Raw genomic sequence first — 57,671 nt, 5'->3', positions numbered from 1 at the left:
AGCGACAAAAACCACCATTTACGATAAAGTAATGCTTTGTTAATCGGTTAGCGAGAGCGCGATGTACGCACAGTATGACGGTTTGATCTTCGATATGGATGGTACCCTCCTGGACACCGAACCCACGCATCGTCAAGCCTGGACCGACGTCCTGGGCCGCTACGGCATGCGTTTCGACCTTCAGGCGATGATCGCCCTCAACGGCTCCCCCACCTGGCGTATTGCGCAGGCCGTGATTGAACTGAATCAGGCCGATCTCGACCCGCACCTGCTCGCGCGCGAAAAAACCGATGCGGTAAAAGCCATGCTTTTAGATACCGTACGTCCTCTGCCGCTGATTGATGTGGTAAAAGAGTGGCACGGGCGTCGCCCGATGTCGGTGGGGACGGGCAGCGAAAGCGCGATTGCAGAAGCCTTGCTCAATCATCTTGGCCTGCGCCACTATTTTTCTGCCGTGGTCGCCGCCGATCATGTTAAACGTCACAAGCCCGCACCGGACACCTTCCTGCTTTGCGCAGAATTAATGGGCGTCCCGGCGGCAAAGTGCGTCGTGTTTGAAGATGCCGATTTCGGGATCCAGGCCGCGCGTGATGCCGGAATGGATGCGGTGGATGTACGCTTACTGTGAGTGACGCACTGTCACTTGCCTCATTATTCGCCAGCAGTTTTCTCAGCGCCACGCTGTTACCGGGCAATTCGGAAGTGGTGCTGGTGGCGATGCTGTTGTCCGGCGTGAGTCAGCCCTGGCTGCTTGTAGTAATAGCAACAATGGGTAATAGCCTTGGAGGGCTGACTAACGTTATTCTTGGGCGTTTCTTTCCGCTGCGTGAAAAATCGCGCTGGCAGGAAAAGGCAGTCGGCTGGCTAAAACGCTATGGCGCTGCCACGCTGTTATTAAGCTGGATGCCTGTAATAGGCGATTTACTGTGTCTGCTGGCGGGATGGATGCGCATCTCCTGGGGACCGGTGCTCTTTTTTTTGTGCCTTGGCAAGGCGTTGCGCTATGTTCTCGTGGCGTGGGCAACACTACAGGGTATGACGTGGTGGCACTAATTGGTGGAATGAATACGCGACCTTCAATCGTCAACCATTACAATTATGCTGAGTAACATTACTTTGACAGGCGGGAGGTCAATTTGATCCCGGACGTATCTCAGGCGCTGGCCTGGCTGGAAAACCACCCTCAGGCATTGAAGGGTATTCAGCGTGGTCTTGAGCGTGAAACGCTGCGCGTTAACGCGGACGGCAGTTTAGCGACGACGGGTCACCCGAAGGCGTTAGGCTCGGCGCTGACACATAAATGGATCACAACCGATTTCGCTGAAGCGCTGCTGGAGTTCATCACCCCAGTAGAGGGTGATATTGATCATATGCTGACGATTATGCGCGATATCCATCGCTACACCGCGCGCAATCTCGGCGATGAGCGTATGTGGCCGCTCAGCATGCCGTGCTATATCGAGCAGGGCCAGGAGATTGAGCTGGCACAGTACGGCACGTCAAATATCGGCAGGCTGAAAACGCTCTACCGTGAGGGGCTGAAGAACCGCTACGGCGCGTTGATGCAGACCATCTCTGGCGTGCACTACAACTTCTCGCTGCCAATGGCGTTCTGGCAGGCGAAATGCGGTGAAACGGATAAAGACGCGATCTCTGAAGGCTACTTCCGCCTGATACGCAACTACTACCGTTTCGGCTGGGTGATCCCGTATCTGTTTGGTGCCTCCCCGGCGATCTGTTCTTCGTTCCTGCAGGGGAAACCGACGACGCTGCCGTTCGAGAAGACCGACTGCGGAATGTACTATCTTCCGTACGCCACCTCTCTGCGTCTGAGCGATCTCGGCTATACCAATAAATCGCAAAGCAATCTCGGTATTACGTTTAACGAATTGCACGAATATGTGGCAGGATTGAAGCGGGCGATCAAAACCCCGTCGGAAGAGTACGAAAAAATCGGCCTCGAAAAAGACGGTAAGCGCCTGCAGATCAACAGCAATGTCCTGCAGATTGAAAACGAGCTGTATGCGCCAATTCGTCCTAAGCGCGTAACGCGCAGCGGCGAAACCCCGTCGGATGCGCTGCAGCGCGGCGGGATCGAATACATTGAAGTGCGCTCGCTGGATATCAACCCGTTCTCACCGATTGGCGTTGATGAACAGCAGATTCGCTTCCTGGATCTGTTTATGGTCTGGTGCGTGCTGGCGGATGCGCCGGAAATGAGTTCAGACGAACTGCTCTGCACCCGTACAAACTGGAACCGCGTGATTCTGGAAGGGCGTAAACCGGGCCTGACGCTGGGTATTGGCTGCGAAACGGCACAGTTCCCGCTGACGAAAGTCGGCAAAGATCTGTTCCGTGACCTGAAGCGTGTTGCCCGGACGATGGACAGCATCGACGGCGGCGACGCGTATCAACAGATTTGCGACCAGCTGGTGGCGTGCTTTGATAACCCGGAACTGACGTTCTCAGCGCGCATTCTGCGTTCTATGATTGATCAGGGCATTGGTGGTACGGGGCGCTCACTCTCGGCGGAGTACCGTGAAATGCTGATCCAGGAGCCGTTAGAAATCCTGAGCGAATCAGATTTTGTCGCGGAACGCGAAGCGTCCGTTGTGCGTCAGAAAGAGGTTGAAGCGGCGGATACCGAGTCGTTTGAGGCGTTTCTGGCGAAGCAGGCTTAAGCAGAAAAGAAAAAGGCCACATCGCTGTGGCCAAAATATACATCTCTGAATTCAGGGATGATGATAACAAATGCGCGTCTTTCATATACTCAGACGCGCATTCTGTAGAAGAGTTCAGTTTATTTTAAAAAAAATCACTATCGGAGGTGACGTATGCCGTTATTAGATAGCTTTACTGTCGACCATACCCGTATGGAAGCACCTGCAGTCCGCGTGGCGAAGACCATGCACACCCCGCACGGCGACACGATCACCGTCTTCGATCTGCGCTTCTGCGTGCCAAACAAAGAAGTGATGCCGGAGAAAGGCATTCATACGCTGGAACACCTGTTCGCTGGCTTCATGCGTGACCACCTGAACGGCAACGGCGTTGAGATCATCGATATCTCTCCGATGGGCTGCCGTACCGGTTTCTACATGAGCCTGATTGGTCAGCCTGAAGAGAAACGTGTTGCAGATGCCTGGAAAGCGGCCATGGAAGACGTGCTGAAGGTGAAAGAGCAGAACCAGATCCCTGAGCTGAACGTTTACCAGTGCGGCACCTACCAGATGCACTCTCTGGAAGAAGCGCAGGAGATCGCGCGCCACATCATCGAACGCGACGTTCGCGTGAACAGCAACGAAGAGCTGGCCCTGCCGAAAGAAAAACTGCAGGAACTGCACATCTAGTATTGTGCCTGTGGATGCCCGGTGGCGCTTCGCTGACCGGGCCTACATTGTGCTGGTGCCTCCTTTGACCACAACCTTAACCTTCTCTTTTACCCACCGTCCTCTCGTTCCGTTTGCCCATGATTACGTTCATGGTGACAGCGAACCCTGGCACAAGCACGACTGCGCGCAGCTGCTGCACACCCTGAGCGGCGTGGTAAGGGTGGATACCGCATCGGGCTGTTGGGTTGTGCCTCCCGGTCGCGGCGTCTGGCTGCCTGCGGGCACGCAGCATTCCCTGCGCATTACCGGCAACGTGGCGGCGCGAACGCTGTTTATCGATCCGCTGGCGCGGGCCGATCTTCCCGCCACCTGCCAGATCGTCCAGATCGCGCCGCTGCTGCGCGAGCTGATCCTCGTCTCCCTTGCGTTGCCTGAATCGTACTCACCCGGAAGCCGGGATGAACGCGTCTATGAACTGATTCTCGATGAAATCCGCACTATGCCGGTGCTGCCGTTTCACCTGCCGGAGCCGGAAAGCGAGGCGTTACGTCGCCTGTGCCTGCAAATCCGGCAAAACCCGGGGGAAAGCTGGAGCAGCGCGCAGGCTGCGAGCCTGATGAACATGAGCGAGCGCACGCTGAACCGTCATTTTCAACAGCAGACGGGTTTAAGCTACGGCGAGTGGTTGAGAAGGGCGCGTCTGCTGGAAGCCTTAGTGCGGCTGGCGCAGGGCCAGCCGGTATTGCGCGTGGCGCTGGATCTGGGGTACGGCAGCCACAGCGCCTTTACGGCAATGTTCCGTCGGGTGATGGGCGTCTCCCCCAGCGATTACTTTAAGAACGACTGACGGCGTTAAAGAGCGCCTGAAGCGACGCGCGCGCCACGTCGCTATCAATGCCCACGCCCCAGCGGCTGCTGCCGTCCTGGAACAGGCAGCGGATGTAGGCCACCGAGCGGCTGTCGCTGCGTTCGCCTAACGTATGCTCGTGATAATCCTTAATCACGAACGGGGCGTTGACCCAGCGGCTCAGGCCATGAGCGGCGGCGGAGAGCAGACCGTTGCCGTGACCTTCCAGCTGGCGCGTTCCTCCCTGCGTGACGACGCTTGCCGTCAGCCGCAGCTGGCCGTCCTGCTGGCCGTCGCTGCGGTAGGATTGCAGCGCATAGTGCGGCGTGGCTACCAGGCCGTAACGGGTGCGGAACAGCTGCCACAGCGCATTTTGCGTCATCTCTTTTCCGTGACGGTCGGTTTCCTGCTGCACGTGCTGGCTGAAATCCTGCTGCAGGGCGCGGGCAGTTTCAGACCATGATTCTGTTCGATCAGCCACGCGCTGCCGCTTTTCCCTGACTGGCTGTTTACGCGGATCACCGCTTCGTAGGTGCAGCCGATATCCTGGGGATCGACGGGCAGGTAAGGCATCTTCCAGCGATCGCCAGGCCTGCGGGCATCAAAGCCTTTCTTGATGGCGTCCTGGTGCGAGCCGGAGAAGGCGGTATAGGCCAGCCGTCCCGCCCACGGATGGCGCGGGTGCACCGGCAGCTGATTGCAGGTTTCCACCACTTCCACCACCCGGTTCATATCGCTAAAGTCCAGAGTCGGGCTGATACCCTGGCTGTAGAGGTTCATCGCCAGCGTCACCAGGCAGACGTTGCCCGTGCGCTCGCCGTTACCGAACAGACAGCCCTCCACGCGGTCAGCCCCCGCCATTACGGCCAGCTCCGCGCAGGCGACGCCGGTACCGCGGTCGTTATGCGGATGCACGCTGATGCAGACATCGCGGCGGCGGCTGAAGTGGCGACAGAAGTACTCGATCTGGTCGGCATAGACGTTCGGCGTGCTCACTTCGACGGTGGCGGGTAAGTTGATCACCATCGGGCGTTCGTCGCAAGGCTGCCAGATCTCCGCTACGGCTTCACAAATCTCCAGCGCAAATTCCGGCTCGGTAAAGCAGAAGGTTTCCGGAGAGTATTCGTACTGCCAGCGGGTTTCAGGGTTCTCTTCACAAAGCTGGCGGATAAGCCGCGTGGCGCGGGTGGCCAGCTCAACAATTTGCGCTTTCTCCATGCCGAATACCAGGCGGCGGAACAGCGGAGCGGTGGCGTTATACAGATGCACGGTCGCCTGCTTCGCGCCGCGCAGGGATTCAAAAGTGCGATGGATGAGATCTTCCCGTGCCTGAGTGAGCACCTGAATCGTCACGTCATCCGGGATGCGGTTCTCTTCAATCAGCTGGCGAACGAAATTGAAATCCGTCTGCGAGGCGGAAGGAAAGGCAACTTCAATCTCTTTAAACCCGCAGCTTAACAGCAGGTCCCAGAACTGCAGCTTGCGCGTGCTGTCCATCGGTTCGGCCAGAGCCTGGTTGCCGTCGCGCAGGTCGGTCGAGAGCCAGCGCGGCGCGCGGGTGATGCGTTGTTCCGGCCAGCGACGGTCGGGCAGGGAAAGGGTGGGAAAGGGTTGGTACTTGTCGGCGGGTGTGTTCAGCATGATGCGCTCCTGTTGTCTTTTCACTATCGTGAATCGATTTCAGGCGCGCTGCTTTATCGGCACTGACAATGGCTGTCGCGTTCTGGACACGGTGGCAATGGTTGCCCGGTGGCGCTGCGCTTACGGGGCCTACGGATGTGTCAGTTATCGTAGGCCGGGTAAGGCGTAGCCGCCACCCGGCAACCCGCGCACAAACTAGTGCGCGCCGCCACCGCCACCACCGGCACCAAACGGCGGTCTGGCAAACCACACCAGCCCCAGCAGGACGATAAAGATCCCTGCCGATATCCAGAAAATCTCGTTGGCCGAGATAATCAGCCCCTGGTTGGTGATCTGCTGGGCAATCCAGCCGGACGCCTGCTGCTCCGTCATCCCCATTCCCTGCAGCTGACTGTACATCTGCTGTGCGTTAGGGTTGAACGGGTTCACCGCTTCGGTCAGCTGCGCGTGGTGCATTGATTCGCGGTTCGTCCACAGGGTGGTGGTGATCGACGTCCCGATGGAGCCCGCCAGCGTACGGGTGAAGTTCGACAGGCTCGACGCGGCCGCCAGACGCTCGGGCGGCAGGCCAGAGAGCGTGATGGTGGTCAGCGGCATAAAGAAGCACGCCACCGCAAAGCCCTGAATGAACTGCGGCCACGCCGAGGCGCCAAAGTCCATTCCCGGCTCAAAGGTATACGCACGCCAGTAGAAGCACACCGCGTACATGATGAAGCTGAACGTCACCAGCCGACGCATGTCGAGCTTATGGGCGAAGCGGCCAATAATCGGCGACAGCAGGACCGGGATCACCCCGACAGGTGCCGACGCCAGACCCGCCCAGGTGGCGGTATAGCCATACACCTCCTGCAACAGCTGCGGCAGCAGAACAATCGCGCCGAAGTAGAGCATATAGGCGAGGCTGATACACAGGCAGCCGATGGTGAAGTTTCGCGACTTAAAGAGCGAGAGATCGACGATCGGGTTGTCGTCCGTCAGCTCCCAGACGATCAGGAAGCTTATCGACACCACCGCGACAATGGTCAGGATGATGATCTCCTGCGAGTTGAACCAGTCGAGCTCTTTACCGCGGTCGAGCATGATCTGCAGACTGCCGATACCCAGGATCAGCAGCGCCAGCCCGATGCTGTCGATACGGCGCTGTTCGGTGCGCGTCTCTCGTCCCCGCAGCGACTGCAGCGTCATCAATACCACGACGGCGCCAATCGGTACGTTGATGAAGAAGATCCAGCCCCAGTGGTAGTTATCGCTGATGTACCCGCCCAGAATCGGTCCGCAGATAGGCGCGACGATAACGGTCATCGACCAGAGTGCCAGCGCGACGGAACGTTTTGCGGGAGGGTAGTTGCTCAGCAGCAAACTCTGGGAGAGCGGGATCAGCGGCCCCGCGACAATCCCCTGAATGACGCGGAAGAAAATCAGCATCGTCAGGCTGCTGGACATGCCGCACGCCCACGAGGCCAGAACAAACGCCACCGTGGACCAGAGGAACAGCTTCACCTCACCGACGCGCTTTGCCAGCCAGCCGGTGATCGGAATGGAGATGGCGTTTGCCACCCCAAACGAGGTAATAACCCAGGTCCCCTGGCTCAGCGACGAGCCAAGGTTACCGGCGATGGTCGGGATCGCCACGTTTGCGATGGTGGAGTCCAGCACCTGCATGAATGTCGCCAGCGACAGCGCGATGGTCATAATGACCAGCTGCGCGCCTTCCAGCGGTTTTTGCGGCTTTTGCTGTTGCATAACGCTCACCTTCGGATTAACCGGCGTTTGCCTTCACGATGTCATCGATCAGCTTGTTGACCGGATCGAGGCTAATTTCACGGGCGTTACTTTCATAAACCGGGCTGCTACGCACCTGGCTTGCCAGGATCTGACCGTCGCGGTTGGAGGTGTCAACCGTCACCAGCGTGGAGAGGCCGATACGCAGCGGGTGATCCGCCAGCTGTTTGGCATCCAGTTCGATACGCACGGGCAGACGCTGTACGACTTTGATCCAGTTACCGGTGGCGTTCTGCGCAGGCAGCAGGGAGAAGGCGCTGCCGGTCCCCATATCCAGACCCACCACTTTGCCGGTGTACTTCACGTCATCGCCGTAGATGTCGCTGACAACCGTTGCGGTCTGGCCGATACGCATATGCGCAAGCTGCGTCTCTTTAAAGTTGGCGTCGACCCACAGGTTGTCCGCCGGCACAACCGCCATCAGCGGCGTGGTTGGGCTGATCTGCGCCCCTGGCTGGACGGAACGACGGGAGACATAGCCGGTCATTGGGCTGACGATTTTAGTACGCTGCAGGGCAAGCCACGCGTTGCGGACTTCAGTCGCTGCCTGCTGAACGGCAGGCTGGTTTTCCAGGCTGGTGCCCAGCACCATCGCCTGGTTGGCGTTGTACTGCTGAATGGCCACGTCCAGCTGTGCCTGAGCGCTGGCGACGGCGTCGCGGGCGTGCTGCAGCTCTTCACGGCCAATCAGATTGGCGGTGCCGAGCGGCACGCGACGGTTCAGATCGCTCTGCGCCTGCGCGAGTGCGGTCTTCTGCACGTCGATGTTGGCCTGCAGCTGTTTGCTGTTGATCATCAGCTGGCGGGTCTGACGGACGCTGGAGGCCAGCGCGGTCTGTGCTTTTTCAAACGCCTGCTGGGCGTCGGTTGGATCGAGCGTCACCAGCACATCGCCTTTTTGCACAAAGTCGGTATTGTCAGCCCAGACTTTCGTCACGCTGCCCGACACCTGCGCCATAATTTGTACCTGGTTCCCTGCCACGTACGCGTCGTCAGTCTCTTCAGCATGACGCAGTACTAAAAACCAATAGATCCCATATGCCACGGCAATAATGATAAAGAGCAAGGTCAACAGAAGAAGGGCGCTCTTACGTTTGCCTTTCTTGTTGGCCGGTTGCTGCGGGGTAGTGCTCTCCGCATTTGCGCTCATTGTTGTTCTCCACGATCTTCTTATTTTCACATCGGCTGAGCCGACCTGTTGTCAGAAAGGCCAGCAGTGTGACGTGCTGGCCTGTCGGTTTTCTTATAAATCTGGATTGTTGAGCGTGTCGTCGCGTTAGCGCAGCGCCTCAAGAACGGCGCCTTCTTCATCCATCTGGTCCAGACGGGTGAGCAGCTTGCGAGTGATGTGCTCAAGCTGGTCGCGCTCGGCGGTGCTGAGAGCGGACCAGAGTTTGTGCAGGCAATTGTGCTGAGGTGGCAGCACCTCGCGCAGGAATTCGTGACCTTTATCGGTCAGTTGCAGATGCAGGCAGCGGCGATCGTTATCGCTTTCACGGCGCTCAATCCAGCCGCGCTTTTCCAGCTCATCGGCAATTCGGGTGGCGTTGGTGCGGGAGGAGCCCAGCGCGCAGCTCAGCTCAGAAGGCTGAATGCTGTGGTTTTCCTGAGACTCCAGCGTGATCAACGCCATAAACAATGTCTCGTTAATCCCTTGAGCTTTCAGCATTTTATTGCGGTTTTCCAGTAGCTTACCCTGCATGTGCATGCACAGGCGAGTCAGCAGGATTTCCTGATACGGGAAGTCCTCATGGCGACTGGCGCGGAATTTAAGCATTTGTTCAATGGGCGTAAACGAACTATCCATTTGGGCATAACCTCATTAATTACAGCCGATATAGTAACGATAGTGACAAATAATGTAAATGAATTATTTGTGCGGTTATATCCGCCAAATTAATGTCACCATCAGAAAGCGCCGGGTAAGTCCGTGACCCGGTGAGCACAGAAAGCGTAGGGGATGAACCCGCTGAAGAGAGGATGTGAGGACGGGGGTCTGAACTATTCATGCCGATTGTAAATATGTCACCCACATTAAAATTTCTGGGATAAATGATTACGTTTACATTAACAGAGTGAGGGACCCCTTTACACCCTAAGAGGCCCAAAGCAATGTAAAACTTAGTGAATTGCCTCCTGGCGATGGTAGCCGCGCCACCATACAAGCAGGTTAATCGTGGCGACGATGGCACCAATTGCACATACCCCTGACCAGCCAGCATGCTGCCACGCCGAGGCGGAAATGAGCGAGCCCGCCGCGCCGCCAATAAAGTAGCTGGTCATGTACCCGGCCGTCAGGCGGTTACGCGCCTCTGGCTTCACGCGATAGATGACGGTCTGATTGGTAATGTGAACGCCCTGCACGGTGAGATCGAGTACCAGGATACCGACGATCAGCGCCAGCACCGAGACGTGCCCATACCAGATTGCCGCCCAGGAGAGCAGAAGTAACACCAGCCCCGCGGAGGTGGTCAGGTGGGATTTGCCCTTGTCGGCCAGCCCGCCTGCGGGGCGCGCGCCCAGTGCGCCTGCGGCACCGGCCAGGCCGAACAGGCCAATCACCCCTTCGGAATAATTAAACGGCGGCGCGGCCAGCAGAAACGCCATCGACGTCCAGAGAATACTGAAGTTGGCGAAGGTGAAGCAGCCCAGCAGGGCGCGGGTGCGCAGAAGTTTATCCTGGGTGAACAGGCTGAAAACGGAGGCCAGCAGCTGCGGGTAATTCAGGTGATTTTCCTGCTTCACTTTTGGCAGCCCGCGCCACAGCGCCAGCGCCATGACGACCATCAATACGCTCGCCACCCAGTATACGGTGCGCCAGCCGCCGAGGCTTGCCAGCAGCCCGGCGACGGTACGCGCCAGCAAAATCCCCAGCAGCAGGCCGCTCATGATGGTGCCCACCACCTTGCCACGTTTTTCCGGTGAGGCGAGGGTCGCGGCGAGCGGCACCAGGATTTGCGCCACCACGGAGAACAGCCCCGTCAGCGCGGTACCGATAATCATCATCGTCAGCGACTGGCTGCTGGCGGTGATCAGCATCCCGCCGGCGGCCAGAAGCGTCATGGAGACGATCAACATCCGGCGTTCAAACATATCGCCGAGCGGCACCAGGAACAGCAGCCCGGCGGCATAGCCGAGCTGGGCGGCGGTAACGATAAAGCCTGCGGAGCTGGCGGAGAGATTGAACGCGCGGGCGATGGTGTCGAGAAGAGGCTGCGCGTAATAGTTGCTGGCGACGGCCAGACCCGTTGCCACGGACATTAAAAGGATGAGTGCGGGGCTAAGCCCTTGAGTGGTTTTTGTCATTAGTTTCAGGAATCGTTAGTGAAGTGATTATTTTTCCGGAAACCATAATAGCCAATGATTGTGAATGTGGGGGGATTGTTACGTGCTGGATTGTGCGGTTTAGGTTGGGTGCGGTCTGATCCCCTCACCCCGGTCCTCTCCCAGTGTACGGTCTGGGGAGAGGGTTAGGGTGAGGGAAAAGGTTTTACTTCTGCGCCGCCAGCGCCGCTTTCACCCAGCCGTCAAACTGCTGCTGGTGAGCCTTGATCCAGCCGTCGACGTGGCCTTTAACATCCGCTTCAGACGATTTGCCCGCGTGCATCATTGCGTTCTGGGCGTTGATGTCTGCCAGCGGCAGCTTTATCACCGAGAACAGCTTCGCCGCCGCCGGGTTTTTCTCCGCCCAGGCTTTGTTCGCCACGATATGCATGGTGTTCACCGGGAAGCCGTAGTTCATGCCGTTCGGCAGTTTGGTGTCGATATCTTTCTGCTCGCCCGGCAGGGAGGAGAACGGCACCTGCAGCCACACCACGTCTTTACCCGGCTTCAGCACGTCGCTCACCCAGTACGGCGTCCAGGTGTAGTAGATCACCGGTTTACCCTCTTTGAAGCGGGCAATGGTGTCGGCCATCATCGCTGAATAGTTGCCGTGGCTCACGTCGACCGTTTTCGCCAGATCGAACGCCTTGTTCTGGTGGTTAATCACCGCTTCGCAGCCCCAGCCCGGCGAGCAGCCCATCATGTCGGCCTTGCCGTCACCGTTGGTGTCAAACAGTCTGGCGATCTTCGGATCCTTCAGCTGTTCGATGTTGGTGATGTGGTACTGGTCGGCGGTTTTCTTGTCGATCAGATACCCCTGCGCCGCGCCGGTGACAAAGGTGCCTTCACGGTAGAATTTCTTATCGCCACCGGCGGCGGCATACATATCGTCATGCAGCGGCTGCCAGTTTACGGCGGTAAAGGTGGCGTCACCGGAGGCAATCGAGGTGTAGCCCACGTTGTAATCCACTTCGCTCGGCGTGTTCACCGTATAGCCCAGTTTTTCCAGCGCGCGGCTGACCAGCAGGGTCTGGAAGCTCTCTTCCGAAATAGTGCTCTGCACCGGCTGCACGGTAATGCCTTTGCCCGGCAGGTCAGCCGCGAACGTGCTGGTGGAGACAAGGGTGGCAAACGCTGTGGCAAAAAGTACGTTATGTCGCATCGTTGTTCCTTATTTTCTAAAGGGGCGGGTGAGTAATCCAACAGGGCCGGTGGAATACCAGCGACGGTTGCCGCGACTGCGTGAATCGCGACCGACGGCCTGGGTCAGGCGGTCAAGAATAATGGCGAGGATCACAATCCCGACGCCGCCAACGGTAGCCAGCCCCATGTCGAGACGGCCAATGCCGCGCAGCACCATCTGACCGAGACCGCCAACGGCGATCATCGAGGCAATCACCACCATCGAAAGGGCCAGCATCAGCGTCTGGTTAACGCCCGCCATGATGGTCGGCATCGCCAGCGGGAGCTGAACCTTAAACAGCATCTGGCGCGGGCTGGCGCCGAACGAGCGTGACGCTTCGATCAGGTCCGCAGGCACCTGATTGATCCCGAGAATGGTCAGACGAATAATCGGCGGCAGGGCAAAGATAATGGTGACCACCACGCCCGGCACGTTGCCGATGCCGAACAGCATGACAATCGGCACCAGATAGACGAACGCCGGGGTGGTCTGCATTGCATCCAGCAGCGGGCGAATAATCTTCGCGGCCCGCGGGCTGCGCGCCAGCCAGATCCCCATCGGCAGGCCGATGACGATGCAGAAGAGCAGGGCGGTCAGCACCAGCGCCAGGGTGATCATCGCCTGCGACCAGGCTCCAATCGCGCCGATGGCAATCAGCGAAATCAGCGTGGCGACACCCATCCCGGCGCTGCCAAACTGCCAGGCGATCAGGGAGAACAGGATAATCGCCACCGGGGCCGGCATGCCCAGCATCAGCTGCTGGAAGCCGTTCAGGATGTAATCCACCGGGATGCGGATCCCCTGGAAAACCGGGCGGAAGTGCGTGACCACCCAGTCGATCCCCTCCGTGACCCAGCTGTCCAGCGGGATCAGCGTCTTGTGAAACGGATCCATAATATTGAAGTGCTCCGGCGCAGGCGCGGGTGCGCTGTTCAGCCAGTCCGCCGCACCGCCACCGTCGGCGGGTGCTGGCGTGGAACCCCACGCGTCGGCGGATTGCGCAGCGCTGTCCGCCGCTTCAGTGGTGCCCCACGGGTTAGTTTGATCAGCCATTATTTGCCCCCTCGCGATCTAAAGCCTGCAGCAGCATCCGTTTGGAGATGATGCCGACGTACTGTTGTTCCTCACCCACGACCGGTACGGCGCAAGGCGCCTGCCCCACGTGAGAGAGCAACTCGCTGAGCGGCGTTTCGGCGTCCACGGCAAGCGGAGCGTCAATTAACGCCGCATCGATGCCCTGGTTTTCGCTGAGCGCGGTTTTCAGAGAATCGATGGAGACAACGCCAACAAATTTATTGCCGCGTTCAACCAGATAACCATATTCACGGTCTTCGTCCTGCAGGAGCTTCAGCGCGGAGCGCGGGCCGAAGCCAGGCGTTTTACGGATAATGCCGTTTGGCGTTCGACGGGCAATATCTTTGGCGCTAAAGACCTGGCTAATATCCACGCCGCGGAAGAAGGTGCGCACATAATCATTTGCCGGATTATTGAGAATTTCATCCGGCGTGCCGACCTGTACCACTTCACCATTTTGCATAATGGCAATACGGTCGCCAATACGCATGGCTTCATCCAAATCGTGGGAAATAAAGACAATGGTCCGCTGATGTTTCGCCTGTAATTTTACCAGCTCATCCTGCATCTCGGTGCGAATTAACGGATCGAGGGCAGAGAAGGCTTCGTCCATTAATAAAATGTCTGGATTAATGGCTAATGCGCGGGCTAATCCCACGCGCTGACGCATGCCGCCGGAAAGTTCATCCGGGTACGCATGCGCATAATTTTCCAGCCCAACCTGACGCAGGGCGTCAAGGGCTTTTTCCTGACGTTCCTGCGCGGGTGTGCCGGCTAATTCCATGCCGAAAGCGGTATTATCCAGCACCGTCATATGTGGCATCAGCGCGAATGACTGGAATACCATCGCAATCTTCTTTCTGCGCACCTCGCGAAGCTCGGCGTCTGATATTCTGGCGATATCCACGCCGTCAATCAGCACCTGTCCGCGGGTGGGTTCAATCAGGCGATTGAGAAGGCGAACCATAGTGGATTTACCCGAACCGGATAATCCCATGATGACAAAAATCTCGCCTTCTTCAATGGCCAGACTGGCGTCTTTAACGCCAAGCGATAGCCCAGTTTTTTCCAGAATTTGCTCTTTCGAAAGGCCTTTCTCAATATATTTGAATGCGCGCTGAGGATGCTCGCCAAATACTTTATAAAGATTTTTCACTTCTAATTTAATTGCCATGCAATAGAGAGTGTCCTGTTATTTGTTTATGTCGATATGATTACCATGGTAAATTGTTAACGGGCATAACCCTAACATACTGAGAATCTGAGACAACCCTGGGTTTGCTTATGACGTAAATTTTCAGGGAGGCGAAACGGCTGAATTTCCCATGAGTAAAGGGCTGAGCGGGATTTGAATTTTTCTCAATTTTTTGCTGCGGCATCGGGGAATTTCGCCTGAATCGGGTGATTCAGGCGAATAGGGCACGGAAATGACAGTGTAGTTGCTTTGTAAATATTGGAGAGGAAATTGTTGGGTTTATATTAAATTAACGAACGTTAACGTTCATTAAAAATCCCAGTCCTCATCCTCGGTTTCCACCGCTTTGCCCATCACGTACGACGAACCCGACCCGGAGAAGAAATCGTGGTTTTCGTCGGCGTTGGGCGACAGCGCGGAGAGAATCGCCGGGTTAACCTCCGCCATTTCCGGCGGGAACAGCGCGTCGTAGCCGAGATTCATCAGCGCCTTGTTGGCGTTGTAGCAGAGGAAGGCTTTCACGTCCTCCTCCCAGCCGGTGCCGGCATAGAGTTCCTCGGTATAGCTCAGCTCGTTGTCGTACAGATCCATCAGCAAATCGAGCGCAAACCCTTTAAGCTCCTCGCGCTCCGCGTCGCTGACCTTTTCCAGCCCTTTCTGATATTTATAGCCGATGTAATACCCGTGCACCGCTTCATCCCGGATGATGAGGCGAATCAAATCGGCGGTGTTGGTGAGCTTGCCGCGGCTTGACCAGTACATGGGCAGCCAGAAGCCAGAATAGAAGAGGAATGATTCCAGAAACACGCTGGCGATCTTTTTCTTCAGCGGCTCGTCGGCCCGATAATACGTCAGTACCAGCTCCGCCTTTCTTTGTAGCGACTCGCTCGCTTCGCTCCAGGCGTAGGCCGCGTCCACTTCTTTGGTCTGGCACAGCGTGGAGAAAATCGAGCTGTAGGAGCGGGCGTGCACCGCCTCCATAAAGCTGATGTTCGACATCACCGCCTCTTCGTGCGGCGTCAGCGCGTCACCCATCAGAGCCGGTGCGCCAACGGTATTCTGAATGGTGTCCAGCAGCGTCAGGCCGGTAAAGACGCGGATCGTTAGCTGCTGCTCGGTGTGGCTCAGGGTTTGCCAGGCCGGAATATCGTTGGAGAGCGGGACCTTTTCCGGCAGCCAGAAGTTGCTGGTCAGGCGGTTCCACACTTCCAGATCTTTCTCGTCCTGGATCTTGTTCCAGTTAACGGCGCTCACGCGTGACAGTTTCATCCTTTCTCCTTACAGCGCGCAGGACACGCAGCCTTCGATTTCGGTGCCTTCCAGCGCAAGCTGGCGCAGGCGAATGTAGTAGAGCGTCTTGATACCTTTCTTCCAGGCGTAGATCTGCGCTTTGTTGATGTCCCGCGTGGTGGCGGTATCCGGGAAGAACAGCGTCAGCGACAGCCCCTGATCCACGTGTTTCGTCGCCTCGGCGTAGGTATCGATGATTTTTTCCGGGCCGATCTCATACGCGTCCTGGTACAAAGCCAGGTTCTCATTGGTCATAAACGGGGCAGGGTAGTAAACGCGTCCGGTTTTGCCTTCTTTACGAATTTCAATTTTCGACACGATCGGGTGAATGCTCGACGTGGCGTGATTGATGTAGGAGATCGAACCGGTTGGCGGTACCGCCTGCAGGTTCTGGTTGTAGATGCCGTAGCGCATCACGTCATCACGCAACTGCTGCCACATCGCGCGCGTCGGCAACACAATTCCGGCGCGGGCAAACAGCTCCCTTACTCGCGCCGTTTTCGGCTGCCAGTCGCCTTCCAGATACTGGCTGAAATACTCTCCGCTGGCGTAGCGCGACTGCTCAAAACCCGCGAAACGCTGGTTGCGCTCGCGCGCCAGCATCATTGAGGTATGCAGCGCGTGCCAGGTGACGGTGTAAAAATAGAGGTTGGTGAAGTCCAGCCCTTCCGGGCTGCCGTAGGCGATGCCTTCCCGCGCCAGGTAGCCGTGCAGGTTCATCTGCCCGAGGCCAATGGCGTGCGACGCGGCGTTGCCCGCCTCGATGGACGGCACGCTGCGGATGTGGCTCATGTCGGACACCGCCGTCAGCCCGCGAATGGCGGTTTCTATCGTGCGGCCAAAGTCGGGGGAATCCATGGTGTGGGCGATATTCAGCGACCCGAGGTTGCAGGAGATGTCTTTGCCGATCTCCGCGTAGTCCAGATTCTCGTCATAGCGGGAGGCGCTGTTGACCTGCAAAATCTCCGAGCACAGGTTGCTCATGTTGATGCGTCCGGCAATCGGGTTTGCGCGGTTCACCGTGTCCTCGTACATGATGTACGGATAGCCGGACTCAAACTGAATTTCGGCAAGCGTCTGGAAGAAATCGCGGGCGTTGATGGTTTTTTTACGGATGCGATCGTCGGCCAGCAGCTCGTCGTACAGCTCGCTGATGGCTACGTCGCCAAACGCTTTGCCGTAAATTCGCTCAACGTCATACGGCGAGAAGAGCGCCATGTCGGCATTCTCTTTAGCCAGTTTAAAGGTGATATCCGGGATCACCACGCCCAGCGAAAGGGTTTTGATGCGGATTTTTTCGTCGGCGTTTTCGCGCTTGGTATCGAGGAAACGCAGAATGTCGGGGTGGTGCGCGTGCAGATAAACCGCGCCCGCGCCCTGACGCGCGCCAAGCTGGTTGGCGTAGGAGAAGGCATCTTCCAGCATCTTCATGACCGGGATCACGCCGGAGGACTGGTTTTCGATGCGCTTAATCGGCGCGCCCGCTTCACGCAGGTTCGAGAGCAGAAACGCCACTCCGCCGCCGCGTTTGGAGAGCTGCAGCGCCGAGTTCACCGCGCGGCCTATCGACTCCATATTATCTTCAATGCGCAGCAGGAAGCAGGAGACCAGCTCGCCGCGCTGGGCTTTGCCGCAGTTGAGAAAGGTCGGCGTGGCAGGCTGGAAGCGGCCGGAGAGGATCTCGTCGGTGAGCTGTTGCGCCAGCGCTTCATCGCCCTGCGCCAGGGTCAGCGCGACCATCACCACGCGATCTTCAAAGCTTTCTAAGTAGCGCTTACCGTCGAAGGTCTTCAGGGTGTAGCTGGTGTAGAACTTCCACGCGCCAAGGAACGTCTGGAAACGAAAGCCGCTGGCGTGGGCGCGTTCAAACAGCTTCACGACGAAGGCGCGTGCGTAGCGGGTGAGGACGCGGGCGTCGTAGTAACCTTCGTTAACCAGGTGGTCGAGACGTTCATCCTGGCTCGCGAAGGTCACGCTGTTGGGCCGCACGTGGGCGGCAAAAAAGGCGTCCACCGCCTCACGGTCTTTATCAAACTGAATGCGTCCCTCCCGGTCATAGAGGTTAAGCATCGCGTTTAATGCGTGGTAATCCGGCATCGCCTGTATTACCCGTTCTGCGGTTGTCGTTGCCAAAATTCGTTTACTCCTTTACGCACGTTTTCGACGTCCTGCTGCGTCCCCATCAGCTCAAAGCGATAGAGATACGGCACGCCGCATTTTTGAGAGATGACATCTCCGGCGCGGCCAAAGGCATCGCCGAAATTGCGATTGCCCGCCGCGATCACGCCTCGGATTAGCCCGCGGTTATGCGGATCGTTCAGAAAGCGGATCACCTGACGAGGCACTGCGCCCGCCGTACCGCCGCCGCCGTAGCTGGGCACCACCAGAATGTACGGTTCTTCTACCCGGATGCGCTCCCGCTCGTTGAGGGGAATGCGCACCGCAGGCAGCCCGACGCGCGCCATAAAACGGAGCGTGTTTTCCGAGCTGCTGGAGAAGAAGACCAGCCCACTCATGCCCGTGCGGCCTGCGCGGCGATGCGGTTGATCATGTCCGGGCGGAAGCCAGACCAGCTGGTCTCCCCGGCCACCACCACCGGAAGCTGACGGAAACCCTGCGCGCGAAGGGTATCGGCGGCCTCGGGCTGCTGGTCAATATTCACCATCTCAAACGCCACGCCGCGGCTTTCCATCGCCCGTTTGGTCGCGTGACACTGAACACAATCGTTACGAGTGTAAATAATAATGCTCATGATTCGCATTTCCATTTAAAATGAGAGAGCGGCGCGAATCATCGCGTCAGGTTGTGTGTATCTTGCTAAAGGGAATACTAGATGTAGTTGTCTTAAGTTTCAACCATACAAGATATGGGAAATTTAGATTGATGATGCCCTGATGATGAGCACAGCGGGGCAGGGGGTGTTGTACGGGTTTTTCAGGCTTGCGGGCATTAAAAAGCCCCGGCACCAGCGGCGACCGGGGCTGGTGGCTCGCGCTTACTTACGCAGGCTAAGCAGAGCGCCGACGAAGATCCCGACTGCCGCTACCGTGCCGAGCGTGCAGAGCGGTTTTTCGCGCACTAAGGTCGTTGCGCAGCTGACCGCATCGCAGGCAGCCTGTGTGGTACGCGTGCGGCCATTTAGGCGTGCGCGGGTTTCACGGAGCAGAGACTGAGCCTTACGTTTTGCGGCATCCGCTTCGTCCTTCGCGTCACTCCCCCAGGATTTCAGCACCTCTTCCAGCGTGTCTGCTAATTGGCTGACATCATTACGAATATCCTGAGCGTCGTCGTTAATATCGTTTCGGTTCGGTCTGTTAAACATACGATCCTCCGTAATTTTGTGTTCCCGTTCAGTTTAGTTCAGAAATTTAATATCTGAAGCGCATCACGCGATATCCGCCAGTTTATGGACTATTCTGAAAGCCCTGCTAATGCTGAATACTGTAAGGTTGCCGGGCAGGAAAAGATAACGAGGAAAAGATATGTATTTACGACCTGACGAGGTGGCACGCGTTCTTGAAAAAGAGGGATTCACCATGGATGAGGTGACGCCAAAAGCGTATGGATATCGCCGTGGCGAGAATTATGTTTACGTTAATCGTGAAGCAAGAATGGGACGTACCGCTCTCATTATTCACCCGACGCTGAAAGACAGAAGTCTGTCATTTGCTGAACCTGCCTCGGATATTAAAACCTGCGATCATTATCAGCAATTTCCGCTCTATTTAGGCGGAGAGACGCATGAGCATTATGGTATTCCGCATGGTTTCAGCTCGCGTATGGCGCTGGAACGGTTTTTGAAGGGACTGTTTGGCGACGTACAGTAAATTCGCGACTGGCGTTCGCCAGTCGCTTCACATCACGCTTTAGCCTGGCTGTACTGGCTGACCTTAAACAGGCGGCGACAGTAGTCGAGGAAATAGCCATATACCGCCCCCATCAGCATTGAAATCACAATATTCGAACTGACCGCCGCCGCGATCTGGTGCCAGTCCGCGCCCACCGTCAGCAGAATGGCCACGTAAACCGGCGACTGGAACGTCACATAGGCCAGAACGTCTGCCAGGTTTTTCACCCAGCCTGCGGGGCTGACACGCCGCGCGAAGCGCATGACGGCATCGCGGTATAAACCGTAAGGCCAGGCAATAATAATATTGACCGGAATCGCCACCAGACGAGAAGAAAGTGACTGCTCGAAGGACATTCCGGAGAGGAATATTTCGATCAACATGTTCACAACGGAACAGTAGACAACCATCGCGAAAGTATCCGCCACAGCATGGCGAAGGCGTGATTGCGGTGAGAACATGTCTGAACTCCTTGAGAAGAACACAAAAGAAACGATTTTCCCGAAGCGGTTAGTGCTTTAGGTTGGTTTGTTTGACGTGTATAGCGTATATCTCTACGTTTGAACTAACAACTAGTGATTAATTTTTATTTAATCGCGTTTTGTCCACAAAATTCTCTAAAATTGATGGTTTTTTGTTCGCTTCGTTATAATCTGTCTCGTGCGATGGTTTTTTGTTTTAAATCATGAGCTTAACTATCTTGATGTTGAAAGGTGAGTCAGTGCTTTTGCGGGTAGCGCAGAATGCTGAAATTTTGATTAAGGTTGACCCTTTATATTGCAGTGATGATTGAATCCCTGCGTATCGCTCAGACGTTATAAGATAATATTAACGGCGACAGTTAAACATATTTACGCTATTGGCAGGTCAGCCCGCGGGTAGATATTTCAGCGGGAATGAATTATTCTGTCGGTGATTTATCTATTTACCCTAAACAAAAGGTTTTCAAATAATATGTCTTTGACGTTACAGAATCTTAATAATATCCGAACTCTGCGCGCCATGGCACGCGAATTATCCCTGGACGTTCTTGAGGAAATGCTGGAAAAAGTCAGGGTCGTTGCTGAAGAGAAACGTAGTGAGCTGGCGGAATTAGAGCAGCAGAGAGCCGAGCAGCAGGAGAAAATTAATGCTCTGCTGGAGCGGATGAAAGCCGATGGTATTTCACCGACCGATCTGCTGGGCTCTGAACTGGCGCAGACGGGTAAATCCACGAAAAAGCGTAAGCCGCGTGAAGCGAAATACCGCTTTATTGACCAGAACGGTGAAGAGAAAACGTGGACCGGCCAGGGCCGTACGCCGAAGCCTATTGCCAGCGCGCTGGCAGAGGGGAAATCACTGGATGATTTTCTGATCTAATGCGTGAACCGGGCGGAACATACCGCCCGGCACTCTTTTCAGCAGACGCCGAAATCACCGTCTTCGGTATACGGCGCCAGCTCGGCGGCTTTCAGGGTATATTTCTCGCCTTGTTCATTGCTGGCCTGTACCGCCACCACGCTTTCACCGTTCACTTCGAGCACTTTCAGCTTCGGGCCGCCTTTACGCGGTTGTACATAATCACCGACAGAAAACATATTACCTCCTCATCGTTTTAGCGATCTTCACCTTAGCCCACGTATGACACCGGGTACAGCGTATTTCACCGATTACTGCTTATGAGGTACGCCGGTTCCAGGGCATCACCTTCAGCAGCCGCGCCATGCCGCAAAAACCGGTCACACCGGCGAACAGCAGCCCGGCCCCCACGAAGCCGCTGAGCAGGAAAAAGCCGTCTGAGACGCTATAGCCCAGCACTACGCCGCAGAGAATGAGCAGCCCGGCAGCAATTTGCACCTGACGCATCAGCGGCAGCGGCTGGGTTTTGTCTTCGACTGTCTGCAGACCCGCCTGCTTCCAGCCCTGAATGCCTCCTTCGACCACAAATGCCTGAGCGGGGGCGGCAGCCTGCGCAAGGCGATCGGCATTGCCTGAGGTGCGGGCGCCAGACTGGCAGTGAAAAATCACCGTTTCACCCGCCTGCGTTTTAAGTCCGCCGGGTAAGGTATCCAGCGGCACGGACCGCGCGGCGGGAATATGCTCGCGGGCGTACTCGTCGGCATCACGAATATCAATCAGTTTTGCGCCATCGGCGATGCGGGCATTGGCCTCGCGCGGCGAAAGAAGGGGAAGTGACATGGCGGCTCCTTACGGGCAATAAAGGGTTTTCAGGGTGCTGATGAGCTGATGCACCGCGTCGTTTTTAATGAAATAGAGAATGCGCTGCGCCTCGCGGGTGCTGGCGATCAGGCCTTCCTCACGCATGCGCGCCAGATGCTGCGACGTGGCGGAAGGACTCAGGCCCGTCGCGCGGGCCAGCTCCCCCGCGCTGGTGCCGGGGGCGCCGCACAGCGTGCAGAGGATCAGCAGCCGACGCGGGTTGCTCATCGCTTTTAAAAGCGTTGCGGCCTGCTCTGCGCTGGCCTGAAGCTGTTCGAGTTCAGTCATAGTACTTTAGCGTTTACTTAATTAAGGCAATGCTAAAGTAATTGTGCGCATTACGCCAGCGTCAAAAGCGTAAAAGAGGGTAAACGCGGAGCAGGGAACTGGCGCAGACAGGTAAACTGGCTATGCTTAGAACTGGTTCTCTCTATTATTTTCAATGGATTAGCTTGCACGGAGTGTTAATATGGGTTTTTGGCGTATTGTTTTTACCATCCTGCTGCCGCCGCTGGGCGTGCTGTTGGGCAAAGGGCTTGGCTGGGCGTTTATCATCAACATTCTTCTGACGCTGCTGGGCTACTTCCCCGGCCTCATTCACGCATTTTGGGTACAGAGCAAAAGCTAAGCGCGCCACAGTAAATCGCTATAGATATCGGTCAGCACACCCGCTGGACCAAACTGCTGTTTGATCCAGCGCGTGACCTGGCCTGTCGCGGCATGCTGCGTGGCGAGCAGCATGCGCGAGTCCTGACGCGGGTTATTGATACGTCGCGTCACCAGCAGCCCGTCTTCCACCGCGTCCCGCGCCATATACTCCGGTAAAAAACCTATCCCTTCGCCCAGGATCTGACACTGGCATTTGGTATTAAAGTCCGGCACCAGAATCGCCTCCTGACCGTGCAGCAGCCAGCCCACCTTCTTGTTAATGGTGTGTGCGGTATCTTCCACAATGATGTTGGGATACAGGCGCAGCTGGCTCTCCGCTATCGGTTCCGGAACGAACGCCAGCGGATGCGCCGGCGCAATGGCAAACACCCAGCGGATGGCGCCGATCTCGGTGTAGTCAATTCCGCCGCCGTCGAGCAGCGTGTCCGGCGCGCCAATGGCGATATTGGCCTGGTTGTTGATGATCGAATCCCACACGCCGTTATAGACCTCCGTGGTGACGGTGATCTGGCAGGTTGGAAACTGCTTTTTCAGCACCTGGAGCAGCCGCGCGGTATGGCGCGGCGTATATAACAGCTGGTTGATACAGATGCGCACCCGCGCCTCGATGCCCTGTGAAATGGTATCAATCCCGCGCTTGATGGCGTGGAAGTCGTTAAGCAGGTCGGTGGCTTTGCGGTAAAAGTAGAACCCGGACTCGGTCAGCTCAATGCTGCGCGTGTTACGCACAAACAGTACCACGTCCAGCCCGGTTTCCATCCGCTTGATGGTGTAACTGATGGCCGAGGTGGTGACGCCCAGCTCGGCGGCGGCTTTGCTGAAGCTGCCGAAGCGGGCGGCGGTGGTGAAGGCCAGCAGGTTCTCTTCGGTAAAGATGGAATTCATATCACAGCTTCCTCAGTCATCAGTTTTGAACATATTTTAACAACGCCTTTACAACACATTTGAAGCCGATCACAGTTCTGACTCTTTACGCAGAGCCCCGTCATGCAAGGCTTTTTCAACCATAAGGATAATGCAGCCTGAGGCGCTAAAAAGCGGTTAAACATAAGAAAAAGGTTGCACGGACGCACGTTTTATCACGACTGTTGAATTTATCTCAACAATGAATTCACTGTCGATGAATCATTTTTAAGCGGATTCTTTTATGACCAGGCTGTTGCTATTCTCGGGTCAAGAGCAATAAAACATCGGGAGTCTGAATATGTCTGCAACTGAACTGGTTACGGAATTTCTGCTGGCGGCAGAAGAGGGAAATAGCGATGCGCTAAAAGCCTGTCTGGAAAAAGGCGTGGATATTAACGCCACTAACCGCCAGAAAAGAACCGCCGTTACGATTGCCAGCCTGAAAAAACACTATTCCTGCGTGGCGTTATTAATTGCCGCCGGGGCAGATATTGATAAACAGGACCAGACCTGTTTTAACCCCTTCCTGATCAGCTGCCTGACGAACGATTTAACCCTCCTGCGGCTGGTATTACCCGCGAATCCGGATCTCGACCGCCTTACCCGCTTCGGCGGCGTGGGCATTACCCCTGCCAGTGAAAAAGGGCACGTGGAGATCGTGCGCGAGCTGCTGGAAAAAACCGACATTAACGTTAACCACACCAACTTTGTCGGCTGGACGCCGCTGCTGGAAGCCATTGTGTTAAACGACGGCGGTGCGAAACAGCAAGAGATTGTGAAGCTGCTGCTGGATCACGGCGCGAACCCGCACATGACCGACAAATACGGCAAAACCCCGCTCGAACTGGCGCGGGAGAAAGGCTTCACTGAGATTGCCGACCTGCTGCTGGCGGCGGGCGCGTAACACGACCGGTCAGCCCGTTCCGGCTGGCCGCTAATTTAAAAAAGCATTTTTACCGACGTGCATTTTGCACGACGGCGGCCCCCTTTTATCCGTATTCAGGAGAAAACAATGCCAACCAAAATCGTCATAAAAAAGAACACGTATTTCGATTCGGTTTCCTTAATGTCGGTTTCCACCAAAGCCAATAAATTGCCGGGCGTCGAACAGGCGTTTGTGGCAATGGCGACGGAAATGAATAAAGGCGTTCTGAAAAATCTCGGGTTGCTCACGCCGGAATTAGCGGAAGCCAAAAATGGCGACCTGATGATCGTGATTAAAGGCGACGCGGCGAACGATGAAACGCTGGCGGAAATAGAAGCTTTATTTACCCATAAAGCGAGCAGCGGCACCCATGAAGCACGCTACGCGACGATTGCCAGCGCCAAAAAACATCGCCCGGAGAGCAACCTCGCGGTGATTTCCGTCAACGGCACCTTCGCTGCCCGTGAAGCGCGCCAGGCGCTGGAACACGATCTCAACGTGATGCTTTTCTCCGATAACGTCTCGCTCGACGACGAGCTGGCGCTGAAGCAGCTGGCGCACCAGAAAGGACTGCTGATGATGGGGCCGGACTGCGGCACCGCCATCATCAACGGCGCGGGATTGTGCTTCGCCAACGCGGTGCGTCGCGGGCCGATTGGCATCGTCGGCGCGTCCGGCACCGGCAGCCAGGAGCTAAGCGTGCGCATCCATGAATTCGGCGGCGGCGTGTCGCAGCTGATTGGCACCGGCGGGCGCGATCTTAGCGAGAAGATCGGCGGCCTGATGATGCTCGACGCCATCGACATGCTGGAAGCCGACGAGGGCACAGAGGTGATTGCGCTGATCTCCAAGCCGCCTGCGCCAGCCGTGGCAGAGAAGGTGCTGGCCCGCGCCAAAGCCTGCCGCAAGCCGGTGGTTGTTTGCTTCCTCGGGCGCAATGAACCGCCCGCCGATGAGGACGGACTGCAGTTTGCGCGCGGCACCAAAGAGGCGGCGCTGAAGGCCGTTCTGCTTACCGGCATCAAAAAAGAGTCCCTCGATCTGCACCCGCTCAACTGGCCATTGATTGAAGAAGTGCGCGCCCGCCTGACCCCGCAGCAGAAGTACATTCGCGGCCTGTTCTGCGGCGGCACCCTGTGCGACGAGGCGATGTTTGCGGCGCTTGCGAAATTCGACGACGTCTACAGCAACATCCAGCCGGATCCGGCTAAGCGCCTGAGCGACATAAGCGTCAGTCAGGCCCACACCTTCCTCGACTTTGGCGACGATGAGTTCACCAACGGCAAGCCGCACCCGATGATCGACCCGACCAACCGCATCAGCCGCCTGCTGCAGGAGGCGCGCGATCCGGAAGTGGGCGTCATCGTGATGGACTTCGTGCTGGGCTTCGGCGCGCACGAAGATCCGGTAGGGGTGATGATCGAGGCGATCAAAGAGGCGCAGGCCATCGCGAAAGCCGATAACCGTCCGCTTGAGATCCTCGGCTACGTGCTCGGCACCGACCAGGATCCGCAGTCGCTGGCGCAGCAGTGCCAGCGGCTGACCGACGCAGGCGTCATCTGGGCCAGCAGCAGCACCAATACCGGATTACTGGCACGCGAATTTGTCTGCAAAGGGGAGAACGCATAATGACCACCTTATTCAACCAGCCGCTGAACGTCATTAACGTGGGTCTCGCGATGTTCAGCGACGATCTTAAAAAGCAGCACGTACCCGTGACCCCGCTCGACTGGACGCCGCCGGGGCAGGGCAATATGCAGGTGGTGGAAGCGCTCGACCAGCTGGCGAAAAAACCGCTGGCGGAGAAGATTGCCGCCGCCAACCAAATCGCCCTTGAGCGCATTATTCAGTCCCATCCGGTGCTGGTGGGCTATGACCAGGCGATTAACGTTGTGCCGGGGATGACCCGCACCACCATTCTGCACGCCGGTCCGCCAGTCTCCTGGGAAAACATGTGCGGCGCGATGAAGGGCGCGGTCACCGGTGCGCTGGTGTTTGAAGGTCTGGCGACGGATCTGGAGGATGCGGCCAGGCTTGCCGCCTCCGGGGAGATCGCCTTCTCGCCGTGCCACGAGCACGACTGCGTGGGCTCGATGGCGGGCGTCACCTCCGCGTCGATGTTTATGCACATCGTGGAGAACAAAACCTACGGCAACCGCGCGTTCACCAACCTCAGCGAGCAGATGGCGAAGATCCTGCGCATGGGCGCCAACGACCAGAGCGTCATCGATCGCCTGAACTGGATGCGCGACGTGCTCGGCCCGATGCTGCGCGACGCGATGAAGATTATCGGCGAAATCGACCTGCGCCTGATGCTGGCCCAGGCGCTGCACATGGGCGACGAGTGCCACAACCGCAACAACGCGGGCACCACGCTGCTGATTCAGGCGCTGACGCCGGGGCTGATCCAGGCGGGCTACCCGGTGGCGCAGCAGCGCGAGGTGTTCGAGTTTGTCGCCAGCAGCGACTACTTCTCCGGCCCGACGTGGATGGCGATGTGTAAAGCCGCGCTGGACGCTGCCCACGGCATTGAATACAGCACCGTCGTGACCACCATGGCGCGCAACGGCTACGAGTTCGGCCTGCGCGTCTCCGGCCTGCCGGGGCAGTGGTTCACCGGCCCGGCGCAGCAGGTGATTGGCCCGATGTTCGCGGGCTATAAGCCGGAGGATTCCGGGCTGGACATCGGCGACAGCGCGATCACCGAAACCTACGGCATCGGCGGCTTTGCGATGGCGACGGCACCGGCAATCGTGGCGCTGGTGGGCGGCACGGTGGAGGAAGCCATCGACTTCTCCCGTCAGATGCGCGAAATCACCCTTGGCGAAAACCCGAACGTCACCATTCCGCTGCTCTCCTTTATGGGGATCCCGACCGCCATCGACATCACGAAGGTCGCGGGCAGCGGCATTCTGCCGGTCATCAATACCGCCATTGCCCACAAAGACGCGGGCATCGGCATGATTGGGGCGGGCATCGTTCACCCGCCGTTTAGCTGTTTTGAAAAGGCGCTGTTGACCTTCCGCGATCGCTACTTTTTATAAGGCATGCATCCATGAAAAACATGAAACTGGAGTGGAAAAGAGGTGACTGGGCGGCGTATTTCGGGTTGATGACCAACAACCTGACCAATCTGCTGACCATGATGGGGTTGCTCATTTTTGTCGTCGGCATCCCGAAGGAGATTGTTTATGGACGCATTGCGCCAGCCTTCGGGCTGGCGGTATTGGCCGCGAGTATTTGCTATGCGTGGTTCGGCATGCAGATGGCGCGCCAGACCGGGCGCACGGACGTCACCGCGCTGCCGTCCGGCCCCAGCGCGCCGTCAATTTTTACCGTGACCTTCCTGGTGCTGATGCCGGTCTATCAGCAAACGGGCGATGCGGAGTTCGCGATTCAGATTGGCCTGGTGTGGTGCTTCGTGGAGGCGATGATCCTGGCGGGCGGTTCGTTCCTCGGTGAAACCATCCGCAAGATGATCCCGCGCACCGTGCTGCTGTCGTGCCTCTCCGGCCTGGGCCTGCTGCTGCTGGCGATGAACCCGATGCTGCAGGCGTTCGAAGCGCCGACCGTGTCGTTTATCGTGCTGCTGCTGATCTTTATTAACTGGTTCGGTAAAAAGCCGATTTTCGCCAAAATCCCGACCGGTCTGCTGTTGCTGATTGCCGGTACGGCCCTGGCGTGGATCTCCGGCCTGCAGAGCCCGGAAGCGATCAAAGCCTCCATGTCATCGTTCGGCTTTAACCCGCCGCAGGTGCATGTGGAGGGCTTCCTGCAGGGCTTGCCGCATGCGCTGCCGTATCTGGCCTCTGCCGTGCCGCTGGGTCTGGCGAACTACATCTTTGACCTGGAGAACATCGAAAGCGCTCACGCGGCGGGGGATGAATACCCGACGCGTAAAGTCATGCTGGCGAACGGTCTGGCCTCCATGCTCGGCTGCCTGATGGGCAACCCGTTCCCGGTGACGGTCTACGTCGGCCATCCCGGCTGGAAAGCGATGGGGGCAAGCATTGGCTATACGCTGGCATCCGGCGTGACCATGTTCATCGTGCCGCTGTTCGGGCTGGGAGCCTTTATGCTCGCCATCATCCCGATGACCGCCATCGTGCCGATTCTGGTGTTTATCGGCGTGGTCACCGCCAACCAGGTGGTGAGGGAGACGCCGAAAGTGGAAGTGCCGGTGATCTTCATCTGCCTGTTCCCGTGGATCGCCAACTGGGCGCTGACCATGATGAACAGCGTGATGGGGGCGGCGGGCACGAATGCCGCCAAAATCGGTACCGACGTGCTGCACAGCAAAGGGATCTACTACGAAGGACTCGTCCATCTGGGGAACGGGGCACCGCTCGCCAGTATGCTCTGGGGCTGTATCGCCATTTTCGCCATCATCAATAAACCGCTGCGCGGCGCCGTGGCTGCCGCGGGCGGGGCACTGCTGGCGCTGTTCGGGGTGATCCACGCGCCGGTGGTGGGCTTTGCCGAAGGCAGTTCGCTGATGTTCGTCACCGCGTATCTGATGATGGGCGGCATGTTTGTGGTGAAGCATTTTCTCGACAGCCGGGAAGTGACGAGCGCTGCATCGGGTACTGTTGCGAAGGAACACGTATGAAAGAGCTTATGGTCGTTGCCATCGGCGGCAACAGCATAATCAAAGACAACGCCAGCCAGTCGATTGAACATCAGGCGCAGGCGGTTAAAGCGGTGGCAGAGTCGGTGCTCGAAATGCTGGCCTCCGACTATGACATCGTGCTCACCCACGGCAACGGTCCGCAGGTGGGGCTGGATCTGCGCCGCGCCGAAATCGCCCACGAGCGGGAAGGGCTCCCGCTGACCCCGCTGGCAAACTGCGTGGCGGACACCCAGGGCGGCATCGGCTACCTCATTCAGCAGGCGCTGAACAACCGCCTTGCCGCGCGCGGGGAGCAAAAAGCGGTCACGGTCGTCACGCAGGTGGAGGTGGATAAAAACGATCCCGGCTTTACGCACCCGACGAAGCCGATCGGCGCGTTCTTCAGCGAGGCGCAGCGCGACGAACTGCAGCGCGCGCATCCGGACTGGCACTTTGTTGAGGATTCGGGCCGGGGATATCGTCGCGTGGTGGCCTCCCCGAAGCCGCTGCGCATTGTCGAGGCCGATGCGATCAAGACCCTGACGCAAAAAGGCTTTGTGGTGATTGGCGCGGGCGGCGGCGGTATTCCGGTGGAGCGCACTGAGCAGGGCGATTACCAGAGCGTCGACGCGGTGATCGATAAAGATCTCTCCACCGCGCTGCTGGCGCGCGAGATCCGCGCCGACGTGCTGGTGATTACCACCGGCGTGGAGAAGGTGTGCATCCACTTTGGCAAGCCAAACCAGCAGGCGCTGGACGTGGTGAGCGTGGCGCAGATGACGCGTTACAAAGACGAGGGCCATTTCCCGGCGGGCAGCATGCTGCCCAAAATCGTCGCCTCGCTGGCGTTTTTACACCACGGCGGCAAGCGCGTGATTATCACCTCGCCGGACTGCCTGCCCGCCGCGCTGCGCGGGGAAACCGGTACCCATATTGTGAATGAAGGAAGATAAGATGAGTGAAAATAAAAGCCGCCGTGAATTCATCAGCCAGAGCGGCAAAATGGTGACCGCCTGCGCGCTGTTTGGCGCGACCGGTTCCGTCGCGTATGCTGCCGACTCCGCAAAACCAACCTGCGAGACGGGTAAACCGATGACCATCACCGCGAAACATTACTATCTGGACAACGTGCTGCTCGAAGCCGGGTTTAATTTTGACGGCAACGTGGCGACGAGCACCCGCACCGAGCTGAAAACGCTGGAGATTAAAGACGGCAAGATCGTCGCCCTGCGCGACAACAAGCGCCACGACGACGCCACGCTGCCGCACTACGACGCGGGCAACAAGCTGATGCTCCCGGCAATGCGCGACATGCACATCCACCTGGATAAAACCTTTTACGGCGGACCATGGCGCTCGCTCAACCGCCCGGCGGGCACCACCATTCAGGACATGATCCGTCTTGAGCAGAAGCTGCTGCCTGAGCTCCAGCCCTACACCCAGGAGCGTGCGGAAAAGCTGATCGACCTGATCCAGTCCAAAGGCTCCACCCTCGCCCGCAGCCACTGCAATATTGAGCCGACCTCCGGCCTGAAGAATCTCGAAAACCTGCAGGCGGTGCTGGCGCGCCGCAAGCCCGGATTTGACTGCGAGATCGTGGCGTTTCCGCAGCACGGCCTGCTGCTGTCGAATTCCGAAAAGCTGATGCGCGAAGCGATGCAGGCCGGGGCGCACTACGTGGGCGGGCTGGACCCGACCAACGTCGACGGGGCGATGGAGAAATCCCTCGATCTGATGTTCCAGATTGCGCTGGACTACGACAAAGGGGTGGATATTCACCTGCACGAAACCAGCCCGGCGGGCGTGGCGGCGGTGAACTACATGGTCGAAACCGTGGAGAAAACCCCGCAACTGAAGGGCAAGCTGACCATCAGCCACGCCTTCGCGCTGGCGACGCTCAACGAGCAGCAGGTGGATGAGATTGCTATCCGCATGGCGGCGCAGCAGGTGACCATCGCCTCCACCGTGCCGATTGGCACCCTGCATATGCCGCTGAAGCAGCTGCGCGATAAAGGCGTGTTTGTGATGACCGGCACCGACAGCGTAATCGACCACTGGTCGCCGTACGGTCTGGGGGACATGCTGGAAAAAGCGAATCTCTACGCCCAGCTCTACATCCGCCCGAACGAGCAGACGCTCTCCCGCGCGCTCGGCATCGCCATCGGCGACGTGCTGCCGCTGAACGACAAAGGCGAACGCGTGTGGCCGAAAGCGCAGGACGACGCCAGCTTTGTGCTGGTGGACGCCTCCTGTTCCGCCGAAGCCGTGGCGCGCATCTCCCCGCGCACCGCGACGTTCCATAAGGGCAATCTGGTCTGGGGTACGGTGGGCTAAAAGCGAGCCGGGTGGCGGCTTCGCCTTACCCGGCCTACTGAAACCCTCAAATCGTAGGCCGGGTAAGCGCAGCGCCACCCGGCAATGTTTTATACTGGCAGTCACATTATTAAAGAGGGATCTGCCATGGCACAAAACATCTACGACAACCCGGCGTTTTTCGAAGGCTACGCCCAGTTTCCGCGCTCGGTGCAGGGGCTGGACGGTGCGCCGGAGTGGCCCGCGCTTAAGGCCATGCTGCCGGATTTAACCGGTAAATCGGTTGTCGATCTCGGCTGCGGCTACGGCTGGTTCTGCCGCGCCGCGCGCGAACTGGGCGCCTCTGAGGTCACGGGCGTTGATATCTCCGAAAAGATGCTCGCCCGCGCAGCGGAGCTTACGGTGGACCCAAAGATTCACTATCAGCGGAGCGATCTGGACGCTCTCAAGCTCGACGAAAGCAGCCTCGACCTCGTCTACAGCTCGCTGGCGCTGCACTACCTTCCGGAACTGGACACGTTATTCGCCAGGGTTCAGCGCGCGCTCAAGCCCGGCGGCAGCCTGGTCTTTTCCATGGAGCACCCGATTTACACCTGCGCCTCGCGTCAGGGCTGGCTGACCGACGATAACGGCGAGCGGTTCTGGGGCGTGAATCATTATCAGGACGAAGGCCAGCGCGTCAGCAACTGGCTGGCGGACGGGGTGATCAAATACCACCGCACGCTGGGCACCACGCTTAACGCGCTGATCAAGGCCGGATTAACAATAAGCAACGTCAACGAATGGGGGCCAACGCAGGCGCAGATTGACGCCTGGCCCGCGCTGGCCGAAGAGGCGGAGCGCCCGATGCTGGTGCTGATCGCCGCCCGCAAGGCTCAGTAGCCGACCTTGTACACCCGCCCGGTCTGCACGCCTTCCACGCTGCGACGATAGGCTTGCGCCACCGTGGCGGCAGGCACGCTTTCGAAGCCCGGGAAGAAGCCATCGTACGTGTCGACCGATTCGGTGAGCACCGTCGGGCTAATCAGGTTGATGCGGATCCCGCGCGGCAGTTCGCAGGCTGCGGCGCGAACAAACCCTTCCAGCGCCGCGTTCACCGTGGTGGCATTTACCCCCTGCGCAATCGGCTCGTGCGCCACGATCCCGCTTATCAGCGTAATCGAGCCGCCTTCGTTCAGGTAGTGCTGGCCGGTCAGCGCCAGACGCACCTGCCCGAGCAGCTTATCCTGCAGGCCCTGGTTGAAGTCACTGTCCTTCATGGTCGCGAGCGGGCCGAAGTAGAGGCCGCCACTGGCGGACACAATGGCATCCACCTGGCCGATTTTCTCAAACAGCGCCTGAACGCTCGCCTGCGAGGTGATATCCACCTGCTCGTCGCCCTGCGTGCGGCCCACGCGGATGACCTCGTGGCGACGACTCAGCTCATCCGTTACCGCACGACCGACCGTACCGCTGGCACCAATAATGACGATTTTCATAGCCGACTCCTTATGTTGTGAGCCTTCATTCTTTAATAAATTAAAATGCGGATAAACTGGGCTAAAGTTAGAAGATTGCTAACCAGAGGTTTGGAATATGGATAAGCTTCGCAGCATGGAGACGTTTATTGCCGTGGTGGAAAGCGGCAGCTTCACCGGCGCGGCGGCACGGCTGGAGATGTCGGCGGTGATGGTGGGCAAATACGTTGCGCTGCTGGAAGCACAGCTGGGCACCCGCCTGCTGGAGCGTAACACGCGCCGCCAGAGCCTGACGGATGCCGGACGCGTCTATTTTGAAGAAGCCCGACGGGTTCTGGAGCAGGTGTCGATTGCCGAAAGCGCGGTTGAACGGCTGCGTGCCACGCCGTCAGGCACCCTGCGCATCACGGCGCCTACGTCGTTTGGCGGCTGCGCGATCGCCCCGCTGACGGCATCCTTTTTGCAGCGCTACCCGGAGGTACGCATCGAGCTGGATCTGACTAACCGGATGGTCGATCTGGTGGAAGAGGGCGTCGATCTGGCCATTCGCATTGGCGACATTCGTAATGACGATCTGGTGGCGAAATACCTGTGCCCCTACAACATGGTGATCTGTGCCGCGCCGGACTATTTAGCGCAACACGGCACGCCGCAAACGCCAGACGATCTGGTGGATCACCTCTGTCTTTCGCACACGGTGTGGACCGCGCGCAACGAGTGGCGGCTGCCGGGCGTGGAAGGGGAGGTGCGCTGGAAGCGCGATGCCGTTTTACGATGCAATGACGGCTATGGCTTACGCATGGCGGCGCGCGCGGGGGCGGGGCTGTTGCTGCAGCCGGAGGTGCTGGTGGCGGAAGAGCTGGCAAGCGGCAGGCTGGTTCGGGTAATGGAACCGTTCACGCCCGCGCCGAGGCCGGTGCATTTACTGTGGCGTCAGGATTTGCGGCCGCTGCCTAAGCTGACGGAATTTATTGCCCATATTCTGCTAAGATTGGGCACAATATAAAAAAAGAAGGTAATCAAAGAATGTCTGCAAACAAACTCGCCCGCAGCGCGCAGGGCCTGCAATCCTCTGCCATCCGTGAATTATTAAAACATAGCAAAATGGCGGGCGTGATTTCGCTGGGTGGGGGTATCCCAAACCCGGACCTGTTCGATCGCGAAGGGCTGAAAATTGCCTCTGATGCCGTCTTATCGCAGCATTTTGGGGAAGCATTCCAGTATGGCCTGACGGAAGGCGTGCCGGGGCTGCGCGAGGAAATTAAACGCATCTGCGAGGGGCGCGGCATCACCTGTAAGGCCGATGATGTCGTCATTACCTCTGGCTCTCAACAATCTCTGGACGTGCTGGCGCGCGCGTTAATGAATCCGGGCGATACGGTTGTCGTTGAGCGTCCAACCTATCTTGCTGCGCTGCAGGTCTTTGGCCTGGCGCAGGCCAACTTTGAATCCGTCGGCACCGACGGTGACGGTATGAAGGTCGATGAACTTGAGGCGTTGGTGGCAAAGAAAACCATCAAAGCGGTCTATATCGTTCCAACCTTTGGTAACCCAGGTGGCGTTACGCTGTCTGAGGCGCGCCGTAAACAGCTGGTGGCACTCTCGAAGCGCTATGACTTCGTGATTATCGAAGACGATCCGTACAGCGAAATTAACTATACCGATGACGTCTTCCGCCCGTTAATTGCCCATGCCAAAGATATCGGCAACGAAGAGAACGTGGTGTATACCTCCACCTTCTCTAAAATCCTCGCGCCGGGTACCCGCGTGGGCTGGGTGGTGGTACCGGAGTGGCTGAAGCGCGCGGTGGTGAACCTTAAGCAAACCACCGATCTGCACACCAGCACGCTGTCGCAGCTGATGACGTACGAGTACCTGAAGACCGGCCGTCTGGCCGATCAGATTAAAACGATCCGCGAGGCCTATCGCCAGAAATACCGGACGTTCGCCACGGAGCTGGAAGCCGAGCTGGGCGACGTGATGTCGTTCCACAAGCCGAAGGGGGGCATGTTCCTGTGGGCGAAAATGAACAACGGCATGAACACTACCCGCTGGCTGGAAAAAACCTTAAGTAACGGCGTAGTCTTTGTACCGGGCGAATTTTTCTACTGCAACGAGCCGGACCAGACAACGCTGCGCATGTCATTCGTCACCCCAACGGATGAGCAGCTGATAGAAGCGGTTCGACGCCTGAAAAAATCGCTGTAAAAGACCTGCGCATAACGGTGGTTTTGCCGTTATGCGCAATACGCGTTCAGGGCGGCACGGGCCGCAATCGTCCATGGAGATCTCCATGTTTGAATTTCTGATCGGTGTTGTGACGCACACGCCCGTCTGGGTGTGGGTGCTGTTTATCTTCCTTATCTCCCGTGGCATTAAAGCCCGACGGCCCGCCACCGTGACGCTGGAGCGGCTTGCCATTATTCCGGGCATCTTTCTTATCTGGGATATTTACGATCTGATAGTCTATCGCACGCTGACTCCCGGGACTGTTGCATTGTGGACGGCGGGGATCCTTGCCGGTGCCGCGCTGGGGTATGTCCTGATCAAGCAGGCTGTGATTACCCGCGCAGAGGCGCCGCGCAGCCTTTACCGGCAGGCCGACTACACCGCGCTGCCGTTTATGATGCTGGCGTTCGGGGTGAAGTATGTGCTGGGCGTGATGAGCGCGATCTCTCCCCAGACGATGCAGCAGCCCGCCATGAGCGCGCTGGCGATCGTCTCCGGCGGCGTGTTTGCCGGCGTCTTTATCGGGAAATTTGCGCGCTATGTTGGAGTGTATGTCGCCCGGGTTCCGGTCTGATGCCCTCACCCCAACCCTCTCCCGCAGGGAGAGGGAGAAAACCATGTAGGCCGGGTAAGGCGCAGCCGCCACCCGGCGATTGACTACCGCTCCCTCAGCGCCTCTTTCGCCCGGTTGAACGGTTTAATCATGTAATCCAGCACCGTTTTCTCGCCGGTTTTAATATCCACCGTCGCAATCATCCCCGGCACAATCGAGAAATGCCTGCCCGCCTTATTGACCAGGTAATCCTGGCTGGTGCGGATAAACACCCGGTAGTAAAACACCTCCGGCTTGGCCTCGTCCTGAATGGTGTCCGGGGAAATGGTCTCGACCACGCCGTGCAGCCCGCCGTAAATGGCGTAGTCGTAGGCGGTGATTTTGACCAGCGCTTCCTGGTTCGGATGGATAAAAGCGATATCACGCGGCGAGAGTCGGGTTTCGATCAGCAGGTGATCGTCCACTGGCACAATCTCCATCAGCTCGCCGTTGGGCGGGATTACCCCGCCGATGGTGGTGACCTTGATGTTTTTGACGATCCCGCGCACCGGCGATTTAACCGTCAGACGGGTGACGGAATCCTGGCGGCCCTTGAGGATCGCCGAAACCATATCCACTTCCGCATTGGCCTTGGAGAGCGCCTCGCGGGCCTGGACGTAATACTGCGAACGCACGTCGGTGAGCTTCAGCTCCAGATCGCTTTTCTGCCGCTGCAGGCGCAGCACCTCCACGTGGCTGGCGGCCCCGGTTTTCACCAGCCGCTGGGTAATGGCCAGCTCTTTATTCGCCAGATCTAACGCGGCGCGAAGCTCCCGCTGGGTATCCTCCAGCTGCGCGCGGCGCGAGTTGTACAGCCGGGTTTCGTCGGCAATCAGATCCGGCCATTTCGCCAGGGACGGCGGGAATTTCAGCGGCAGATCGTTTACCTCGGCGTAGAGGCGGGCGCTGGAGGCCAGCGAGGCGCGGTAGCGCGCCGCGCTTTCGCCGACGTTTGACTCGGAACGGGTCGGATCAAGCCGCGCCAGCACCTGCCCGGCCTGCACCTGATCGCCCTCGTGGACGTTCAGCTCGGTGAGGATCCCGCCGTCGAGAGACTGTAAGACCTGCTCGCGCGAGCTGGGGATCACTTTCCCCGATCCGGTTGACACCTCATCCAGCACGCCAAACCACGCCCAGACCCCCAGCACCACAAACATCAGCAGCGAGAAGATCACGATCCGACGCGCGCCGGTGTAGCCGCTTTCGGAGTCGAGGGCGTTATCCAGATCGTCCATTGCCGCCACGTCACGCTGACTGATTTTCATTTTTCCACTCCCGTCCGGTTGCTGCCTGTTGCTGCTGTTGCTGCTGCATGCGGCTGTTGCTCAGCGCCTAGGCTTTTGGCGCATCCATCACCAGCATGCCCTCTTTCAACACCACCACGCGCTCCACCAGCTCCAGCACCGGTACGCGATGGGTGGCGACGATCAGGGTGCGGTGCCCGAGCCAGTCGCCCAGCCGCTGGATAAATTCCCGCTCGGTGTGCTCGTCCAGCGAGGCGGTGGGTTCATCCATCAGCACGATATTCGGATCGCGCAGCAGCATCCGCGCCAGCAAAATCGACTGACGCTGCCCGCCGGAGAGCCCCACGCCGTTTTCCATGATCGGGTAGTCCAGCCCCTTGGGCAGCTTCTGCACGAAGCCCGCCGCGCCGGTCAGCTCCAGCGCCTCGAAGATCTCTTCGTCGGTGGCGCGCGGCATGCCGAGGGTGATGTTCTCGCGCAGGGTGCCGTAAAACAGCCGCGCGTTCTGGGTCATAAAGCCGACGTTGCGCCGCACGTCCGCCACGTCGAGATGCGGCAGGCTGAAGCCGTCGAGCCGCAGCTCGCCCGCCGCCAGATCCATCCCGCCCGCCATCGCCTGCAGCAGGGTCGATTTGCCCGCGCCGTTGCGCCCGAGGATCGCTACTTTCTCACCCGGCACGATCTCCAGGCGGTTAATGCGCAGCGCCATGCGCGGATCGTCCGGCTGATAGCGGAACTGCGCCTGCTCAAAGAGGTAGTGACCGCGCAGCACGTCCTGGCGGATCGGCGTCTCCTCGCGCTGGTTTTCGGTGGGGAGCTGCATGATGCTGTCCAGCCCCTCTTTTGCCGCTTTGACCTGCTGCCAGCGGGCCAGCACGCCGCACAGCGTCGCCATCGGGGCGATCATGCGGGAGGCCAGCATCGAGGCGGCGACCACCGAGCCGGTGGTCAGGGTGCCGTCGATCACCATCGGCGCGCCGACCACAATCACGGCGGCGTAAACCAGGCTCTGGATGGTCATCCCCCAGCTGATGAGGTTCTGCGTCAGCTCGCGGGTGCGCAGGCCGGATTCCGCTGTGATCTGGATATAGCTGTTCCACTGCTGCAAAAAGCGGTTTTCCGCCTGCATCAGCTTGATGTCCTCCAGCCCCTTCACGCTTTCCACCAGCACCGCGTTGCGCAGGGTTGATTCATGGGCCGACTGCTTTGCCAGCTCCGCCAGCTTCTTCTGCAGCAGCAGGCCGGGCAGAACCATGATCACCGCCGCGACCGGGGCGATCCACGCCAGCTGCGGGGCGATGATCGCCAGCACCACCACGAACAGTAAAAAGAAGGGCAGGTCGACAATCGTCGAGATGGTGGACGAGGTGACCATCTCGCGGATCTGCTCCAGCTCGCGCAGCTGTGAGATAAAGCTCCCGGTGGATCGGGGAATCGCGCTGTTGCGCAGCCGCAGCGCGTGGCCGAAGACGCGATCCGAGACGCGCATATCCGAGCGCTTGCCGAGCAGATCCATAATGTGGCCGCGCGCCACGCGCAGCACGAAGCCAAACAGGGTGGCGATCAGTACCCCGATGGTCAGGACGTACAGCGTCGGGTAGGACTGGGCGGGGATCACCCGGTCATAGACCTGCATGGAAAAGACGATCCCGGAAAGCGACAGCACGTTGATAAACAGCGCGGCGAGCATCACCCAGCTGTAGGGGCGGAGATCGCGCATCACCAGCCGGTAGAGCCAGTCCGGGCGATATTTTGAGATATAGGCATCCACGCGGCTGTCCTTCAGCGCGGCAAGGGGACGCAGGGCAATGACGTGGCGGATAGCGGGCAGCATGGCCGTCATCGACAGCCGGTTGGTGTAGGTCTGATCGTCGAAGAAGCTGACTTCCAGCGTATCGTCGCCGTCGAAGTGCTCGATCGCCCCGACCCGGCCGTCATTCAGCGCCACCACCACCGGCAGACGCCAGCTGTTGATTGACTGCTGGTCAGCGGTGAGCAGCTGAAACGACAGCCCCGCCTCACGCGCCAGTTGGGTGAGGGCGGGCACCATCGGTTTGCCTTTGAGCCACGGTGCGCCTGCGATCAGCGCGCCGGGCGAGCAGGCGACGCGGTAGCGGGTGGCGATAAAGCCAAAGGCCTGCGCCCACTGGGCCAGGGCCGCATCCGTCATGTTTTCACCTTGCGGGATATCACGCTGCTTCATGGCTGGATCTCCACGGTCTGGATGGTGCGGTTATCAAGGTCGAACGCATGACGCAATTGCCCGGTGTTATACAGGCAGTTGAGCTGTAGCTGGTGCAGCTGACCAACGGTCTGCTGCTGGGTGAAGCGCGCCTGATAAACCTCCTGTTCGGCGTTGAGCACGTCGAGCAGGGGGCGCGAGCCGAGGTCCAGATACTGCTGCTGGTACAGTTCGCGGGTGCGGGCGCTGAGCGCCTCCTGGCGACCCTGAATTTGCAGCGTGCTTTGCAGGCTCATCACCTGGCTGCGGGCTTCCAGCAGTTTCTGGCGGACATCCAGGCGCGTGCGCTGAATGGTGGACTGTGCCGCCTCCACCGCATGTCCGGCGGCGTTACGCCGGGCGGTGAGGCCGCCGCCCTGATAGAGCGGCATCTGCACTTTCACCCAGGCGGAATACTGGGTGCGATCCCGCGTGTCGCTGCCCGCGTAGCGATCGTTCAGGTAGTGGCGCACCTCCGGCTCCAGCGAGACGGTGGGCGTCATCTGCGCGTCGGCGTAGTCGAGGTTAGCCTGGGCGACGTTAGCCTGCGCCCAGGCGGCGAGTACCGCGGGAACCAGTCGGTCGTCCGGCTCGGCGACATCGCAGCTGCGGGCCAGCTTTTGCGGAAAATCATTGCTGATCGCGTTCAGGCTGTTCCAGCCGAGAAAGCTCATCAGCGTCGCGCGGGCGCTGTCCAGGCTGGCCTGGTACTGCATCAGCTGGGCGCGCGCGCCTTCGATACGGGCATCGGTCTGTACCACGTCAGAGAGCGACGTAGCCCCCTCGTCGTTACGCTGGCGGGTCAGCGTGCCAATGGAGGAGAGGGCCTCAAGCTGCTCTTTGGCGGTGTCGACCATCTGCTGCCAGGTTTGCACCTGTACCATGGCGGCGGCGGTATCGTGGGCGATGGTGTCGATACTCACCAGCACGTTAGCCTGCTGCTGGGCCACGCCGGCGCTTTCGGCGCGCACCTGGCTGGCCACCTTGCCGAAGTCGTAGAGCATTTGTGAGAGGGAAAGCACCAGCGACGGCGTAAAGCCGTTCTGGTCGCCGTCGTGGGAATACCCGTTGTCCACGCCGGCATTAATCTGCGGATAGTATTTTGACTTCGCGACGTCCACCTCTTCGCTCTGCTGGTAGAGTTTGCCCACGGCTTCGCTGATGGCCGGATGCCAGGTGACGGCACGGTTGACGGCCTCGCCAAGCTGTAATGAACCGGGCGCGGCGTTGCCCGCCACCGGGGCCACGCGACCGTTGAGCGAGGGGAGTTCCTGCGTTTCGCGAAGCTGTCCGGTATTGATGGTTGCCGCCGGATTTGCGCAGAAAGCGGGCACAGATATCAGGCAGCACGAGAGCCACCAGTAAGGCATCTTCATTCCCATGTCATGTCCCTAATAAAAAAGTACAGCTTTATTATTAATGCCCGGGCGCTGTGCGCCCGGGTCATCTGTTGCAGGTGCTATCAGGTAATGATGTGTTGCTGGTTAACGAGCTCGTCGTACGTGGTCTGAACGTTATCAAGCGTAACGAGTGCAGTATTAGTGTAGGTGGACCCTGCACCATCACGGTCGATGGAGATCACAGTGTTGCTACCGCTTTGTGTGACATGGATATAATTCCCCAACGAGGCGGTATTACCGTCCCAGCCCACCAGCAGATCGCCAATGTCGATCTTGTCTCCCTGCGCCAGCGAGAACCCGGTCCAGTGATCGCCTCCGGCGCTGCTGACGTTACCCGCCGTGGCATTCCCCACCGTACTGTTCAGCACCTGGTAAATCAGCGTATCGCCGTAGGCCGTACCGGTGATGGCGTCGTTATGTTCCGAGCTGATGAACTGCGGCGCCATATTGATGGTCAGCGTAGCGGTATCCGTTCTTCCGGCAGAGTCGGTCAGGGTGTAGTTGAAGGTCTCCTTCGAGGTCATGGTTGAGAGCGATACCCCGCTGTTGAGGGTATAGGTGTAATGGCCGTCAGCGCCGATCGCCAGCGTGCCGTAGTGGCCGACAATGTTCACCGTTGCGCTGCCGGTATACGGATCCAGCGTGGTGGTTACGCCGTTGTAGCCGGTCACGCTCAGACGGGTATCCACCGAGTGGAGCTGATCCAGCACGCCGCCAGAGTCGGTGCCGTCAAAGATATTGCCGTTGACGGTGTGGCTGCCGGTGACGTCGAAATTACTCAGCGAGTAGGTGGTGCCGTTTACGCTTGGCGTGATGGTGATGGTCCCGACGCTGAGCCCCGGTACGCTACCGGTAAAGCTCAGCGTATAGGTCCCGGCGTTGAGATCCAGCCCGGTCAGCGGGACGTCGATACTGCCGCCCAGCAGCGAGGCGCCGCTGAAGGAGCCGCTGCGGATCGCGCCGTTGGCATCGCTAATCGTCCAGTTCACCGTCAGCCCGCCCAGCGCCAGCAGCGAGGCCACGCTAAAATGCAGCGACGCGTTGTGCAGCGCGGTGTTCGGGTCGACCACGAAGGTTCCGCTGCCGCTGCCCTGGGTTGATGAGAACAGGGCCGTCGTCCAGCTGGCGACGCCCACGGTGGTATCCGAGTAGACCGACGTGTGGTGCACCGAGGTAAGGTCCATCGTGGCGCTGACATCGTTGACCGCATTCATTGCCTGCGCGGTTGGGGTGATGTTGAGCGATGCCGTATCCTTCGAGCCGTCAGGCGCGGTAACGGTGTAGACGAACGTATCCGGCGTGCTGATATGGTCCGCGCCTACGCCGCTCCTCAGGGTATAGGTGTACTGACCGGACGCATTGATGGTCAGCGTGCCGTATTCCCCCTGAATGGTGGTGGTGCCGCTGCTGTTGACCGTCACGCCGTTCACTTCGGTAACCAGCGTGCCCGCTGGAACCGGGTCATTCGCCAGCACGTCGCCTGTGGTCGTTTCGCTAATACTCGCCACGCTGTAGACATGGTCCTGCAGGACGCTCAGCGTGTAGGCCGTCAGGGCGGTGATCCCGGACGCGGTATTCAGCAGGAACAGGTACTCCCCGGCAGGCAGGTTCAGCGTCAGCTGCGGTGACGTGCCCCCCAGCAGCGGCGCGCGCAGCCAGCCCGACTCGACGCGAACCTGCTCGAAGGTCTGGGTCGCATTGTTGAACTTATAGACGTACAGATCGAACACCGATGCCAGCGCCACGCCCCCCACGGAGGCCTGGATGGTCATGGTGCGGGTCGTCCCTTCCTCCACGTTGTAAATAATCGGGTTGGTCAGGTCGTCCAGCAGGTTAAGCCCCAGCGTGCTGCCGAGATTAATGCCCACCAGGGTAAAACCGTTCTGAGACGAGGCGCCGTTATTCACCTCACTCACGGTGGTGTCAAAGGTCAGCGAGGCCGTGTCGTCCACTGCCACAATGCCGTTGATGACCGTACCGGCACCCAGAGACAGCACCAGGTTTGCCGACGCGCTGACGCCGTTATGGGTGATGGTGTAGGTGAAGCTCACCGTCCGGCCAACGACCGCGGCGCTGGTATCAGTCAGGTTGTAGGTATAGCTGCCGTCGCGGTTGATGGTCAACGTACCGTATTTGCCCTGGATCACCGTGCCGTCGGCGTTCACGCTGGTGGTCACGCCCTGCGCGTTAGTGACCGTGGAGATAGTGGTGCCGGCCGGCGCGTTGTCGCTGCCGGCGGTCGGGTCCGTATCGAGGATCACGTTGCCGTTGAGGCTGGTATCGCCCGTGACCGTACCCGGACCGGTCTCTTTCACCGCCACGTCGAGGCTGGTGTAGGAACCTGTCGCCAGAAGGTTGGTGTTGTAGCTCAGCACGCGGTAGTTGCCGTCGGCCAGCCCGGTCAGATTCAGCGAGACGCCGGTGGCGCCGAGGGTCAGGAGATCGGCAAACTGCGGCTGGCCGGTATCCACCACGGTTGTCCAGACACCGTTGACGTAGTGCTGCACCACCAGCTCAAGGGTATTGAGCAGAGAGAGCACCGCCCCCGTAGCGTTGGCGTTTACCACGATGTCCGCGCTGCCGCCGTTGCCCACCGTGAAGTTCACCTGCGCGGTGTCATTACCGATCAGCGTCAGGACGTTGCCCACGGCGCCGACCAGCAGGAAGCCGTAGTCGCTGTACTGGCTGTTGGTCACGGTCGCCGTGGTGCTGAGGTTCAGCTCCTCAACGTTATTGCTGGCGGAGAGCGGCACCACCGGCGCAAGGGCAGAGCCCGGCAGGGAGGTGTTGCCTGCGACGTCGGTCGCGGTGATCTGCAGCGTCTGGCCTTCGATCTGTTTGTTAATGAAGGTGTAGCTGTAGGTGCCGTTGCTGCCCGCAATGGCGGTCACCGTTGAACCGTCCGCAAGGCGGATAGTGACGGTGCTGCCCGCCTCCGCGCTCCCGGTCAGGATGCTACCGTCGGCGTTGAAGGTGCCGGTCGGCGCCGTTGGCGCGGTCGTATCGACGATAATCGTCGTCACGGCTGACGCCACGCTGGTGTTGCCCGCCGCATCGGTGGCCGTCGCGGTAAAGTTATGCGTGCCCTGCGTCAACGTGGTGGTGGTTTGTGGCAGGGTCCAGTTGCCGCTGCCATCGGCGGTGACCGTGCCCACCAGCGTGATGCCGTCGTAGATCCGAACCGTGGCATTCGCTTCGGCAGTCCCGTTCAGCGTTGGACGGGTGTCGTTAGTCGGGTTCGTACCGGTCACGGGCCCGGTGACGCTGCCGACATCATCAATGACCGAACTGATGACCGGCGCGGCTGGCGGAAGGGTATCGACGTTAATGACATATCCGGCGGTGGGGGCGCTGGCGTTGCCCACCGCATCGGTGGCGGTGAAGGTCAACGTGTGCGCGCCGTTGCTCAGCGCCGGAGAAGGCGTAAAGCTCCACGCGCCGCCGGTCGCCGTCACGCTGCCGATCTGGACCCCGTTATCAAAGATTTTCACCGTGGCTCCCGCTTCCGCCGTACCGCTGAGGGTCGGCTGCGCGTCGTTGGTGAACCCACCGTTGGCAACTGGCGTCGCCGCATTGCCCACGTCATCCAGAATGCTGGTCAGCACCGGCAGCGCAGGCGGCGTGGTGTCGACGGTGAGGCTGAAGCTGGTGGACGACACGCTGGTATTGCCTGCCGCATCCGTGGCCTGCGCGGTAAAGCTGTGCGCGCCCGCGGTCAGCGGAGGGGTGAGCACGATGCTCCAGCTGCCGCTGCCGTCCGCGGTGCCCGTGCCGACCAGGGTGGTGCCCTCATAGATCTTCACGGTGGCAAACGGTTCGCTGGTCCCAACAAGCTGCGGCTGGGTGTCGTCGGTCGTCAGTCCGGACGTGAGCGGGCCGGTGATGCTGCCCACGACGTCGATTGCCTGGCTGATAACCGGCGCGTTCGGTGCCGCGGTATCAACAATCAGGGTAAAGCCCGGCGAGGTCGGGCTGACGTTGCCCGCTGCATCGGTGACCGTGGCGGTCCAGGTATGGCTGCCGTTGCCCAGCGGCGCTGATGGCGTAAAGCTCCATGCGCCGGTGCCGTCCGCCTGCACGGTGCCGACCGGCTGTCCGTTTTCATACACGGTAACCGTGGCGTTGGCGGTCGCGGTGCCGTTCAGCGTCGGCGTGGTGTCGTCGGTGCTCTGCCCGGAAGAGAGCGGGGTTTGAATACTGCCCACGTTGTCACCCGCGGTCGAGATGACCGGCGCTAACGGCACGCCCGTATCGACCGTCAGGTTAAACGGTGCCGTTGTGGCGCCGGTGTTGCCTGCCGCATCGGTCGCGTTAAAGGTGATGGCGTGTGGACCTTCGGCCAGATCGCTGCCCGGAGTGAAGCTCCAGTTGCCCTGGGCATTGACCACCGCCGTGCCAATTTCGTTGCCATCAACGAGCACGTGCACGGTAGAACCCACTTCGCCCGTGCCGCTGAAGGTCGGACGCGCGTCGTTGGTGCTGTTACCCGACGTGAGCGTCCCGGTGACCGGACCGATATCGTCAACCACGCTGGTGACTACCGGTACACCAGGGGCTGCGGTATCCACGGTAAAGGTGAAGACCGATGAGTTGGCCGAGGCGTTGCCTGCAGTATCCGTTGCATACGCGCGCAGGGCGTAGCTGCCGTCGCCCAGCGGCGCGGTCGGCGTAAAGGACCAGTTCCCGCTTCCGTCAACGGTCGTTGTACCAATCTGCGTGCCGTTATTCATGATGTGGATAGTGCTGCCCGCCAGCCCGGTGCCGCTGATGGTTGGGGTGCTGTCGTTGGTCACCTGGCCGCTGGTGAGGTTACCCTGGATGCCGCCAGGGACGTCGTCGCTCACATTATCCAGCGTCGGAACCGTCGGTGCAGTCAGGTCAATCACCACGCTCCAGGGCGCGGAGACCGCGCTGAGGTTACCCTGCGGGTCGGTCGCCCGGACGCTAAAGCTGTGCGAGCCTTCGCCGAGGGCGGTATCAGGGGTAAACGTCCATGCGCCGGTACTGTCAGCCGTCACTACGGCAATCTGCGTGCCGCCGTCGAAAATGGTCACCACGCTGTTTGCATCCGCTGTCCCCGAAAGGGTTGGCGTGGCGTCGTTGCTGAGACCACCGCTGACCACCGTGGTGGCGGCATTGCCCACATTATCCGTGACGTTGGTGATGACCGGCGTGGCGGAAACGGAATCCACCACGACGGTGAAGCCCGCCGAAGGACCGCTCTGGTTCCCCGCCGGATCGGTCTCGCGGATGGTCAGGACGTGATTGCCCTCTGCCAGGACAGGCGTGGTGTAGCTCCAGGTGCCGGTATTGCCGATTACCACACTGTCCAGCAGCACGCCGTTGTTGTAGATCGAGATGGTATCGCCCACCGCGCCGGTGCCGGTGAGGGTCGGCTGGTTGTCGTTGGTGGTCTGGCCGCTGGTCAGCGGGCCGGTGCCCGGACCAACGTCGTCAATCACGGCGCCGATGGTCGGCGTGCCCGGCGCGGTAAGGTCAACGGTGACGCTGGCCGCCGGAGAGCGGCCGCTGGTCTGGCCGTTGAGGGTCGCGGTCACCTCAAAGGTGTGCAGCCCCTCGCCAAGCGCGGCTGGGGTATAGCTCCAGTTGCCGCTGCCGTCGGCAGTGATCGTCGAGACGGGCGTCACGCCACCGTCCAGGTAGATAGCGATCTGGCTCCCCGCCTGAGCCGTACCGGTGAGGGTTGGGGTGGTGTCGTTGGTCGTTTTGCCTTTCACGTCGCCAATGATTGGGTCGACGTCATCGTTGATCGCCGTAATGACGGGTACATCAGGAAGATTCGGCTCCGTACCGGTGACGGTGTAATTCGCAACGGGATTTTCATGCCCGGCAGCATCTGTCGCGGTCACGGTCAGGGTCGCGCCATCCTGCTGAGCGGGGCTGACAGCGATGGAGAAGTTACCGCCGGTGGCAACCCCGGTACCAATGACGTTGCCATTACTGTCTTTCACCGTGATGAGGCTTCCCGCTTCGGCACTACCGGTTAGTGGTGTACCTTCTGGTGCCAGGTTCAGATTGTCAGGGGCGTCTGGGGTGAGGGTGTCCACCGTCACGTTCAGCGGGGCTGAACTTCCTGAAGCGTTACCCGCAGGATCGGTAGCGGAGACAGTGAAGGTATGCGGACCCTCTGAGAGCGTTGTGCCTGCGGTCCAGCTCCAGCTGCCGTCCGGCTGGATCGTGACCGGCACCCCTGACGGGATACCGTCGACGGAGACAATCACGGTGGTGCCGGGTTCGCTTGTCCCGGTAAGGGTCGGCGTGCCGTCGCGGGTGTAGAGCACGTTGTTGGTGAGCTGGCTGTCTGAGATGGCACTGATCTGTGGGATCCCTGGCGCAACGGTATCGAGCGTGACGGTAAAGACCGAACTCGGCGCGCTGACGTTGCCCGCTGTGTCCACGCCCGCCACGGTAATGTTCAGCGGACCGTCCGTTTGCGCTGGAAGCGTCAGGCTCCATTCTCCGTTCACCACCACGACACGGCCCAGCTCGACGCCGTTGTTGTAGACGATCACCGTCTCACCGTTAACGCCGGTTCCGCCCACTGTCGGCGTGGTATCTGTGATAAAGCCACCATCAGGCGCGCCGCCCACTGCACTAATCACCGGTGTATCCGGCGCCTGGGTATCCACGATGATCGTAATCGCTGACGACGGGTCAGAGACGTTGCCCGCTTCATCCGTGGCGGTGGCAGTATAGGCGTGGCTGCCCTCGGCAATGTCGCTGCCAGGACGCCAGCTCCAGTTGCCGTTGCTGTCTACCGTGACGGTGCCCACAACGGTCGGTGTACCGTTAACGGTGTCAGTGATGTTGATAACGTCGTTTGGCGTACCGGTGCCGCTCAGCACCGGGCGCGGATCGTTGGTGGTGCCGCCATTGGGGACGGGGCCGGTGATCTGGGTGACGCTGTCGGTGACGATCGGTGCCGCAGGCGTAGCCGGCGCCTCGGTATCAATGGTGATAGTGACCGGCTGAGAGGGGGCGCTTTCGTTGCCCGTGCCGTCCATGTTGGTGACGGTCAGAGTGATGTCATAGGTTCCGTTAGGTAGCGGGGTGGCTGGTGTCCATGTCCAGTTGCCGTTACCGTCCACGAGCACATCATCAAGTTTGACGCCGCCGTTGTAGATCGTCACGGTATCACCCGGATTGCCGGTACCGCTCAGGGTCGGCGTGGTGTCGCGGGTGGTTTCGCCCGGATTCAGCGGCGTTGTTGTGCCGTCAGGATTGACGGTAATGGCGGGGATATCCGGCGTGGCAGGCGCAACGGTATCCACCGTCAGTTCAAATGGCGTTGAGATGGTGGTATTGCCCGCGGCATCCGTGGCGTGCACCGTCAGGGAATGCGGACCGTCGGTGAGCGGGGTCACGGGCGTGAAGCTCCAGCCGCCGCTGCCGTTGAGGGTGGCGGTGCCGAGCAGAGTCGTGCCGTCATAGACGGTGATCACCGTGTCTGCCGGGGCGGTGCCCTGCAGCAGGGGACGAGTGTCATCCGTGGTATCGCCGCTGTTGAGCGAACCCAGTACACCGCCGACGTCGTCGGTCACGGTGGTGATGGTGGCCGCCGCTGGCGCAGTGATATCGACGTTCAGGGTGAAGTCGTCTGACGGCTGGCTGGTGTTACCCGCCGCGTCGGTGGCGACGACGCTAAAGGTATGAGGACCTTCGTCAAGCGGCGTGGAAAGGGTATAGGTCCAGGTGCCGCTGCCATCGATCGGGATCGTAATAAGATCGGCGCCATCCAGGCGAATAGTGACGGTTGAGCCCGGTTCAGCCGTGCCGCTGAGCGTTGGCGTGGTGTCGTTGGTGCTGTCGCCAGAATTGAGCGCGCCGAGGCGCTCCGGCACATCATCCAGCACCTGGGTAATGACCGGCGCCGCAGGCGCGACGCTGTCAACCGTCAGAGTCCAGGTGTTGGAGACGGGGCCGGGGTTACCTGCCGCATCGGTCGCGACGGCGGTCAGAGCATGGGGGCCTTCACCGATTGGGGAGGAAGGGGTAAAGCTCCATACGCCGAGGCCATTGGCGACGGTTGTACCAATTTCAACACCGTCCACGCGCAGGCTGATCGTCGCGTTTGCTTCAGCGGTACCGCTGAGCGTCGGGGTGGCGTCGTTGGTGGTCCCGTTCAAGTCGATCGCGCCGGTCTGCCCTGGTATATCGTTTACAACCTGTAAAATCACCGGGGCGCCAGGTGCCGTCCCGTCAACGTTAATTGTCCACGTGTTTGATATTCCGCTCGGGTTACCGGCGGGATCCGTCGCCTTCGCGGTCAGCACCCAGGTGCCGTCGGTCAGCGGTGTGGGCGGCGTAAAGCTCCACTGGCCGGAGGAGGGAACAACCACCGTACCGAGGGCATCGCTGCCGTTATAAATCGTGATGGTCGAACCTGCCTCGCCCGTGCCGTTCAGGGTCGGTGCCCGGTCGTTGGTCAGCCCATTCTGGGCCACCGGGCCGGTGGTGGCCTGCACGTCATCAATCACCGACAGGATGACCGGGGTCTGCGGCGGGGTAATGTCCGGTGCCGCCGCGGAGGTGGTCGGACTGGTGTTGCCCGCCGTGTCGGTGGCGTCAGCGGTCAGGATTTCGCCGTTGATCCTCGGCGGGCTCAGCGTCAGGCTGAAGTTCCCCTGGCTATCAACAACCACTGTGCCAAGGGTGAAATCGCCTTCACGAATGGTCACCGTGCTGCCTGCTTCTCCGATGCCGCTGATGGTGCCGCCATCATTCGACACCACGAGGTTTCCTGGGGCTGACGGCGGCGTGGTGTCCACGGTAAAGATGATAGGCTCAGAGGCCGTACTCTGGTTTCCGGCGGCATCGGTTTCAGTGACGGTGATCGAGTGCGTTCCGTCCGGGAGCGGGCCCCCTGGGGTAACGCTCCAGGTACCGTTAGGCAGCACCGTCGTTGTACCAATCGCCACGCCGTTATCGTAAATGGTGATGGTTCCACCGGGTTCGCCCGTTCCCGCCAGGATCGGCTGCGAGGCATCGGTAGGCACGCCCGACGTGATTGTTCCTCGGATAAGGCCCGTATCGTCGAGCAGCACAATCGCGGTGGGCGCTGTCGGAGGGGTAAGATCGACGGTGAGGGTGAATACCGGTGAGGCTGGCCCGGTGTTGCCAGCGGCGTCGGTTGCCCGTACGGTAATCTGGTGGGTGCTTTCATTCAGGTCGACTGACGGGGTGAATGTCCATGTGCCATTGCTGGCGACGACCGCGGTGCCAATGGCTATTCCGCCGTCATAAATCGTCACGGTGGAGCCCGCTTCGGCAGTGCCGGAGAGCTGCGGCCGCCGATCGTTGGTGCTGCCGCCGTTGGTCACCGTCCCCGTCTGAGGGGCGATATCGTCGATTACGCTGCCAATCGTGGGTGCATCGGGTGCGGTGAGATCCGGTGCGATGACGCTTGAACCCTGGCTGGTATTCCCGGCGCTATCCGTTGCGGTGGCGGTTACCTGCTCGCCGTTGGTCAACGGTGTCCCGAGGGAGACGCTAAAGTTGCCATCGCTGCCCGTTTTTCCTGTGCCAATGACGTTGCCGTTCGCGTCTTTCAGCGTGATGGTACTGCCGGGTTCGGCGGAACCGGTGACGGTTTTACCGTCTGAGGAGAACTTAAGGCCGGAAGGTGCATTTGGTGCAGTCGTATCCGGATCGGCCGAATTGTTACTGCTGCCACCACCGCCGCCACCGCCGCCGCTACTTGCCGCGGCCGCGATGCCCCCTGCAGCGGCAATACCACCCAGGGCCCATGGCCAGATGGCGGCACCACCAGCGTCACTTCCTGACGCCGCAAGCAGCACGTCCGTGGACGCGATAGATTCGTACGTGGCGGCCCCGGTCGGATCTTCAATCCACCATAATGCGCCGTTGCTGTCCTGCAGAACCAGCTGGCTCACGCCCTGCGCGTCCGCCACATAGAAGTTTTTAAGGGTGATCACCTCGCCGGAGTGCAGTGTCACCAGCAGGTCGTTACCGCTTCGCGCGAAGTGGGAGACGCTCGCTCGCTCGACGTGAAGTTCAACGACAGAGGAATGGTTCAGCGTAACCTGTGTACCTTCCAGGGTCGTTTCTACACCAGTAAGTTTTGAAATAACAGAGATTTGGCTCATTTTGTTATTACTCCAGCAGAAGTGTCATGAACGGCGAGCAAGACGAGCCATCTCTGCTGAAGGTAAAGGGCGCCCCCGGCGCAGCTGCTGTTATAAAACAGCGCTCACCGTAGATTTCAGCGCGCACGATGCCCGCCATGCGTCAGAGTGGCAACATCAGAGCGAATCTAATGACTTATGAAAAAACCGTTTAATGGGTGTTTTGTATTTTATAAAACCCTGTAATTAATAGAAGAATTGGTTTCTGGAATATAAAAATGATATAGACAGAAAATGAGGGTTGTGCAAATTAAGCTTTGGTAAATAAAGATGGAAACAATGAGTGGGGCATTAATGGATTGCTCTTTTTTATAATTGTTGTTTTTTTATATCGTTGTTTTTAGTGTCTTTTTGTTTTCTTTTGTGGTGCTGTTATTTAACGTTTACGACCCAGTATGATAATTGGTAGGGAGCATTTTAAATATCATGTCAAACGTTATTATTTAAGTGCGCTTAATGTGTGTTTAAGTTAGGGTGACGTTTTTGATGTAAGATATATTATGTCACTTAGGTAATGAAATATATTCTTGTATAGGGTTAAAACTCTGCTAATGGGCGCAAGGAATAATAACGAGAAGAAAAAAAATAACCTGGTTTATTACCTTTACAACTGAAGTGCAGGCAGGGTTTTAGGACAGAAAAAAATTCACCGAAGAATGAATAAAAATCCTCACCCGGACGTTTACTGACGTCACTCCCCACTCACCCTGGAGTTTTATATGCGCACAACCTCGTTTCGTTTGATCCCGGTGCTGATTTTTTCTTTGCTGTCCCCGCTGGCGCTGGCCATGGGCAATAATAGTACCGAGAGCAAAACGCCTGATTGTCCTTCCGGACAGGTGTATGACAGCGCCACGCAGAAATGCGTGCCGGACAAGAGCAGCAGCCTCAGCGACCAGGACAAAACCAACTATGCTTACCATCTCGCGAAGAAAGGCGAGTACCAGGCGGCGCTGAACCTGCTGGATTCGCTGAAGAATGGCAACACGGCTGAAGCGTGGAACTATCGCGGGTTCGCCACGCGCAAACTGGGCCGAACGGACGAAGGGATTGGTTATTACCAGCGTGCGCTGGCTATCGCCCCGGATTACGCCAAAGCCCGGGAGTATCTCGGTGAAGCGTGGATGGTGAAAGGACGTCCCGACCTCGCGAAAGAACAGCTGAAGGTCATTGCCGGAATCTGTGGCCAGTCCTGCGAGGAGTACCGTGACCTGCAGGCTGCCATTAATGGACATCCGGAATCCTGATCTTCTCGTGGAGGGAAAACCCATCGCAACCCGTGAGGTTCGTCAACAGCTTGCCGCACACCTGCCGCGCCTCTGGCGCTATGGGCTGGTGCTGTCGCGAAACAGGGATATCGCCGAAGAGCTGGTTCAGTCCACCTGCGTGCGTGCGCTTGAAAGAAGCAGCCAGTATACGCCTGGCACGCGCATCGACAGATGGCTGTTCGCGATCCTGCACTCCATCTGGATCTCTGAGCTTCGGGCACGACACGTTCGCCAGGGGCAGGGATTTGTCCCCAGCGACGAGCTGCTGGCGCCCGACACCCGCGAACAGAATGAGACGCGCCTGCATTACCTGAAGGTGATGCAGCGCGTTAATGCGCTGCCCGAAGCCCAGCGCAACGCGGTATTTTTGGTTTATGTCGAAGGCTTTACCTACCAGGAGGCGGCGGAGACCCTGGCGGTGCCGATCGGTACCGTGATGAGCCGACTGGCGACGGCGCGGGCTCGGCTTGCCAAATCCGCTGACGCACTGCCTCCGGTAAAGGAGAAACGCTCTTGAACGCGCACCGTTTTGCACCGCCCTATAACGACGACGCCATCGTGGCCTGGATAGATGGCGAGATGTGCCGCGCCGACGCGCAGTTATTTGAAGAACAGTTAAAATGTGACGAACGCCTCGCCGGGCGAACCGACGAACTGATGAAAAGCAGCCAGGATTACGCCGGGGCGTTTGCCTCCCTGCTGGATGATGCGCCTCTTGAGAGGATGCAGGCGCGTCTCGCGGCACTTCCCGACCCGCAGGTCTCGACGGCGGCTGGCGTCAGCCGACGGGCGCTGATCGCCGCCTCGGCCAGCTTTTTGCTGGTGGGTTCCGGGCTGGGGTATCTGCTGCATCCCTCAGCTGCGCCTGCGGATGAGAACGCCCATATCCGCGACCTCGAAGCGCAATATATGTCCCTGTACAGCGTCGAGACGCTGCTGGATATGGACAGCGCAACGCCGGTTCTGCAGCGCGGGCTGGAACGGGCCGCGCAGGACATCGGCATGACGCTAAACCTGTCGCAGCTTACCCTGCAGGGGGCTGAGCTTAAAATGGTGCGCATGCTGCGCTATGAAACGACGTCTATCGCGCAGATAGCCTGGATCAACGCCGACTACGGCCCGATGGCCCTCTGCATTTCGCCTGTTGATAAGAAGACGACGGCCTCGCTCCAACAGGAGCAGCGGCACAGCATGAACCTGGCGTGGTGGCAGGAGGCGGGCTATCAGTTTGTCCTGATTGGCCGCAACCCGCCGTCTCACCTGCGGGGAAACGCTGAGCGGCTGCAGCGCGTGATCTCAGGATGACGGCACCTTGTTAGTCTGTATCGCAATGGCGATGGCAATACGATCGTCAACGACCAGGGCAAACTTATCCATCCCGTAGGACGCGCGTGATATCGCGGTGGTGGCATCCAGGGTGAGGGCCTGCGCATGCGGGTCTTTCACCCCGGCCTCCAGGATCACCGGCCGGGCAATGTTTCGAACGGTCAGCGTGCCGAAGACCCTGAACCGTCCGGCGCCCTGGTCGACCACGCGAGAGCTGATGAACTCGATGGTCGGGTAGTGCTCCGCATCAAAAAACATGTTGCTTTTTAATTGCCAGGTGAGCAGCGTGTTTGAGGCCACCAGGGTTGCTACGGGAATGGTGACGTGGATGTGGTCGTCAACGTCGTTATCCGGATTGAGCGTTACGGCACCCGTCACGCCGCTGAACGTCGCCCAGGAGAGGATGCCGCCGAAGGCGTGCCACGAGAGCCGAATGGCGGTGTTTTCGGTGTCGATAAGGTAGCTTTTTGGGGCAGCATGCAGGGAAGGGCATAACAGCAGAACGGTCACAAAGGCCAAAAGGCGATACATAGTGGTTTCTCCGATAAGTGCGCACTGCGTAAACGCCTGAGGTGCTCATTATATTCGAAGAAATAAAAAAGGCCGCAAGCGCGACCTTTTCGTGAGGATAACTAATTACTCAGTGACTTTCTTTTCCAGCTCGCTGGCACCTTCTTTGGTTTTGTTCCAGCCTTTCTCCGCGCCTTCTTTGGTGGCATCCCACCCTTTCTCGGTGCCTTCTTTGGTTTTATGCCAGGCTTTCTGGGAATCTTCGCTAACCTTGCTGCCAAAGCTTTCGCTTTTACCTTCCGCAGCATGCTTCTGTTTCAGCTTCAGCTCTTCACCTTTGTTCTGCTCTTCGTGCAGTTTTTGCTTCGCCTCGTTGGCGTTTGCGTTCGCCGCCGCGACGGTATCGTCAGTTGCATGTGTGGTCGCAGCAAATACTGGGGAAGCCAGCAGAACGGCAGATAATGCTATAATTGTTTTTTTCATAATATCCTCATTTAACGTTATCGGTTATGAGCGTGATTCAGCATGGCACAGGCGAAACGGGATGGCTTTAGGAAAAAACTGTAATGAGATCAACATGCCCTGATGAGAGGTATTTAGCCTGAGGATTATCCAAAGGATAATACGCCTATTTCCGCGAGGGCGGCGAGCGTCAGGAGAATGAATATTATGACGGTTATGGGTCTGTACATGATGGGGTTCCTTCCGGGTTGAGCGGCTATTCCGTAGCGCTGGGTGGGGGTGTTTTTTTATTCTCAATAGGGGGAGGGGCGGTGTCGTTGATGTTGGTCAAAGGGAGAGGATAGCTTCTCAAGCGAGAAGATGAATGAGCTCTGCAGGGCTGGACGTAGTGATTGTGGTGGAATGATCGCAGATTCACTCCCTTCTCGCTGGCGGCTCGCTTGTTCATGGCGGGTTTGATAAATACTCCGTTCTCGATTATGTCGTTGTGGTAGACCCTCTCTACTATGACGAAATCACGGCTCAGCGTATTGTGTTCGCCGGAACACTGGGTCACCTGCTCCATGCTTTCACCGGGGAACATGTGGGAGAGCCTCGTCTGCTTAGCCATGCTGAAAGCCGGAGCCCGGGTCTGAAAGGTTTTGGTCTGTTCCGCCCCCATGTTCAGACGACGTTTGCTAAAAAATGGTCGTCTGAATTTCGGTTGTGAGGTTCTTCCTGAGTGCTTAGATTCATTTTCAATCTATCGAGAGGGTGTGAATATGAACTTTGCAGAACGCCACTATCAGCATGTGCCTCTTCTTATCGCCAACGTCTGGGATGCCGCCAGTGCTGTCGCTGCGCAAAAAGCAGGCTATCAGGTACTGGGAACGTCCAGCGCGGCAATCGCGTCCACACTGGGATATGACGACGGGCAGGGAGTACCGTTTGATGAGCTATTTTATATGGTCACCCGGATCCAGGCTGTGAGCAACCTGCCAGTGAGCGTTGACATGGAAGCAGGGTATGGTGATTCAGCCAAACAGATAGCAGACAATTTGCGGCGCCTTGCTCAGACAGGCGTCGCAGGCGTTAACCTTGAAGACAGCCGAGTCATAAACGGGGTTCGTCAGCTTGACGATGCCTCTGATTTTTCCCGTAACTTGAGAACAGTGTGCGATACGCTGAGAAGCGAAAATTATAGCCTGTTCGTGAACATCCGGACTGATACGTACCTGCTCGGGCATGAAGACGCGTTGCAGGAGACAATATTACGGGGTCAACGCTATAAAGCTGCAGGTGCTGACGGCCTTTTTGTTCCCTGCCTCACGTCAGAGAAAGACATCAGCCTCATTGCAGAGGCAACGGGATTGCCTTTGAATGTCATGTGTATGCCCGATCTTCCGTCATTCGACAGGCTGAAACGGGCAGGGGTAAGCCGCATTTCAATGGGCAATTTTGTTCATTCAGCGATGCAGTCAACGCTGACTGATGTCATGCATGCGATCCGATCTCGTCAGACGTTTGAAGGACTTTTTGGTGATGAAAATAACCGATAAAAATCTGTGTGATATCTGGTATCAGGCATTACTTGAACGTGCTTCAGACTACACTGGCGTGTTTTTTGTTGGCGTCAAAACCACGGGCGTTTTCTGCATTTCGGTATGCCGGGCGCGAAAGCCCAAGCGCGAAAATGTCGAATTTTATAAAGATGCCAAATCTGCCCTGGCGAACGGCTTTCGTCCCTGTAAGGTCTGCAGACCTGCGGAAAATGCGCACAGCGCGCCATTATTCGTTGAGCAGGCGCTTGCGCTTGTCAGGCGCGATATCAAATCCCGTGTAGCAGACGCGGAGCTTCGTCAGCATGGCATCAGCCCGGAGCGGGTAAGGCGCTGGTTCCTGCAACATCACGGCATCACTTTTCAGGCTTTCCAGCGAATGCAGCGGGTCAACGTTGCCCTGCAGGAGCTGAAAAGTGGACGAGCGGCGACTGACGTTGCGCTGGACAATGGCTATGAATCGCTGAGCGGCTTTGGTTATACCTACAAGCGGCTTACTGGCGCAGCGCCGACTCAGGCAACCCAGGTGATTGTCATTCACCGGTTTACCACGACGCTTGGACCGATGTTTGTCTGCGCAACAGACCGAGGAGTCTGTCTGCTGGAGTTTACCGATCGCCGGATGTTAGAAACAGAATTCCGCGATATCCAGCGTTTATTTAACGCCAGAATCGTCACCGGCGAAAACAGCCATACCCGGCAGACAGTAAAAGAGATCGGCGAGTATTTTGCCGGAACGCGCCGACAGTTCGATCTCGCTTTAGATGCTCCGGGCAGTGATTTTCAACAATCCATCTGGCATGCGTTGCGTGCGGTTCCCTATGGACAGACCTCACACTATCAGGCCATTTCACTACGGCTTAATAAGCCCAATGCTGTGCGCGCCGTCGCTGCCGCTAACGGTGCCAACCGGATTGCGATTGTGATCCCCTGTCACAGGATAATTGGAAAAGATGGGACGATGACAGGTTACGGAGGGGGGATTTCACGCAAAGAATGGCTTATTGAGCATGAGAGAAATTATGTTTAATGGCGTGACATGTTGAGGGCAATAAAAAGCCAGCAGGGCTTGCACCGTGCGGGCTCTTAGGACTTCATCGGATGACTCTGGTAATCACCGGCTGGCGTCCCTGTAATTAGTTATTCAATTCATTGATTTATAGATTTATTTTGACTTTTAATTTTATGGGTGGTTCTAAAAAGGAACCATAAATATTAATGGTATGAGTTCTCTCGATTAGCTGATTGGCAAATTGTATCAAAAGATAACAAATCCTCATTTCAACTCCCAGTTGGTAGCTGAACTGCGTAAGCAGGATCTGCTTTCCACCGATTAGTGTATACGGTAGTTTTTCAACATAACTGAATTGTACCCGTAGGGCAGTACCAGCATAGGTGGAGAATGAATTTTGAACAATTGGTCACCAGAGCATACAAAAGACATCAAGAGTTGGTTTAAGATTGATACATATCGCAAATTTGAAGACCTCTCATTGCTCCAGTTCTACCATGAGATATGGGCCCGAAACTTGTTCTTTAAGGAGTATCGAGAAGAGTTTGAGAGCAGAACTCTTATGGGTTACTTCTCAAAGATTTTCAGCGGCAACCCTTTTTTAATCGAAGAAGGGCAACTGGGATACATGACTCCTGCTAACAAACTTTTCCAGCCTCCCCATTTTTTTCTAACAACCCTGGATCGTCTCGCTGAAACGAGCATTATTGCAATGCAACGTGGAGGTTTTCTTTGGCATGAAGGTGACAATTATTCTATAAACGCAGAGCTTCGAGAGGAATCACTTTCAGACATTATGCCAGATCAGTTTACACGAACAGTCATGTTCGAGATAGATTTGGCCAGTGGCACAGACGAAGAGATTGCAGAGTCGCTTAAAGCGGCATTACCGCAATGGCGTAAAGTTAAGGGTATTGATGAAAACCCATTGGAATCTGTTCGTTTTGGATACGGAACTATTAAGAAACTCATCAGTTATCGTGTAATACCTATGCTGGATATCCTGACCTGCCCCCACGATTAGATACAACACTCAGTTAGTAACGTCGGAATCTTCATTCTCAGAATGACCCTTTCTCCAGCCCGCTGCAAATTCAGACGGTGTCTGA

Annotated in this window: 46 protein-coding genes and 4 pseudogenes; 25 read left to right on the top strand and 25 right to left on the bottom strand. The window is 58.4% G+C overall.

Going from position 1 to position 57,671, the window contains the following annotated elements; translation table 11 throughout:
* Nucleotides 1-61 precede the first annotated feature (61 nt).
* From yqaB to ACOTXI_RS14000, 5 genes are all read left to right on the top strand, one after another.
* Nucleotides 62-628, top strand: a complete 567-nt coding sequence (gene yqaB, locus ACOTXI_RS14020) for a fructose-1-phosphate/6-phosphogluconate phosphatase (RefSeq protein WP_008499542.1) — start codon at nucleotides 62-64, stop codon at nucleotides 626-628.
* Nucleotides 625-1,053, top strand: coding sequence for a YqaA family protein (locus ACOTXI_RS14015; protein ID WP_021241956.1), 429 nt, complete (start codon nucleotides 625-627; stop codon nucleotides 1,051-1,053). The genes yqaB and ACOTXI_RS14015 overlap by 4 nt, the downstream gene beginning before the upstream one ends.
* 83 nt (nucleotides 1,054-1,136) lie before the next feature.
* Nucleotides 1,137-2,681 carry a glutamate--cysteine ligase gene (gene gshA / locus ACOTXI_RS14010; protein WP_039265552.1) on the top strand — a complete coding sequence of 515 codons (1,545 nt, stop codon included), beginning with the start codon at nucleotides 1,137-1,139 and terminating at the stop codon, nucleotides 2,679-2,681.
* Nucleotides 2,682-2,834: 153 nt separating this feature from the next.
* Nucleotides 2,835-3,350, top strand: a complete 516-nt coding sequence (gene luxS, locus ACOTXI_RS14005; RefSeq protein WP_008499539.1) for an S-ribosylhomocysteine lyase — start codon at nucleotides 2,835-2,837, stop codon at nucleotides 3,348-3,350.
* Between the two features lie 64 nt (nucleotides 3,351-3,414).
* On the top strand, nucleotides 3,415-4,179 hold the full coding sequence (locus ACOTXI_RS14000; protein WP_039025240.1) for an AraC family transcriptional regulator: 765 nt from the start codon (nucleotides 3,415-3,417) through the stop codon (nucleotides 4,177-4,179).
* On the opposite strand, the pseudogene leuA reads toward ACOTXI_RS14000, so the two are convergent.
* The 13 genes and pseudogenes from leuA to ACOTXI_RS13935 form a co-directional block, all read right to left on the bottom strand.
* Nucleotides 4,166-5,820: pseudogene (gene leuA, locus ACOTXI_RS13995) on the bottom strand (2-isopropylmalate synthase). The gene ACOTXI_RS14000 and the pseudogene leuA sit on opposite strands and share 14 nt — an antisense overlap.
* Nucleotides 5,821-6,015: 195 nt before the next feature.
* The gene (gene emrB / locus ACOTXI_RS13990; RefSeq protein WP_008502580.1) at nucleotides 6,016-7,563 is read right to left on the bottom strand and encodes a multidrug efflux MFS transporter permease subunit EmrB; all 1,548 of its coding nucleotides are present in this window, start codon (nucleotides 7,561-7,563) and stop codon (nucleotides 6,016-6,018) included.
* A gap of 16 nt (nucleotides 7,564-7,579) precedes the next feature.
* A complete protein-coding gene (emrA, locus tag ACOTXI_RS13985) occupies nucleotides 7,580-8,752 on the bottom strand; it encodes a multidrug efflux MFS transporter periplasmic adaptor subunit EmrA (protein ID WP_055321954.1) in 1,173 nt (390 codons plus the stop codon).
* Nucleotides 8,753-8,878: 126 nt separating this feature from the next.
* The gene (mprA, locus tag ACOTXI_RS13980) at nucleotides 8,879-9,409 is read right to left on the bottom strand and encodes a transcriptional repressor MprA (protein ID WP_008502578.1); all 531 of its coding nucleotides are present in this window, start codon (nucleotides 9,407-9,409) and stop codon (nucleotides 8,879-8,881) included.
* 314 nt (nucleotides 9,410-9,723) lie between these two features.
* Nucleotides 9,724-10,908: an MFS transporter gene (locus ACOTXI_RS13975; RefSeq protein ID WP_008502577.1), complete on the bottom strand. Its 1,185-nt coding sequence runs from the start codon at nucleotides 10,906-10,908 to the stop codon at nucleotides 9,724-9,726.
* 184 nt (nucleotides 10,909-11,092) lie between these two features.
* Entirely contained in the window at nucleotides 11,093-12,088 is a 996-nt protein-coding gene (gene proX, locus ACOTXI_RS13970; protein ID WP_023294402.1) for a glycine betaine/L-proline ABC transporter substrate-binding protein ProX, read from the bottom strand.
* Nucleotides 12,089-12,097: 9 nt separating this feature from the next.
* Entirely contained in the window at nucleotides 12,098-13,162 is a 1,065-nt protein-coding gene (proW, locus tag ACOTXI_RS13965) for a glycine betaine/L-proline ABC transporter permease ProW (RefSeq protein ID WP_023617661.1), read from the bottom strand.
* Nucleotides 13,155-14,357 (bottom strand): glycine betaine/L-proline ABC transporter ATP-binding protein ProV, encoded by a 1,203-nt coding sequence (proV, locus tag ACOTXI_RS13960; protein WP_008502574.1) that lies wholly within the window; start codon nucleotides 14,355-14,357, stop codon nucleotides 13,155-13,157. The genes proW and proV overlap by 8 nt, the downstream gene beginning before the upstream one ends.
* A gap of 330 nt (nucleotides 14,358-14,687) precedes the next feature.
* Nucleotides 14,688-15,647 (bottom strand): class 1b ribonucleoside-diphosphate reductase subunit beta, encoded by a 960-nt coding sequence (nrdF, locus tag ACOTXI_RS13955; RefSeq protein ID WP_058653921.1) that lies wholly within the window; start codon nucleotides 15,645-15,647, stop codon nucleotides 14,688-14,690.
* Nucleotides 15,648-15,656: 9 nt separating this feature from the next.
* Nucleotides 15,657-17,801 (bottom strand): class 1b ribonucleoside-diphosphate reductase subunit alpha, encoded by a 2,145-nt coding sequence (gene nrdE, locus ACOTXI_RS13950; protein WP_058653920.1) that lies wholly within the window; start codon nucleotides 17,799-17,801, stop codon nucleotides 15,657-15,659.
* Entirely contained in the window at nucleotides 17,774-18,184 is a 411-nt protein-coding gene (gene nrdI, locus ACOTXI_RS13945) for a class Ib ribonucleoside-diphosphate reductase assembly flavoprotein NrdI (protein WP_044597751.1), read from the bottom strand. The genes nrdE and nrdI overlap by 28 nt, the downstream gene beginning before the upstream one ends.
* Nucleotides 18,181-18,420: a glutaredoxin-like protein NrdH gene (nrdH, locus tag ACOTXI_RS13940; protein ID WP_008502570.1), complete on the bottom strand. Its 240-nt coding sequence runs from the start codon at nucleotides 18,418-18,420 to the stop codon at nucleotides 18,181-18,183. The genes nrdI and nrdH overlap by 4 nt, the downstream gene beginning before the upstream one ends.
* A gap of 243 nt (nucleotides 18,421-18,663) precedes the next feature.
* Nucleotides 18,664-18,990 carry a DUF883 domain-containing protein gene (locus ACOTXI_RS13935; RefSeq protein WP_058653919.1) on the bottom strand — a complete coding sequence of 109 codons (327 nt, stop codon included), beginning with the start codon at nucleotides 18,988-18,990 and terminating at the stop codon, nucleotides 18,664-18,666.
* 160 nt (nucleotides 18,991-19,150) lie between these two features.
* Between ACOTXI_RS13935 and ACOTXI_RS13930 the strand changes: the two genes are divergently transcribed.
* Nucleotides 19,151-19,495: a DUF2002 family protein gene (locus ACOTXI_RS13930; protein WP_008502568.1), complete on the top strand. Its 345-nt coding sequence runs from the start codon at nucleotides 19,151-19,153 to the stop codon at nucleotides 19,493-19,495.
* Nucleotides 19,496-19,527: 32 nt separating this feature from the next.
* Here the strand turns inward: ACOTXI_RS13930 and alaE are convergent, their stop codons facing one another.
* On the bottom strand, nucleotides 19,528-19,977 hold the full coding sequence (gene alaE, locus ACOTXI_RS13925) for an L-alanine exporter AlaE (RefSeq protein ID WP_023294397.1): 450 nt from the start codon (nucleotides 19,975-19,977) through the stop codon (nucleotides 19,528-19,530).
* Between the two features lie 493 nt (nucleotides 19,978-20,470).
* On the opposite strand from alaE, the gene stpA reads away from it, so the two are divergent.
* Nucleotides 20,471-20,875: a DNA-binding protein StpA gene (gene stpA / locus ACOTXI_RS13920; protein WP_008502566.1), complete on the top strand. Its 405-nt coding sequence runs from the start codon at nucleotides 20,471-20,473 to the stop codon at nucleotides 20,873-20,875.
* Between the two features lie 38 nt (nucleotides 20,876-20,913).
* Here stpA and ACOTXI_RS13915 read toward each other — a convergent pair whose 3' ends face one another.
* The 3 genes from ACOTXI_RS13915 to ACOTXI_RS13905 all read right to left on the bottom strand — a co-directional run bounded on the left by ACOTXI_RS13915 (nucleotide 20,914) and on the right by ACOTXI_RS13905 (nucleotide 22,003).
* Complete coding sequence (locus ACOTXI_RS13915; protein WP_008502565.1) at nucleotides 20,914-21,093, bottom strand: hypothetical protein; 180 nt, start codon at nucleotides 21,091-21,093, stop codon at nucleotides 20,914-20,916.
* A gap of 79 nt (nucleotides 21,094-21,172) precedes the next feature.
* Nucleotides 21,173-21,694 (bottom strand): rhodanese family protein, encoded by a 522-nt coding sequence (locus ACOTXI_RS13910; RefSeq protein WP_023325942.1) that lies wholly within the window; start codon nucleotides 21,692-21,694, stop codon nucleotides 21,173-21,175.
* A gap of 9 nt (nucleotides 21,695-21,703) precedes the next feature.
* Complete coding sequence (locus ACOTXI_RS13905; protein WP_008502563.1) at nucleotides 21,704-22,003, bottom strand: ArsR/SmtB family transcription factor; 300 nt, start codon at nucleotides 22,001-22,003, stop codon at nucleotides 21,704-21,706.
* A gap of 181 nt (nucleotides 22,004-22,184) precedes the next feature.
* Here ACOTXI_RS13905 and ACOTXI_RS13900 point away from each other — a divergent pair, with 181 nt between their 5' ends.
* Nucleotides 22,185-22,343, top strand: coding sequence for a YqaE/Pmp3 family membrane protein (locus tag ACOTXI_RS13900; protein WP_008502562.1), 159 nt, complete (start codon nucleotides 22,185-22,187; stop codon nucleotides 22,341-22,343).
* Here ACOTXI_RS13900 and ACOTXI_RS13895 read toward each other — a convergent pair.
* A complete protein-coding gene (locus tag ACOTXI_RS13895; protein WP_058653918.1) occupies nucleotides 22,340-23,269 on the bottom strand; it encodes a LysR substrate-binding domain-containing protein in 930 nt (309 codons plus the stop codon). The two genes, ACOTXI_RS13900 and ACOTXI_RS13895, sit on opposite strands and share 4 nt — an antisense overlap.
* 319 nt (nucleotides 23,270-23,588) lie before the next feature.
* Between ACOTXI_RS13895 and ACOTXI_RS13890 the strand changes: the two genes are divergently transcribed.
* The 7 genes from ACOTXI_RS13890 (at nucleotide 23,589) to ACOTXI_RS13860 (ending at nucleotide 32,019) form a co-directional block, all read left to right on the top strand.
* Nucleotides 23,589-24,194, top strand: a complete 606-nt coding sequence (locus ACOTXI_RS13890) for an ankyrin repeat domain-containing protein (protein ID WP_008502560.1) — start codon at nucleotides 23,589-23,591, stop codon at nucleotides 24,192-24,194.
* 108 nt (nucleotides 24,195-24,302) lie between these two features.
* Nucleotides 24,303-25,844, top strand: a complete 1,542-nt coding sequence (gene fdrA, locus ACOTXI_RS13885; RefSeq protein ID WP_058653917.1) for an acyl-CoA synthetase FdrA — start codon at nucleotides 24,303-24,305, stop codon at nucleotides 25,842-25,844.
* Nucleotides 25,844-27,259, top strand: coding sequence for a DUF1116 domain-containing protein (locus tag ACOTXI_RS13880; protein ID WP_058653916.1), 1,416 nt, complete (start codon nucleotides 25,844-25,846; stop codon nucleotides 27,257-27,259). The genes fdrA and ACOTXI_RS13880 overlap by 1 nt, the downstream gene beginning before the upstream one ends.
* Nucleotides 27,260-27,270: 11 nt before the next feature.
* Nucleotides 27,271-28,824 carry a hypothetical protein gene (locus ACOTXI_RS13875; protein WP_008502557.1) on the top strand — a complete coding sequence of 518 codons (1,554 nt, stop codon included), beginning with the start codon at nucleotides 27,271-27,273 and terminating at the stop codon, nucleotides 28,822-28,824.
* On the top strand, nucleotides 28,821-29,777 hold the full coding sequence (locus ACOTXI_RS13870; RefSeq protein ID WP_058653915.1) for a carbamate kinase family protein: 957 nt from the start codon (nucleotides 28,821-28,823) through the stop codon (nucleotides 29,775-29,777). Before ACOTXI_RS13875 ends, ACOTXI_RS13870 begins: the two co-directional genes overlap by 4 nt.
* A gap of 1 nt (nucleotide 29,778) precedes the next feature.
* Entirely contained in the window at nucleotides 29,779-31,158 is a 1,380-nt protein-coding gene (locus tag ACOTXI_RS13865; protein ID WP_058653914.1) for an amidohydrolase family protein, read from the top strand.
* Nucleotides 31,159-31,284: 126 nt separating this feature from the next.
* A complete protein-coding gene (locus ACOTXI_RS13860) occupies nucleotides 31,285-32,019 on the top strand; it encodes a class I SAM-dependent methyltransferase (protein ID WP_058653913.1) in 735 nt (244 codons plus the stop codon).
* Here the strand turns inward: ACOTXI_RS13860 and ACOTXI_RS13855 are convergent.
* The gene (locus ACOTXI_RS13855) at nucleotides 32,013-32,615 is read right to left on the bottom strand and encodes a short chain dehydrogenase (RefSeq protein ID WP_025912360.1); all 603 of its coding nucleotides are present in this window, start codon (nucleotides 32,613-32,615) and stop codon (nucleotides 32,013-32,015) included. The two genes, ACOTXI_RS13860 and ACOTXI_RS13855, sit on opposite strands and share 7 nt — an antisense overlap.
* 97 nt (nucleotides 32,616-32,712) lie before the next feature.
* On the opposite strand from ACOTXI_RS13855, the gene ACOTXI_RS13850 reads away from it, so the two are divergent.
* From ACOTXI_RS13850 to ACOTXI_RS13840, 3 genes are all read left to right on the top strand, one after another.
* Entirely contained in the window at nucleotides 32,713-33,600 is an 888-nt protein-coding gene (locus tag ACOTXI_RS13850; protein WP_008502552.1) for a LysR family transcriptional regulator, read from the top strand.
* Between the two features lie 20 nt (nucleotides 33,601-33,620).
* Nucleotides 33,621-34,802, top strand: coding sequence for a PLP-dependent aminotransferase family protein (locus ACOTXI_RS13845; RefSeq protein WP_008502551.1), 1,182 nt, complete (start codon nucleotides 33,621-33,623; stop codon nucleotides 34,800-34,802).
* 85 nt (nucleotides 34,803-34,887) lie between these two features.
* A complete protein-coding gene (locus tag ACOTXI_RS13840) occupies nucleotides 34,888-35,397 on the top strand; it encodes a DUF6622 family protein (protein ID WP_058653912.1) in 510 nt (169 codons plus the stop codon).
* A gap of 83 nt (nucleotides 35,398-35,480) precedes the next feature.
* Here the strand turns inward: ACOTXI_RS13840 and ACOTXI_RS13835 are convergent, their stop codons facing one another.
* The 4 genes and pseudogenes from ACOTXI_RS13835 to ACOTXI_RS13820 all read right to left on the bottom strand — a co-directional run bounded on the left by ACOTXI_RS13835 (nucleotide 35,481) and on the right by ACOTXI_RS13820 (nucleotide 50,407).
* Complete coding sequence (locus tag ACOTXI_RS13835; protein WP_085930317.1) at nucleotides 35,481-36,650, bottom strand: HlyD family efflux transporter periplasmic adaptor subunit; 1,170 nt, start codon at nucleotides 36,648-36,650, stop codon at nucleotides 35,481-35,483.
* A gap of 10 nt (nucleotides 36,651-36,660) precedes the next feature.
* Nucleotides 36,661-38,862, bottom strand: a pseudogene (locus ACOTXI_RS13830) (type I secretion system permease/ATPase).
* Nucleotides 38,859-40,262, bottom strand: a complete 1,404-nt coding sequence (locus tag ACOTXI_RS13825; RefSeq protein WP_058653911.1) for a TolC family outer membrane protein — start codon at nucleotides 40,260-40,262, stop codon at nucleotides 38,859-38,861. The pseudogene ACOTXI_RS13830 and the gene ACOTXI_RS13825 overlap by 4 nt, the downstream one beginning before the upstream one ends.
* A gap of 80 nt (nucleotides 40,263-40,342) precedes the next feature.
* Complete coding sequence (locus ACOTXI_RS13820) at nucleotides 40,343-50,407, bottom strand: BapA/Bap/LapF family large adhesin (RefSeq protein WP_199160836.1); 10,065 nt, start codon at nucleotides 50,405-50,407, stop codon at nucleotides 40,343-40,345.
* A gap of 758 nt (nucleotides 50,408-51,165) precedes the next feature.
* Here ACOTXI_RS13820 and ACOTXI_RS13815 point away from each other — a divergent pair.
* From ACOTXI_RS13815 to ACOTXI_RS13805, 3 genes are read left to right on the top strand one after another with little or no spacing between them, the layout of a single operon-like run.
* The gene (locus ACOTXI_RS13815; protein ID WP_008502544.1) at nucleotides 51,166-51,693 is read left to right on the top strand and encodes a tetratricopeptide repeat protein; all 528 of its coding nucleotides are present in this window, start codon (nucleotides 51,166-51,168) and stop codon (nucleotides 51,691-51,693) included.
* Nucleotides 51,674-52,231: an RNA polymerase sigma factor gene (locus tag ACOTXI_RS13810; protein ID WP_008502543.1), complete on the top strand. Its 558-nt coding sequence runs from the start codon at nucleotides 51,674-51,676 to the stop codon at nucleotides 52,229-52,231. The genes ACOTXI_RS13815 and ACOTXI_RS13810 overlap by 20 nt, the downstream gene beginning before the upstream one ends.
* Nucleotides 52,228-53,019 carry an anti-sigma factor family protein gene (locus tag ACOTXI_RS13805; protein ID WP_058653909.1) on the top strand — a complete coding sequence of 264 codons (792 nt, stop codon included), beginning with the start codon at nucleotides 52,228-52,230 and terminating at the stop codon, nucleotides 53,017-53,019. The genes ACOTXI_RS13810 and ACOTXI_RS13805 overlap by 4 nt, the downstream gene beginning before the upstream one ends.
* Here ACOTXI_RS13805 and ACOTXI_RS13800 read toward each other — a convergent pair.
* The gene (locus tag ACOTXI_RS13800; protein WP_008502541.1) at nucleotides 53,011-53,571 is read right to left on the bottom strand and encodes a YceI family protein; all 561 of its coding nucleotides are present in this window, start codon (nucleotides 53,569-53,571) and stop codon (nucleotides 53,011-53,013) included. The genes ACOTXI_RS13805 and ACOTXI_RS13800 overlap by 9 nt on opposite strands.
* Before the next feature lie 105 nt (nucleotides 53,572-53,676).
* Nucleotides 53,677-54,033 carry a hypothetical protein gene (locus ACOTXI_RS13795; protein ID WP_008502540.1) on the bottom strand — a complete coding sequence of 119 codons (357 nt, stop codon included), beginning with the start codon at nucleotides 54,031-54,033 and terminating at the stop codon, nucleotides 53,677-53,679.
* A gap of 385 nt (nucleotides 54,034-54,418) precedes the next feature.
* On the opposite strand from ACOTXI_RS13795, the pseudogene ACOTXI_RS13790 reads away from it, so the two are divergent.
* The 4 genes and pseudogenes from ACOTXI_RS13790 to ACOTXI_RS13775 all read left to right on the top strand — a co-directional run.
* Nucleotides 54,419-54,616, top strand: a pseudogene (locus tag ACOTXI_RS13790) (nucleotidyltransferase domain-containing protein); the annotation flags it as partial.
* A 157-nt stretch (nucleotides 54,617-54,773) separates the two neighbouring features.
* Nucleotides 54,774-55,550, top strand: coding sequence for an isocitrate lyase/PEP mutase family protein (locus ACOTXI_RS13785; RefSeq protein WP_008502538.1), 777 nt, complete (start codon nucleotides 54,774-54,776; stop codon nucleotides 55,548-55,550).
* Nucleotides 55,534-56,580, top strand: coding sequence for a bifunctional transcriptional activator/DNA repair enzyme AdaA (locus ACOTXI_RS13780; protein ID WP_008502537.1), 1,047 nt, complete (start codon nucleotides 55,534-55,536; stop codon nucleotides 56,578-56,580). The genes ACOTXI_RS13785 and ACOTXI_RS13780 overlap by 17 nt, the downstream gene beginning before the upstream one ends.
* Nucleotides 56,581-56,959: 379 nt before the next feature.
* Nucleotides 56,960-57,568, top strand: a pseudogene (locus ACOTXI_RS13775) (DUF6387 family protein); the annotation flags it as partial.
* Between the last annotated feature and the right edge of the window lie 103 nt (nucleotides 57,569-57,671).

The sequence above is a fragment of the Enterobacter cloacae complex sp. BZL2005 genome, from assembly GCF_049238885.1.
Lineage (GTDB): Bacteria > Pseudomonadota > Gammaproteobacteria > Enterobacterales > Enterobacteriaceae > Enterobacter > Enterobacter roggenkampii.
This window is presented reverse-complemented; position numbering and strand designations above follow the sequence as displayed.

Excerpts from the sequence above, each read along its gene's own strand:
- ACOTXI_RS13865 (WP_058653914.1), top strand. The coding sequence starts at position 29,779 with ATGAGTGAAAATAAAAGCCGCCGTGAATTCATCAGCCAGAGCGGCAAA.
- ACOTXI_RS13870 (WP_058653915.1), top strand. The coding sequence starts at position 28,821 with ATGAAAGAGCTTATGGTCGTTGCCATCGGCGGCAACAGCATAATCAAA.
- ACOTXI_RS13975 (WP_008502577.1), bottom strand. The coding sequence starts at position 10,908 with ATGACAAAAACCACTCAAGGGCTTAGCCCCGCACTCATCCTTTTAATG.
- ACOTXI_RS13895 (WP_058653918.1), bottom strand. The coding sequence starts at position 23,269 with ATGAATTCCATCTTTACCGAAGAGAACCTGCTGGCCTTCACCACCGCC.
- ACOTXI_RS13900 (WP_008502562.1), top strand. The coding sequence starts at position 22,185 with ATGGGTTTTTGGCGTATTGTTTTTACCATCCTGCTGCCGCCGCTGGGC.
- nrdI (WP_044597751.1), bottom strand. The coding sequence starts at position 18,184 with ATGAGTGGGCTGGTCTTCTTCTCCAGCAGCTCGGAAAACACGCTCCGT.
- ACOTXI_RS13785 (WP_008502538.1), top strand. The coding sequence starts at position 54,774 with ATGAACTTTGCAGAACGCCACTATCAGCATGTGCCTCTTCTTATCGCC.
- ACOTXI_RS13845 (WP_008502551.1), top strand. The coding sequence starts at position 33,621 with ATGTCTGCAAACAAACTCGCCCGCAGCGCGCAGGGCCTGCAATCCTCT.
- ACOTXI_RS13815 (WP_008502544.1), top strand. The coding sequence starts at position 51,166 with ATGCGCACAACCTCGTTTCGTTTGATCCCGGTGCTGATTTTTTCTTTG.
- ACOTXI_RS13825 (WP_058653911.1), bottom strand. The coding sequence starts at position 40,262 with ATGGGAATGAAGATGCCTTACTGGTGGCTCTCGTGCTGCCTGATATCT.
- ACOTXI_RS13835 (WP_085930317.1), bottom strand. The coding sequence starts at position 36,650 with ATGGACGATCTGGATAACGCCCTCGACTCCGAAAGCGGCTACACCGGC.
- ACOTXI_RS13860 (WP_058653913.1), top strand. The coding sequence starts at position 31,285 with ATGGCACAAAACATCTACGACAACCCGGCGTTTTTCGAAGGCTACGCC.
- mprA (WP_008502578.1), bottom strand. The coding sequence starts at position 9,409 with ATGGATAGTTCGTTTACGCCCATTGAACAAATGCTTAAATTCCGCGCC.
- alaE (WP_023294397.1), bottom strand. The coding sequence starts at position 19,977 with ATGTTCTCACCGCAATCACGCCTTCGCCATGCTGTGGCGGATACTTTC.
- ACOTXI_RS13780 (WP_008502537.1), top strand. The coding sequence starts at position 55,534 with ATGAAAATAACCGATAAAAATCTGTGTGATATCTGGTATCAGGCATTA.
- ACOTXI_RS13910 (WP_023325942.1), bottom strand. The coding sequence starts at position 21,694 with ATGTCACTTCCCCTTCTTTCGCCGCGCGAGGCCAATGCCCGCATCGCC.
- stpA (WP_008502566.1), top strand. The coding sequence starts at position 20,471 with ATGTCTTTGACGTTACAGAATCTTAATAATATCCGAACTCTGCGCGCC.
- fdrA (WP_058653917.1), top strand. The coding sequence starts at position 24,303 with ATGCCAACCAAAATCGTCATAAAAAAGAACACGTATTTCGATTCGGTT.
- ACOTXI_RS13935 (WP_058653919.1), bottom strand. The coding sequence starts at position 18,990 with ATGTTTAACAGACCGAACCGAAACGATATTAACGACGACGCTCAGGAT.
- ACOTXI_RS13875 (WP_008502557.1), top strand. The coding sequence starts at position 27,271 with ATGAAAAACATGAAACTGGAGTGGAAAAGAGGTGACTGGGCGGCGTAT.
- ACOTXI_RS13840 (WP_058653912.1), top strand. The coding sequence starts at position 34,888 with ATGTTTGAATTTCTGATCGGTGTTGTGACGCACACGCCCGTCTGGGTG.
- nrdH (WP_008502570.1), bottom strand. The coding sequence starts at position 18,420 with ATGAGCATTATTATTTACACTCGTAACGATTGTGTTCAGTGTCACGCG.
- proX (WP_023294402.1), bottom strand. The coding sequence starts at position 12,088 with ATGCGACATAACGTACTTTTTGCCACAGCGTTTGCCACCCTTGTCTCC.
- ACOTXI_RS13800 (WP_008502541.1), bottom strand. The coding sequence starts at position 53,571 with ATGTATCGCCTTTTGGCCTTTGTGACCGTTCTGCTGTTATGCCCTTCC.
- yqaB (WP_008499542.1), top strand. The coding sequence starts at position 62 with ATGTACGCACAGTATGACGGTTTGATCTTCGATATGGATGGTACCCTC.
- ACOTXI_RS13810 (WP_008502543.1), top strand. The coding sequence starts at position 51,674 with ATGGACATCCGGAATCCTGATCTTCTCGTGGAGGGAAAACCCATCGCA.
- emrB (WP_008502580.1), bottom strand. The coding sequence starts at position 7,563 with ATGCAACAGCAAAAGCCGCAAAAACCGCTGGAAGGCGCGCAGCTGGTC.
- ACOTXI_RS13930 (WP_008502568.1), top strand. The coding sequence starts at position 19,151 with ATGTATTTACGACCTGACGAGGTGGCACGCGTTCTTGAAAAAGAGGGA.
- ACOTXI_RS13890 (WP_008502560.1), top strand. The coding sequence starts at position 23,589 with ATGTCTGCAACTGAACTGGTTACGGAATTTCTGCTGGCGGCAGAAGAG.
- nrdF (WP_058653921.1), bottom strand. The coding sequence starts at position 15,647 with ATGAAACTGTCACGCGTGAGCGCCGTTAACTGGAACAAGATCCAGGAC.
- proV (WP_008502574.1), bottom strand. The coding sequence starts at position 14,357 with ATGGCAATTAAATTAGAAGTGAAAAATCTTTATAAAGTATTTGGCGAG.
- emrA (WP_055321954.1), bottom strand. The coding sequence starts at position 8,752 with ATGAGCGCAAATGCGGAGAGCACTACCCCGCAGCAACCGGCCAACAAG.
- ACOTXI_RS13850 (WP_008502552.1), top strand. The coding sequence starts at position 32,713 with ATGGATAAGCTTCGCAGCATGGAGACGTTTATTGCCGTGGTGGAAAGC.
- luxS (WP_008499539.1), top strand. The coding sequence starts at position 2,835 with ATGCCGTTATTAGATAGCTTTACTGTCGACCATACCCGTATGGAAGCA.
- ACOTXI_RS13820 (WP_199160836.1), bottom strand. The coding sequence starts at position 50,407 with ATGAGCCAAATCTCTGTTATTTCAAAACTTACTGGTGTAGAAACGACC.
- ACOTXI_RS13905 (WP_008502563.1), bottom strand. The coding sequence starts at position 22,003 with ATGACTGAACTCGAACAGCTTCAGGCCAGCGCAGAGCAGGCCGCAACG.
- ACOTXI_RS13880 (WP_058653916.1), top strand. The coding sequence starts at position 25,844 with ATGACCACCTTATTCAACCAGCCGCTGAACGTCATTAACGTGGGTCTC.
- ACOTXI_RS13915 (WP_008502565.1), bottom strand. The coding sequence starts at position 21,093 with ATGTTTTCTGTCGGTGATTATGTACAACCGCGTAAAGGCGGCCCGAAG.
- ACOTXI_RS13855 (WP_025912360.1), bottom strand. The coding sequence starts at position 32,615 with ATGAAAATCGTCATTATTGGTGCCAGCGGTACGGTCGGTCGTGCGGTA.
- ACOTXI_RS13795 (WP_008502540.1), bottom strand. The coding sequence starts at position 54,033 with ATGAAAAAAACAATTATAGCATTATCTGCCGTTCTGCTGGCTTCCCCA.
- proW (WP_023617661.1), bottom strand. The coding sequence starts at position 13,162 with ATGGCTGATCAAACTAACCCGTGGGGCACCACTGAAGCGGCGGACAGC.